The sequence below is a fragment of the Nostoc sp. NMS9 genome (assembly GCF_017114995.1).
GTDB lineage: Bacteria > Cyanobacteriota > Cyanobacteriia > Cyanobacteriales > Nostocaceae > Nostoc.
In genome coordinates this window covers 1-57,671 of the sequence record NZ_JABXKL010000071.1, presented here as the reverse complement: position 1 = coordinate 57,671, position 57,671 = coordinate 1, and the positions used below count along the sequence as shown (strand labels likewise).

General features: G+C 42.2%; 53 protein-coding genes and 2 pseudogenes (1 of these 55 running past the window's edge). 27 read left to right on the top strand and 28 right to left on the bottom strand.

The genetic code is table 11. The features are described 5' to 3' along the window. On the bottom strand, window positions 1–224 hold the start of the coding sequence (gene recF, locus HWQ40_RS21105; RefSeq protein ID WP_292781346.1) for a DNA replication/repair protein RecF. Its footprint begins 901 nt before the window's first position; only the first 224 of its 1,125 coding nucleotides appear in the window; its start codon is at window positions 222–224; its stop codon lies off the left edge, out of view. An 83-nt stretch (window positions 225–307) separates the two neighbouring features. Then, a complete protein-coding gene (locus HWQ40_RS21100) occupies window positions 308–3,166 on the bottom strand; it encodes a cation-translocating P-type ATPase (protein WP_292781343.1) in 2,859 nt (952 codons plus the stop codon). 438 nt (window positions 3,167–3,604) lie between these two features. Here HWQ40_RS21100 and HWQ40_RS21095 point away from each other — a divergent pair, with 438 nt between their 5' ends. Next, the gene (locus HWQ40_RS21095; RefSeq protein ID WP_292781340.1) at window positions 3,605–5,275 is read left to right on the top strand and encodes a transglutaminase family protein; all 1,671 of its coding nucleotides are present in this window, start codon (window positions 3,605–3,607) and stop codon (window positions 5,273–5,275) included. A gap of 11 nt (window positions 5,276–5,286) precedes the next feature. On the opposite strand, the gene HWQ40_RS21090 is transcribed toward HWQ40_RS21095, so the two are convergent. The 3 genes from HWQ40_RS21090 to HWQ40_RS21080 form a co-directional block, all read right to left on the bottom strand. Further along, the gene (locus tag HWQ40_RS21090) at window positions 5,287–5,463 is read right to left on the bottom strand and encodes a hypothetical protein (protein WP_292781337.1); all 177 of its coding nucleotides are present in this window, start codon (window positions 5,461–5,463) and stop codon (window positions 5,287–5,289) included. Window positions 5,464–5,554: 91 nt separating this feature from the next. Next, a complete protein-coding gene (locus HWQ40_RS21085; protein WP_292781334.1) occupies window positions 5,555–6,298 on the bottom strand; it encodes a hypothetical protein in 744 nt (247 codons plus the stop codon). A 97-nt stretch (window positions 6,299–6,395) separates the two neighbouring features. After that, window positions 6,396–7,250: a PD-(D/E)XK nuclease family protein gene (locus HWQ40_RS21080; protein ID WP_292781331.1), complete on the bottom strand. Its 855-nt coding sequence runs from the start codon at window positions 7,248–7,250 to the stop codon at window positions 6,396–6,398. A 146-nt stretch (window positions 7,251–7,396) separates the two neighbouring features. Here HWQ40_RS21080 and HWQ40_RS21075 point away from each other — a divergent pair, with 146 nt between their 5' ends. The 6 genes from HWQ40_RS21075 to HWQ40_RS21050 all read left to right on the top strand — a co-directional run bounded on the left by HWQ40_RS21075 (window position 7,397) and on the right by HWQ40_RS21050 (window position 11,381). Further along, a complete protein-coding gene (locus tag HWQ40_RS21075) occupies window positions 7,397–8,812 on the top strand; it encodes a phosphoglucomutase/phosphomannomutase family protein (protein WP_292781329.1) in 1,416 nt (471 codons plus the stop codon). 153 nt (window positions 8,813–8,965) lie between these two features. After that, window positions 8,966–9,241, top strand: a complete 276-nt coding sequence (locus HWQ40_RS21070; protein WP_292781326.1) for a LapA family protein — start codon at window positions 8,966–8,968, stop codon at window positions 9,239–9,241. Between the two features lie 12 nt (window positions 9,242–9,253). Then, window positions 9,254–9,448 (top strand): DUF433 domain-containing protein, encoded by a 195-nt coding sequence (locus HWQ40_RS21065; RefSeq protein WP_292781324.1) that lies wholly within the window; start codon window positions 9,254–9,256, stop codon window positions 9,446–9,448. 75 nt (window positions 9,449–9,523) lie between these two features. Then, window positions 9,524–9,661 (top strand): hypothetical protein, encoded by a 138-nt coding sequence (locus HWQ40_RS21060; RefSeq protein WP_292781321.1) that lies wholly within the window; start codon window positions 9,524–9,526, stop codon window positions 9,659–9,661. A gap of 11 nt (window positions 9,662–9,672) precedes the next feature. Next, complete coding sequence (locus HWQ40_RS21055; RefSeq protein WP_292781319.1) at window positions 9,673–9,891, top strand: BrnA antitoxin family protein; 219 nt, start codon at window positions 9,673–9,675, stop codon at window positions 9,889–9,891. A gap of 395 nt (window positions 9,892–10,286) precedes the next feature. Continuing rightward, entirely contained in the window at window positions 10,287–11,381 is a 1,095-nt protein-coding gene (locus HWQ40_RS21050; protein ID WP_292781316.1) for a Gfo/Idh/MocA family oxidoreductase, read from the top strand. Window positions 11,382–11,580: 199 nt separating this feature from the next. Here the strand turns inward: HWQ40_RS21050 and HWQ40_RS21045 are convergent, their stop codons facing one another. From HWQ40_RS21045 to HWQ40_RS21025, 5 genes are all read right to left on the bottom strand, one after another. Beyond that, window positions 11,581–11,985 (bottom strand): hypothetical protein, encoded by a 405-nt coding sequence (locus tag HWQ40_RS21045; protein ID WP_292781313.1) that lies wholly within the window; start codon window positions 11,983–11,985, stop codon window positions 11,581–11,583. 2 nt (window positions 11,986–11,987) lie between these two features. Further along, window positions 11,988–12,815, bottom strand: coding sequence for a hypothetical protein (locus tag HWQ40_RS21040; protein WP_292781310.1), 828 nt, complete (start codon window positions 12,813–12,815; stop codon window positions 11,988–11,990). Further along, complete coding sequence (locus HWQ40_RS21035) at window positions 12,812–12,973, bottom strand: hypothetical protein (RefSeq protein WP_292781306.1); 162 nt, start codon at window positions 12,971–12,973, stop codon at window positions 12,812–12,814. The genes HWQ40_RS21040 and HWQ40_RS21035 overlap by 4 nt, the downstream gene beginning before the upstream one ends. Window positions 12,974–13,150: 177 nt before the next feature. Continuing rightward, window positions 13,151–13,861 (bottom strand): hypothetical protein, encoded by a 711-nt coding sequence (locus HWQ40_RS21030; RefSeq protein WP_292781303.1) that lies wholly within the window; start codon window positions 13,859–13,861, stop codon window positions 13,151–13,153. Window positions 13,862–14,011: 150 nt separating this feature from the next. Beyond that, window positions 14,012–14,734 carry a Uma2 family endonuclease gene (locus HWQ40_RS21025; RefSeq protein WP_292781301.1) on the bottom strand — a complete coding sequence of 241 codons (723 nt, stop codon included), beginning with the start codon at window positions 14,732–14,734 and terminating at the stop codon, window positions 14,012–14,014. A 472-nt stretch (window positions 14,735–15,206) separates the two neighbouring features. On the opposite strand from HWQ40_RS21025, the gene HWQ40_RS21020 reads away from it, so the two are divergent. Continuing rightward, window positions 15,207–16,484, top strand: coding sequence for a GAF domain-containing protein (locus HWQ40_RS21020; RefSeq protein ID WP_292781655.1), 1,278 nt, complete (start codon window positions 15,207–15,209; stop codon window positions 16,482–16,484). Then, window positions 16,445–16,960, top strand: a pseudogene (locus HWQ40_RS21015) (DUF4351 domain-containing protein); the annotation flags it as partial. The gene HWQ40_RS21020 and the pseudogene HWQ40_RS21015, both read left to right, overlap by 40 nt. A gap of 185 nt (window positions 16,961–17,145) precedes the next feature. Here the strand turns inward: HWQ40_RS21015 and HWQ40_RS21010 are convergent. Then, window positions 17,146–18,723 (bottom strand): NAD(P)H-quinone oxidoreductase subunit 4, encoded by a 1,578-nt coding sequence (locus HWQ40_RS21010; protein ID WP_292781298.1) that lies wholly within the window; start codon window positions 18,721–18,723, stop codon window positions 17,146–17,148. Window positions 18,724–19,183: 460 nt separating this feature from the next. Here HWQ40_RS21010 and HWQ40_RS21005 point away from each other — a divergent pair, with 460 nt between their 5' ends. Then, window positions 19,184–19,414, top strand: coding sequence for a hypothetical protein (locus tag HWQ40_RS21005; RefSeq protein WP_292781296.1), 231 nt, complete (start codon window positions 19,184–19,186; stop codon window positions 19,412–19,414). 55 nt (window positions 19,415–19,469) lie between these two features. Here HWQ40_RS21005 and HWQ40_RS21000 read toward each other — a convergent pair whose 3' ends face one another. Together HWQ40_RS21000 and HWQ40_RS20995 are read right to left on the bottom strand one after the other, a co-directional pair. Beyond that, the gene (locus HWQ40_RS21000) at window positions 19,470–19,856 is read right to left on the bottom strand and encodes a HEPN domain-containing protein (protein WP_292781293.1); all 387 of its coding nucleotides are present in this window, start codon (window positions 19,854–19,856) and stop codon (window positions 19,470–19,472) included. After that, window positions 19,853–20,176, bottom strand: a complete 324-nt coding sequence (locus HWQ40_RS20995; protein ID WP_292781290.1) for a nucleotidyltransferase domain-containing protein — start codon at window positions 20,174–20,176, stop codon at window positions 19,853–19,855. Before HWQ40_RS20995 ends, HWQ40_RS21000 begins: the two co-directional genes overlap by 4 nt. A gap of 17 nt (window positions 20,177–20,193) precedes the next feature. Between HWQ40_RS20995 and HWQ40_RS20990 the strand changes: the two are divergent. Continuing rightward, window positions 20,194–20,631: pseudogene (locus HWQ40_RS20990) on the top strand (IS4 family transposase); the annotation flags it as partial. A 353-nt stretch (window positions 20,632–20,984) separates the two neighbouring features. Here HWQ40_RS20990 and HWQ40_RS20985 read toward each other — a convergent pair. The 3 genes from HWQ40_RS20985 to HWQ40_RS20975 all read right to left on the bottom strand — a co-directional run bounded on the left by HWQ40_RS20985 (window position 20,985) and on the right by HWQ40_RS20975 (window position 25,072). Further along, the gene (locus HWQ40_RS20985) at window positions 20,985–23,093 is read right to left on the bottom strand and encodes an NAD(P)H-quinone oxidoreductase subunit 5 (RefSeq protein WP_292781654.1); all 2,109 of its coding nucleotides are present in this window, start codon (window positions 23,091–23,093) and stop codon (window positions 20,985–20,987) included. 273 nt (window positions 23,094–23,366) lie between these two features. Beyond that, entirely contained in the window at window positions 23,367–23,753 is a 387-nt protein-coding gene (locus HWQ40_RS20980) for a thioredoxin domain-containing protein (RefSeq protein WP_292781287.1), read from the bottom strand. Between the two features lie 602 nt (window positions 23,754–24,355). Then, complete coding sequence (locus HWQ40_RS20975) at window positions 24,356–25,072, bottom strand: NnrU family protein (protein ID WP_292781284.1); 717 nt, start codon at window positions 25,070–25,072, stop codon at window positions 24,356–24,358. Window positions 25,073–25,284: 212 nt separating this feature from the next. Between HWQ40_RS20975 and HWQ40_RS20970 the strand changes: the two genes are divergently transcribed. The 5 genes from HWQ40_RS20970 (at window position 25,285) to HWQ40_RS20950 (ending at window position 32,052) form a co-directional block, all read left to right on the top strand. Further along, complete coding sequence (locus tag HWQ40_RS20970) at window positions 25,285–26,298, top strand: LysR family transcriptional regulator (RefSeq protein WP_292781281.1); 1,014 nt, start codon at window positions 25,285–25,287, stop codon at window positions 26,296–26,298. 305 nt (window positions 26,299–26,603) lie between these two features. Further along, entirely contained in the window at window positions 26,604–28,007 is a 1,404-nt protein-coding gene (locus HWQ40_RS20965; RefSeq protein ID WP_292781278.1) for a serine/threonine-protein kinase, read from the top strand. A gap of 28 nt (window positions 28,008–28,035) precedes the next feature. Next, complete coding sequence (locus HWQ40_RS20960) at window positions 28,036–29,082, top strand: PstS family phosphate ABC transporter substrate-binding protein (protein WP_292781275.1); 1,047 nt, start codon at window positions 28,036–28,038, stop codon at window positions 29,080–29,082. A 65-nt stretch (window positions 29,083–29,147) separates the two neighbouring features. Next, window positions 29,148–30,545, top strand: coding sequence for an ABC transporter substrate-binding protein (locus HWQ40_RS20955; protein WP_292781270.1), 1,398 nt, complete (start codon window positions 29,148–29,150; stop codon window positions 30,543–30,545). A 460-nt stretch (window positions 30,546–31,005) separates the two neighbouring features. After that, a complete protein-coding gene (locus HWQ40_RS20950) occupies window positions 31,006–32,052 on the top strand; it encodes a PstS family phosphate ABC transporter substrate-binding protein (RefSeq protein ID WP_292781267.1) in 1,047 nt (348 codons plus the stop codon). 79 nt (window positions 32,053–32,131) lie between these two features. On the opposite strand, the gene HWQ40_RS20945 is transcribed toward HWQ40_RS20950, so the two are convergent. After that, on the bottom strand, window positions 32,132–32,851 hold the full coding sequence (locus HWQ40_RS20945) for a Crp/Fnr family transcriptional regulator (protein ID WP_012412419.1): 720 nt from the start codon (window positions 32,849–32,851) through the stop codon (window positions 32,132–32,134). A 312-nt stretch (window positions 32,852–33,163) separates the two neighbouring features. Between HWQ40_RS20945 and HWQ40_RS20940 the strand changes: the two genes are divergently transcribed. Then, window positions 33,164–34,060 (top strand): DALR anticodon-binding domain-containing protein, encoded by an 897-nt coding sequence (locus HWQ40_RS20940; protein WP_292781265.1) that lies wholly within the window; start codon window positions 33,164–33,166, stop codon window positions 34,058–34,060. Window positions 34,061–34,240: 180 nt separating this feature from the next. On the opposite strand, the gene HWQ40_RS20935 is transcribed toward HWQ40_RS20940, so the two are convergent. Both HWQ40_RS20935 and HWQ40_RS20930 read right to left on the bottom strand, forming a co-directional pair. After that, window positions 34,241–35,092, bottom strand: coding sequence for a Cof-type HAD-IIB family hydrolase (locus HWQ40_RS20935; protein WP_292781262.1), 852 nt, complete (start codon window positions 35,090–35,092; stop codon window positions 34,241–34,243). A 320-nt stretch (window positions 35,093–35,412) separates the two neighbouring features. Beyond that, a complete protein-coding gene (locus tag HWQ40_RS20930) occupies window positions 35,413–36,117 on the bottom strand; it encodes a choice-of-anchor E domain-containing protein (RefSeq protein ID WP_292781259.1) in 705 nt (234 codons plus the stop codon). Window positions 36,118–36,658: 541 nt separating this feature from the next. Here HWQ40_RS20930 and polA point away from each other — a divergent pair. Then, window positions 36,659–39,604, top strand: a complete 2,946-nt coding sequence (gene polA, locus HWQ40_RS20925; RefSeq protein WP_292781256.1) for a DNA polymerase I — start codon at window positions 36,659–36,661, stop codon at window positions 39,602–39,604. A 131-nt stretch (window positions 39,605–39,735) separates the two neighbouring features. Here polA and HWQ40_RS20920 read toward each other — a convergent pair whose 3' ends face one another. Beyond that, window positions 39,736–40,482 (bottom strand): class I SAM-dependent methyltransferase, encoded by a 747-nt coding sequence (locus HWQ40_RS20920; protein WP_292781252.1) that lies wholly within the window; start codon window positions 40,480–40,482, stop codon window positions 39,736–39,738. 208 nt (window positions 40,483–40,690) lie between these two features. Between HWQ40_RS20920 and HWQ40_RS20915 the strand changes: the two genes are divergently transcribed. Beyond that, a complete protein-coding gene (locus HWQ40_RS20915) occupies window positions 40,691–41,614 on the top strand; it encodes an ABC transporter substrate-binding protein (RefSeq protein WP_292781250.1) in 924 nt (307 codons plus the stop codon). Window positions 41,615–41,806: 192 nt separating this feature from the next. After that, the gene (locus tag HWQ40_RS20910) at window positions 41,807–42,361 is read left to right on the top strand and encodes a hypothetical protein (RefSeq protein ID WP_292781247.1); all 555 of its coding nucleotides are present in this window, start codon (window positions 41,807–41,809) and stop codon (window positions 42,359–42,361) included. Between the two features lie 233 nt (window positions 42,362–42,594). On the opposite strand, the gene HWQ40_RS20905 is transcribed toward HWQ40_RS20910, so the two are convergent. From HWQ40_RS20905 to HWQ40_RS20880, 6 genes are all read right to left on the bottom strand, one after another. Beyond that, window positions 42,595–43,032 (bottom strand): hypothetical protein, encoded by a 438-nt coding sequence (locus HWQ40_RS20905; RefSeq protein ID WP_292781244.1) that lies wholly within the window; start codon window positions 43,030–43,032, stop codon window positions 42,595–42,597. Window positions 43,033–43,044: 12 nt separating this feature from the next. Next, complete coding sequence (locus tag HWQ40_RS20900) at window positions 43,045–44,457, bottom strand: amidase (protein ID WP_292781242.1); 1,413 nt, start codon at window positions 44,455–44,457, stop codon at window positions 43,045–43,047. A gap of 173 nt (window positions 44,458–44,630) precedes the next feature. Beyond that, on the bottom strand, window positions 44,631–45,599 hold the full coding sequence (locus tag HWQ40_RS20895) for an FTR1 family protein (protein ID WP_292781240.1): 969 nt from the start codon (window positions 45,597–45,599) through the stop codon (window positions 44,631–44,633). 117 nt (window positions 45,600–45,716) lie between these two features. Then, on the bottom strand, window positions 45,717–46,151 hold the full coding sequence (locus HWQ40_RS20890; protein WP_292781239.1) for a ferritin-like domain-containing protein: 435 nt from the start codon (window positions 46,149–46,151) through the stop codon (window positions 45,717–45,719). 242 nt (window positions 46,152–46,393) lie between these two features. Then, window positions 46,394–47,431 carry a helix-hairpin-helix domain-containing protein gene (locus HWQ40_RS20885; protein ID WP_292781237.1) on the bottom strand — a complete coding sequence of 346 codons (1,038 nt, stop codon included), beginning with the start codon at window positions 47,429–47,431 and terminating at the stop codon, window positions 46,394–46,396. A gap of 198 nt (window positions 47,432–47,629) precedes the next feature. Next, window positions 47,630–48,655, bottom strand: a complete 1,026-nt coding sequence (locus HWQ40_RS20880) for a multicopper oxidase domain-containing protein (RefSeq protein ID WP_292781235.1) — start codon at window positions 48,653–48,655, stop codon at window positions 47,630–47,632. A gap of 694 nt (window positions 48,656–49,349) precedes the next feature. Between HWQ40_RS20880 and HWQ40_RS20875 the strand changes: the two genes are divergently transcribed. The 3 genes from HWQ40_RS20875 to cofH all read left to right on the top strand — a co-directional run bounded on the left by HWQ40_RS20875 (window position 49,350) and on the right by cofH (window position 52,426). After that, window positions 49,350–49,541, top strand: coding sequence for a CbtB domain-containing protein (locus tag HWQ40_RS20875; RefSeq protein ID WP_292740972.1), 192 nt, complete (start codon window positions 49,350–49,352; stop codon window positions 49,539–49,541). Window positions 49,542–49,840: 299 nt separating this feature from the next. Continuing rightward, a complete protein-coding gene (locus HWQ40_RS20870; RefSeq protein WP_292781232.1) occupies window positions 49,841–51,010 on the top strand; it encodes a hypothetical protein in 1,170 nt (389 codons plus the stop codon). A gap of 273 nt (window positions 51,011–51,283) precedes the next feature. After that, window positions 51,284–52,426, top strand: coding sequence for a 7,8-didemethyl-8-hydroxy-5-deazariboflavin synthase subunit CofH (gene cofH, locus HWQ40_RS20865; protein ID WP_292781229.1), 1,143 nt, complete (start codon window positions 51,284–51,286; stop codon window positions 52,424–52,426). Window positions 52,427–52,564: 138 nt separating this feature from the next. Here cofH and HWQ40_RS20860 read toward each other — a convergent pair whose 3' ends face one another. Beyond that, a complete protein-coding gene (locus HWQ40_RS20860) occupies window positions 52,565–52,780 on the bottom strand; it encodes a hypothetical protein (RefSeq protein ID WP_292781226.1) in 216 nt (71 codons plus the stop codon). Between HWQ40_RS20860 and HWQ40_RS35695 the strand changes: the two genes are divergently transcribed. The 4 genes from HWQ40_RS35695 to HWQ40_RS20845 all read left to right on the top strand — a co-directional run bounded on the left by HWQ40_RS35695 (window position 52,780) and on the right by HWQ40_RS20845 (window position 56,492). Continuing rightward, complete coding sequence (locus HWQ40_RS35695; protein WP_366934017.1) at window positions 52,780–52,938, top strand: hypothetical protein; 159 nt, start codon at window positions 52,780–52,782, stop codon at window positions 52,936–52,938. The genes HWQ40_RS20860 and HWQ40_RS35695 overlap by 1 nt on opposite strands. A 9-nt stretch (window positions 52,939–52,947) precedes the next feature. Further along, on the top strand, window positions 52,948–53,646 hold the full coding sequence (locus HWQ40_RS20855) for a phosphatase PAP2 family protein (RefSeq protein WP_292781224.1): 699 nt from the start codon (window positions 52,948–52,950) through the stop codon (window positions 53,644–53,646). A gap of 242 nt (window positions 53,647–53,888) precedes the next feature. Continuing rightward, window positions 53,889–54,293: a photosystem II protein Psb27 gene (psb27, locus tag HWQ40_RS20850; RefSeq protein WP_292781221.1), complete on the top strand. Its 405-nt coding sequence runs from the start codon at window positions 53,889–53,891 to the stop codon at window positions 54,291–54,293. A 699-nt stretch (window positions 54,294–54,992) separates the two neighbouring features. Then, on the top strand, window positions 54,993–56,492 hold the full coding sequence (locus HWQ40_RS20845) for a family 10 glycosylhydrolase (RefSeq protein ID WP_292781217.1): 1,500 nt from the start codon (window positions 54,993–54,995) through the stop codon (window positions 56,490–56,492). A 106-nt stretch (window positions 56,493–56,598) separates the two neighbouring features. On the opposite strand, the gene HWQ40_RS20840 is transcribed toward HWQ40_RS20845, so the two are convergent. Then, on the bottom strand, window positions 56,599–57,225 hold the full coding sequence (locus tag HWQ40_RS20840) for a hypothetical protein (protein ID WP_292781215.1): 627 nt from the start codon (window positions 57,223–57,225) through the stop codon (window positions 56,599–56,601). Window positions 57,226–57,671 lie beyond the last annotated feature (446 nt).

Here is a 57,671-nt window from a genome sequence, read left to right as displayed (position 1 = left end):
TCAAGGGTGGCATTAATTTGGGCTATAGCTTCCCCTTCTTGAACTAAATCGCGATCGCGGGTCATGCGGTGCGATCGCAATGTCGCTAGTAACTCCACCGCCTCCAACAAATTCGACTTTCCTTGAGCATTATTACCTACCAAAATCGTTTTGGCAGCAGTAAACTCAACCTTTTGGTCTTGATAATTGCGAAATTGTCGGAGGTTTAGAGTTTTTAGGTACATAAGTTCAATTTTGGATTTTAAATTTTAGATTTTGGATTGAAGATAAATCTAAAATCTAAAATCTAAAATCTAAAATTTCCTTTTCAGACAGCCTTCTTGCCCATAATCCGCAAAAATATCTTCTCCGCTTCAATCCAGACAAACATTAAGGCACTGAAACCAATACAAACTCCCAACTCTTGCATATTCAAGTAGTGAGTACCAAAGAAATCTCGCAGAGGCGGGACGTAAACTAGCATCAGCTGCAAAATCGTGGTGACGACAACAGCCGCTAGTACAAAGATATTGGAGAAGGGATTCATCTCAATGGTCAGTCGGTTGTTGGAGCGAATAGCGATCGCATGACCCATTTGGGCTATACACAAGGTAGTAAATACCATTGTTTTCCAAGCTTCGGGATTTCCCTGATACCCAGCAGCATGGGTATGTTGATAAGCCCACCACATCAAGGCAATGGTGATAATAGCAAAGATGATGCCAATGCGAATCATATAAGAACCCAATCCCCTAGCGAAAATACTTTCGCGGGGACTAAAAGGCGGACGTTGCATGACATCTGGTTCTGGAGGTTCCACAGCTAATGCTAAGGCTGGTAAACCGTCTGTTACCAAGTTCATCCACAAAATTTGTAATGGAGTCAGGGGAACGCCTCCCAAGCCGATTAAGGGTGCGGCTGCAATTGTGAGAACTTCACCAATGTTACTGCCCAAGATGTATTTAATAAAGCGGCGGATGTTGGTATAAACAACTCTGCCTTCCTTGGTGGCGCTGACAATGGTGGCAAAGTTGTCATCAAGTAACACCATGTCACTGGCTTCTTTACTGACATCAGTGCCAGTAATACCCATTGCAATACCGATGTCGGCTTGTTTGAGGGCTGGAGCATCGTTGACACCATCACCTGTCATCGCCACAAATCGACCCCGGCGTTGCAGTGCTTGGACAATTCGCAGTTTGTGTTCTGGGGAAACTCTGGCATAGATGCTCACCAGGTCAACGTTTTGCTCTAATTCCTGGTCAGTCATCCGTTGCAATTCTTGACCTGTGAGAACGCGATCGCCTTCTTGAGCAATTCCCAAATCGGTAGCGATCGCTCGTGCTGTTAATTGGTGGTCGCCAGTAATCATCACTGGGCGAATACCTGCTTCTCGACACTCTTGGACTGCTGCTCTTACTTCTGGGCGTGGCGCATCTAGCATTCCCACCAATCCCAGCCATACTAAATCTTGCTCGGATGTCTCATCTGAACCTTCCGGTGGAATCTCCACCAAGGGTTTGTAAGCAAAACCTAGCACCCGTAAACCTTTACTCGCCATCAGGTCATTTTCTGCCAAAATTTTCTGGCGTTGTTCTTCGGTCAAGCGGCCTGTGTCATTACCCAAATGAATCTGAGTGCAACGTGCCAAGGTTAACTCTGGAGAACCTTTGGTAAACATTAAATAAGGTTCCGATTGGAGAAAACCGGCGATCGCAGTGTCAACGCCTCTCGAAGATGCTTCACCTGTGGCGACTCCCTCCACCTGAGAAATCACGCTCATCCGCTTCCGTTCTGAGGAAAAGGGGAACTCCGCAACACGAGGTAACTTACTATTCCACTGGTCTTTTTCAATTCCGGCTTTTCCCGCCAGGGTGAGTAATGCCCCCTCTGTTGGATCTCCCAAAATCGCCCATTCACCTTGTTCTTTTTGCAATACTGAATCATTACAAACAGCGCAGGCTACTGATAACGCGGAGATTTCTGGAGACTCCTCTAGGGAAATTTTTTGACCATTTAACTGAAAGTCCCCTGTCGGAGAATAACCTTCGCCAGTAACGCGAAAAGTTTTGTTATTGGTGGAAATCGATTGCACCACCATTTTATTTTGAGTCAGGGTGCCGGTTTTATCAGAACAGATGGTAGTTACAGAACCCAACGTTTCCACTGCTGGCAATTTGCGAATCAAGGCATTTTGGCGTACCATTCGCTGGGTTCCCAGTGCCAAGGTGACGGTAATTACAGCTGGTAAACCTTCTGGCACTACAGCAACCGCCATACTCAAGGAAACTTCCAAGAGTTCTTGGATGTTTTTAAAACCTCCATCCTTGATGACACCGCCAACGACAACGATCGCCACCAGAATTAAAGAACCCGTAACCAGGACATTACCCAGTTGAGTCATCCGCTGCTGTAAAGGCGTAGGTTCACTTTCCACCGCCTGCAACATCGCAGCAATTTTACCCAGTTCTGTAGTCATTCCGGTGTTAGTCACCAGAACCTTGGCGCGTCCTTGGACTACTTCAGTTCCTTGAAAGACGACATTGAGGCGATCGCCTAATGATGTTTCCTCCGGCAATTTTAGTGATGCCTGTTTATTAACCGCTTCGGCTTCACCAGTCAATGCCGACTCACGCACTTGTAAATTAGACTGTTCGATCAAGCGTCCATCTGCGGCTATCTGCATCCCAGCTTCCAGCAGCATTACATCTCCTGGAACTAGTTCTTTAGCTGCTATCTCCACCAGTCTGGCGTCGCGGAGCACCCGCACTAAGGGAGAAGTCATTTTTTTCAAAGCAGCCAGGGCTTTTTCGGCGCGGCTTTCTTGGACGTAGCCGAGTATGCCATTGAGAATAACAATTGCTAAAATCGCGATCGTATCTTTAAATGGCACTTCACCGGACTTTAATCTGCCCTCCCGCAAAGCCATCAGGTCTAAAAACCCAGAAATGAGAGCTACGCCAATCAGCATCAACAACATAATGTTCTTGAACTGATCCAGCAGAATTTCCCAAGCACTACGGCCAGCAGTTTCTTCAAGCTCGTTGGGGCCGTATTTTTGCAATCTCTGTTGAATTTCTTGGGGTGTTAAGCCACTGTCTGCATTACTATCGAGCAGGTCTAGCGCTTTATCAACTTCTAAACTATGCCAAACGGCGGCACCTTCAGGCAGAGAATTAGCAGACATCGTGTAGGTCACAGCAAATGGTTACAAAATTCGATCATAATTTAGTGATGGCAGGAATTCCATCTTCTAAAGTTACATTAAGCTGATCGCCCAGTTGTATGAGTGTATATGTAATTCTTAACATTTGTAAATTCCTCCTGTTTTGACATAGTATTATTTCTCACGAAAGAGTTTTTCGGAACACATTGTACCGATAATTATTAGTACCCCGCTGTAAACGTGGCGATCAAGAACCACTAATTGATGTACTTGGTAAGAGCAACGCCCATTGTGGGCAGTCTTTTAACTCAGCACTCTTCATCCACCCCAATCGGGGGAGCCATTGCTCGACTAGGATTTTCCATCTCAAGCAATTGGTGTGACGGCGGTAAAACCGCTTGAGTCATGTTTCCTCCCCTACCTAAAGGTGAGGGTTTTTTACACTTACCACAAGGTTTTATGAGTTTTGCACTCCCCACTTTGACCGTTAGCCAGATGTTTGGGCAAAGAACAATTCGACCGCTTACTGCTGCTGCCCTGTGTGGCATTACTTTCATTAAAGATAGACTGATTGCCATTGACAGTATTAAAGGACATTTACTGGAGATCGATCCCACCTCTGACAACAGCAAAATTCTCAATCCCCATCAAGTTGAAGAATTTACCGATGTCACAGGGCTAGCGGCGTGGGATGATACCCTGTGGGTAAGCCGAGAAAATAGTGTTTATTTGTGCAAACTCAATGCTTTGGATCTGGAACATTTTGTAACATTGCCTTATCCAGCTGATGGCGTTGCTGTTTGGGAAACAACAGTTTATGTTAGTTGTCAAAGGCTGGGCTACATTCTGGTTTTTGACCGCGAAACGCGAAAAGAGATTACTAAATTTTATGCCCCTGGAGTTGGAGTAGAGAATTTGGCAGTCAACCAAGAAATGCTATGGATTTGCGATCGCACCGAACAATCAGTTTACGCGATGGACAGAGCCACGGGAGAACTGCAATTTAGCGTCCTGACACCCTTTGAATGTCCTACAGGCATAGCAATCCACAAAAATGCCGAAACAGGCAAAGAAAGTATTTACGTCGCCTATGCCTCAGAGGAGCCTTATATCCGGGATAACCCCAATGCCGATCCTAGTCATGAACTAACATTCCGCGATCGCACTTTTATTCATCCTCTGTATTATCATTACCAGCCAGATAAGCGTTACGCCCTTTCCAATGGCTATCTGATTGAAATGTCCTATGCTGAGGAAATTGCACCTCTAGACGAGGTTTATTTACCTGATGTGGAATGGCGCATCGCCCTACCATCGGAAACTGAGCGTCAAAAGGTGAAACACGTTGAACCTATTGGTATACCTTTTACCGAAGAAGTGATAGAGGGGCAACGTGTAGCAGTCTTTAAATTTGATTCTCTTGCTCCAGGAGAACGGCATATATTTGGCTGGAAAGCACTTTTGGAAGTTCGAGGAATTAAGTACCGCATCACACCTAGAGATGTGGAAAATATACCGGAACTGTCCCCAGAATTACAAACACGCTACCTAGTGGATGACGACGATTTAGCAATGGATACTACCATTGTTCGCCGTTCCGCCAGAGAAGCGATTGGTTCTGAAACCAATGTGCTGCGGAAAATGCACAGCATCCGCAACTATGTTTATGATGAGTTATCCTACGGTATTAAACCTTACATTGACACACCAGATATAGTTTTAGAGCGGGGCGTTGGTTCCTGTGGCGAATATGTCGGTGTTTTACTTGCCCTATCCCGTTTAAATGGCATCCCCTGCCGCACCGTAGGCAGGTACAAATGTCCTCCCCATAGTGACTTCGTAGGAGTACCGCTACAACCCGACTTTAATCATGTTTGGCTAGAATTCTACGTGCCAAATTTTGGCTGGTTGCCGATGGAATCAAATCCTGATGATATAGGTGAAGGTGGACCTTATCCGACGCGTTTTTTTATGGGCTTATGCTGGTATCACATTGAAATTGGCAAAGGTATCACTTTTGAAACCGTGACAAGTCAAGGTGCGCGGCTAACCAAAGAAGATATCCCCATCGGTGATTTAGCGATTAATCATATTCGCTTCACAATTCTTAAAGAACTACCACCCTTTTGAATTTCTTCCATTTATTTACCCAAATTATGCTTTTTAATTAGCTCCTGGTTTTCAGGTTTATTGAGCCAGTCTTCTAGAGCCTCAGCGATCGTATCGCTGAGGTTTTTATCTTTGAGAGCTACCACAGCCCGAAACAATCGGTTTAACTCTGGAGAAACATAGCCCCGTAATTCCTTCTTTTCATTCATCAACCTTGCACAGCTTACAACCGCTTAATTTTTGCATAGCTTTTTAGGCTATGTTGATTTAGTGGTTTATCCTATTATCCGATTGTCCTATTTAGGCAGTATGATTGTGAGTGTTGGAATGCGATTTTCTATCATCAGGGGATGAATTATCTGGTAGTATATCTGCACGAACTACATCGCTAATCCATTCTCCCTCAACATTATTGTTAGAAGAATTTGCATAATCATCCCATGTCATGGTGTCGCCAGTAGAGTATTCATAAACGACTCCACGAGTTTGATTATTACCATCTCCATCATTTAAACGAATCCAGGTTACATAATCACTAGATGGAGGATAACCACCACCAAATTCAATACCTGGAGGTTGAGCTAAACTTCTAATTGCCCCTGGCGCAGGCCGCCAACTTAGATAATGATGAGTTACAAATTTGTCGGGAGAACCAGACCTCCTGTAATGTACTGTTTGGTGAAATTTGTAATTATAAAGAACTGAAGATTGACCTTGTGGCCCACAAACCAAATTAAGTGGATAAAAAGAACAATATCTCTCCTTAGCTTGATTTGGAGCCTGCTCATTTTGAGCTTTAGTTGTGCTAATTGCAGCCTTCGTAGTAGGAACTAATTCCAAGCCAGCAGCGGCACATTCAAGTTGAACAGCACAAGTGTCTAGAGACAACAGTAATGCATAAACAGTTTGAGGTAAAATCCCCTTAAATATTAGAAGTAAAAGAAACGTCGAAATTCCTACTAATCTAAATACAGATTTATTTGTGGTTAATCGCACTAATCTTAACTCCTTACAACCCAAGATAAAAATCGGTGTATCTGACATCTAGGTTGTCTGATAGGAGTAGAGAATAAGGTCAGTAAAAATACGAGTATTTAGTAGATTGTTTTTAAAAGTAAACCAAGCTAAACAGGTAAACCAATTAGCTATTAACTCTTAAACTGGGCAATGGATATGATTTATGCTGCTTAAAATCGGCAAACTCACAGATGGAGTTAAATGGGCAAAAGCGGCAGTGAGAGCCAGGATTAGGAGGGAATATTTTACTGAAATTAGTAGTTTCTTCCTGATATTTTTGCAAATCGTGCTGGTGCTTGTGGGCAATATTCGCTAACTCAAATTTTAAGGATTCTAATTCACTATTATTAATACTAATTAACTCTGACTTTTTACATATTTCTAAATTATAAAATGATGCAACAGCTTCTCGTCCAGGGTAAAGATAACGAGCAGCTAACAAGTAAACTAATGCCTGTCGTTTGTCAAAAGCGGACTTACCAGTTTTGAAATCCAAAATATGTAAAGTACTATCAGACTCAATAAAAACGCAGTCCATAGCCGCGTATAAGCGAAAGCAATAATCTTCTTGTTCAACTACTATCGGTTTGGGAAAGCCTTCATCACCCGGAGTTAATTGGATAATATCTTTATCCAAAAGCAACGGTGCATCGTGATATTTTTTCAAAATTTGCAGCACGCGTTGCTGGACTTGAACACTTGAGTTGCCTAATTTAAGTAGCTGGGCAACTCTTTCTACACCATCTGCTTGCTTCAACAGATACCTGTGATGATGAAACTCATAAATGCCTTTTTGGGCTAGTATGCCAATCCGCTGGGGCGCGGTGGCTTGCGTTAAAAGCGCTTTGACTTGTGGTTCGTGTTGCCGTGCTTTGATAAACCCCCGTCTCATCTGGCAATGCCAGCGTTCTTGCCCAGTCGCTGGGGCAACTAGAGACCAAAGGTGATAACTGGCAAAAGGTCGATCGGGGGTTGACATTGCTCAGAAACAGTGAGAGAAAATACGGTGGGGAGAAGTTTAAGCTAAGGCTTCCTTAGAAAAGAACTTCGGAGGATACTTGCTGCTACACACGCTTTGCGGGAAGCTTTTATAGTACTGATAATGTACCGGAGCAAGTGGCAAAAATGTCTAGCAAGATAAAATTTGGTACCGATGGATGGCGAGGGATTATTGCCGATGACTTTACTTTTCCTAATGTGCGGAAAGTAACAAGGGCAATCGCCACTTACTTAGAAACAGCCTACACAAAAGATAGACCAGTACTTATTGCCTACGATACTCGCTTTTTAGCTGACCAGTTTGCCCAAACAGCGGCTCAAGTACTAGCAGACTTGGGTTGGACTGTGAAAATTACCGATCGGGATTGCCCCACACCAGTAATTGCTTACAACGCCCGTCACCTAAATTCCGCTGGGGCGTTAATGTTTACTGCTAGCCATAATCCAGCACCCTACTGTGGAATTAAATATATACCCGATTATGCTGGGCCTGCCACTCCAGAGATTACTGATACTATTGTGGCAAATATAGAAGGTGCATCGGATGAGTTGCCTGGGAGCAACCCATCAGGTTCAATTTCAATTTTCGATCCGAAACCAGATTACCTGAAATTTATCTACACTCTACTTGATGTAGAAAAGATCAGAAGCGCTAATTTAAAGGTAAAGTACGATGCTTTGTATTCTACCTCTCGCGGCTATTTAGATGAAGTTTTGCAACATAGTGGCGTTCAATTAGAAAGTTTCCACGATTGGAGAGATGTTTTATTTGGGGGTGGAATGCCAGAACCCAAAGGAGAACAATTAGTTGAGTTAGTAGAAGCAGTAGTTCGCGATCAAGCTGATTTGGGCTTGGCAACGGATGGAGATAGCGATCGCTTTGGTATCGTTGATGAACAAGGAACCGTCCTCACTCCAAATACTGTACTGCTACTTCTAGCACGTCATTTAATCAAAAACAAAGGTAAAACTGGCGCGATAGTCCGCACTGTCGCTACAACCCACCTGCTGGATAATTTCGCTGCTAAAAATGGGCTGCAAATTTACGAAACAGCAGTTGGTTTTAAATACATCGGCGAAAAAATGCGGGAAACTGCTGTGTTAATTGGTGGAGAGGAATCAGGCGGATTGAGTATTATTGGGCATATTCCCGAAAAAGACGGGGTATTAGCCGATATGCTGGTGGCAGAAGCGATCGCTTATGAAGGCAAACCGCTAAGTCAACTTGTCAAAGAAGCGATCGCCGAAGCCGATGGGCCACTTTACAACAACCGCCTAGACTTGCACCTCACAGAGGCGCACAAAACCGCTGTCATCGACTCCTTTACTAAAAATCCACCTACAGAAGTAGCTGGCATTAAAGTCAAGGAAGTGGGGCGTAAAGACGGTATTAAGCTGTATTTAGAAGAAGGTAGCTGGATTTTACTGCGTCCTTCCGGTACAGAACCACTGGTGCGCGTCTACCTAGAAACCAACACTCCCGAAAAACTCACCCAAATCGCCCAAGAGTTAGAAAGGGCAATTGCTAAACTAGAGGCATAAGAATTAGGAGTTAGGAGTTAAGAGTTAAGAGTTATGAATTAGGAGTTAAGAGTTGTAAATTAGCAATTCTTAACTCCTGATTTCTAATTTCGATCAAAATGTGAATTAATAACTCCTAACTCCTAACTTCTAACTCCTCACTTCAATCAAACTATGAAAATCGCTCCTTTTTTGACATCTCTAGTTGTAGCAGTTTGGGTAATCGCGATCGCAATTATTTCAGTCCAAAATGCTACACCCGTATCGTTAAAATTCTTAACATTCCAATCGATTCAGATACCAATGGGTTTAGTGCTAGCTTTTAGTGCCTGTGTAGGGTTAATTGTTATGGCACTGCTGCAACCTCTGTGGGGGCTTGCTGGTATTGGGCAGGGTAATTCTCGATTGGAAGACGATGCCGAATTTTTTGTTGATGATGAAGATTTTTGAGGTTTGATAGCTGTGCAGTACCAAAACATTATTACAATCGAACCAGGAAAACGAGGTGGTAAGCCTTGTATTCGAGGAATGCGAATTACTGTATACGATGTTTTATCATATCTTGCCTCTGGCATGAGCTACGAGGAAGTGCTTGATGACTTTCCTTATTTGACACAAGAGGATATTTTGGCTTGCCTAAGCTATGCGGCTGGCTGATATGTACCTAAATTCTCAGCATCGTTTTCTCATAGGCTTAGTATAGCTTTGCGTAAAATCGTGGTGAATGGAGGGTTGAAATTTAAACGCATAGGCGCTTTGCCTTCCCGCAGGGTAGGGGCGCAGAGGTACGCAAAGAATTTGCGATCGCATCTAGAGGATATCCAAGCTTTTGACCAAAATCCAGATTTGGGAGTTTTGACACTCTATTAGATTTGGAAATTATGGAAGCTGAGTATGATTTTAGCCAGGGCAAGCGGGGAGCGATTGAATCAACACCAACAGGTAAAACTAGAATTACAATTCGCCTAGATGATGAAGTACTAGCATGGTTTCGTGACCAAGTTCACGCAGCAGGTGGGGGAAATTACCAAACTTTGATTAACGATATCTTGCGTGAGTACATTCAGCAGATCGAGAACGGCTATGAGCGCAGCTTATAAAGCAGATTTTAATTTGTAGATTGAACAGACAGCCCAACTATTGCGATCGCATCGCTGGCATGGTTTCGGCATCGAAAACCTGCATTTAGTAGAGCAGCCACAGCCCAGTCCAACTAGGGCAGAAGTACTTGTAAAATTACGTCTAATGTGAATTATTAATTAGGTTGATTAATACCGAACCTGCGACGAAGTAACAAGCGCAGAGTGTGGGATGCAAGTTTTATGACAAACCGACTGCGGACAGCACGGATTATTTAACTCGGCAAGGTTTGGGCATCTTAGGACAGTTTTTCAACGAACCGACCTGATGATCGCTCTAGGGATTTCTCAAGAGCGGAGGCTCACACGACAAAAGCTGAGGCTTGCTAGGCAATAAGCACCAAGAGGATAGCACTATGACAAAACCTTTACGTATCGGAATTATCGGTGCCAGCGTCGATCGCGGATGGGCGAAAGAGTCGCATATCCCCGCAGTCCAGAAGCTGGCAGGGTTAGAATTGGCGGCTGTGGCAACGAGCAGACAGTCAACGGCTGATGCTGCCGCCAAAGCCTTCGGCGCGAAGGCAGCCTATGGCAAAGCAGATGACCTGATCCGAGATCCGGACGTTGACCTCGTGGCGGTTTGCATCAGGGTTCCCAATCACCGTGAACTGGTCTTAAGCGCTATTGCGGCGGGCAAGCACGTTTACTGCGAGTGGCCACTGGGTCGCGACATTGCCGAAGCCGAGGAAATGGCAGCCGCCGCTCACGCTGCAAAAGTCCACGCGGCGATCGGGCTTCAGACGCGGATGAACCCCGCCGCGCATCGCGCCCGCGATTTGGTCGCGTCCGGTGCGATCGGGCGTTTGCTCAGTGCCCGGATCTACTCCGGCACTGGCGCTTTCAGTCCGAGAGTAGCGGCGGCGGATTCCTACCTGGAGAACGCCGAGAACGGTGCCACCCTCGTAACTATCCACGGTGGTCACGTCTTCGATCTCGCCATCGCGGTGCTTGGCCAGATCGAAGACGTGACCGCGCTGACCACGACCCAGTACCCCGAAATCCAGGTCGGCGACGACTCGACGCGGCAGGTGCGATCGATCCCCGACCACCTTCTCATGCAGGCGCATCTTGCTGGTAGTGGGGCGCTGTCGATTGAGGTGGCGGGGGGTCGTCCGCCTGAAAAGACACCGTTCCGCCTGGAGGTGAGCGGTGAGAACGGTGAAGTTGCGCTAGATGGCGGCGCACTCAGAGGCTTCCAGTCCGGTCGCCTGCGCCTTTCGCTCAATGACGAGTCACAGCATGTGGATGAGGGCGAAGCTGCTTCGATGCCGGACATGGCTGCCAACGTCGCAGGAGTTTATGCAGCCCTTCGTGATGACATTCTCCGGGGAACCTCGACTGTTCCCGATTTTCATCATGCAGTGCGCCTAACGCGGTTGATCGACGACGTGATGTCGTCAGCACGGACGGGAACTCGAAAGTTGGTCATGGATTGGCCAGAGCTATAGTGAGCATGGGAGTCGTCGCAACTGGGTTCAGAGACGACGATGCCTGAACTTGTCGCTTTGATAACTGTATTTGTGGCTGTGTGGGTAACGGCGATCGCTCTTATTTCAGAGCGCTTGTAAGCGTCACACTACATAAAAAAAGCTTGCAAACGCAGGCTTTTTTGAAATATTTTAACAGAGCGTTCGCGCTGTTATAAAATTAAAATGTCCATTCGTGATCTGGATGATCTAGGGCAGCGCGAACAGAAGCTAAATTTGCAAGGTCTTTGAAAGGGCTTGATTTAGCAATTTCTGTGATTGAGTTTAACGTAAGAGCTAATTGGTCATTATTGCCGGATGCGATCGCATTATCAACGACAGCAAACAAAGCGCGAAAGTTTTCTGCACGTTCATCAAAAGAGCGATCTAGATATGCGATCAACAACTCTCGTTGGGCGTTAATCTTGGTAATTGTTTCTTTTTCCCAAGCATCAATATCTCGTCTCTTTGTCTGTTCTTGTTCGGCAATTATTTTATATTCACTATAAGCTGAAACCATTTGCTGTAAGCATTCAGCAGGATTGATAAATTCCTTGACTACTGTGGTAACTTTTTTGGCCGACATTTCTAATTCCCTCCCAAAGTCCGATATTTGGCTTGTATAGTCGCAGTAACAGGATTCAACTGCCCTTCACTATCTAAAACAGGAGTTTTCATGATTTCTGCAAGTGCTTTAACAAAAAGTGCGACTTTTTGAAACTTACTAGCGTCCCTGTTTTTGTCGAATGATGGTAAAGATTCAAGTTCTTGAAGACCTAAAATAGCAGATTTATTCAGACATTCAAATACACTCTGTAACTCAGTAATCCGCCGTCTTACTTGTTGCATAAAGTCTTTTGCTGCTTCAATTTTAGCGATCGCAGTGTTGACTTCAGCCTCATACTCCCGTGCCTTTGTCAACGCTTTCTCGCCTTCACCAGCAAGCACAAAGCCTCCAATTAATACAGCCGGCCCAACAGTGATACCACCTAACACAAGAGAACCAAGAGCCATACCTCCACCACCGGCAGCTAATGAGCCACCACCTAGCCATGCTAGAGTTGCATTCCAGGCTGCTGCACCGCTAAGTCCTCCTATAAATGTCCCAGTACTGGCTACTCCTACAGAAGTAGCAAGACTCATTGCACCACCATATCCTGCTGCTGCTGCCCCAATTGCTTTAGTGCCACCTTTGAAAAACTGTTCAGCTTCTACTGTGGCAGCTTTATACTCTTTAATCTGCTGAACTGAAATTCCTTCCAGCCCTTCTAAAAACTCCTTCTCGCTTTGTTTTGCTTTACCGATATTTCGTTCTATGAAGTCAACAAAGCGCCCAATTGTACTCATCATCACATCAAGCTGAAGTTGACCATACTCTTCTGCAAGCTTGTTAGTTGTCTCCCACTCTTTTTTCAACTCACTTTTTTCAACTCACTGACTGCATCTAAATGACGGTTTTCGGCACGTTTACCAATTTCTTTTGCCTCATTCATATTGCCAACACCCTCAGCGCCTTTCACTGCTCCGAAAGCAGCAGTTCCTAAAGCAATAGCACCCAAAATCAGTGGAATCATGAAATCTCCTGATTGTGATTAGTATTTGGTTAATACTTGTCTACGGATTCGCCATCAAAACAAGGCATCACCTTATACTTAAATTTCCCAGAAATACTAATTAATGAACATTCAGAAGGTATAAATTTGATACTGTGATGAATGCAGTTGTCAATCTTTTTCTTGTTGAGTGCGCAGCTAAGTTGAGCAGTTTTGGGTTAGTTGTAGCTTTAGGTAATCAATAAAGTCCAGAATTTCTGTATCAGTGAGTTGTGAGCGCGATCGCTTGCCATATCTCTGCTGCAAATATTCCCTTCCCTGCTCTGGAGTCCAATTTAACTGGGCTAAATATGTGTCACTTTGAGCTATCAAAACTGCATGAATTTCTGAAGCCGTTGTTTTAGCAGATATTTGTATTGGCTCTTGATTTAAATCTTGAATTCTATTAATTTTTAAACTGACTTTTTGCCCTAGAGTTTGCCAATCAATTTCATTATGTCCATCCCAACTAACACCTACAGAGCAATAAGTGACTGGCTCGTAAATATTACAAAAAACTACATTACTATCTCCTGGGCTGACGCTAATAGTAAGTGGATTACGCAGTTGTTCAGAAGTAAGAGCATCCAAAGACAGCAACAAGCTTTTAGAAAAGTAAGAGTCTTTTCCTGAGCGGACGATATAAGGTTTGTCTGCCAAAATAGATAAATCTATTTTTCCAACTTTTCCAAAGGCAGTTTCAACTTGTCTATCAATTTTGATTTCGGTTATCACCCCAGTCAAGGCTTTGTCATAAATAGGGATTTTTTGCTCATTTTCTGAGAGCATATACCAGCAGTGATCATTGTCTTTTTTGACAAAAACATATTGAGGTCTTGGGACTGCTCCAAATCCTAATTTAACTTCCATATTTTTAATGTAGGTTTTGGTACATATATTTATTGAGCAACCAGCCTTTACGATTTGTACCGTCAAGCTATGAGTTGCTTTATAGATATAATTCCCTAGCCAGGAAGCTAATTAACATTAAGGCAGCAAAAATTGCAAAATCTGGTGAATCTATAACAAAGTTTCTGGATCGACACCTAGCGCATTCAACTTTTCAATTAACATTTTCACTTGTTGTTCTGCTTCCACACGTCGCTGTTCTTCAAAAGCTGTGCGTTCTTCCGCTTCCCTGATGCGTTCTTCTGGTGTCAGCAATCTTTGCCCTTCTTCGTCATACCAGTACAGCCACTCCCGCACTATACCTTGATAAATTCCTCGTTCTCGCCCAATTCCTAAACCAATTTCTGGTAGCCAAACGGGATTTCCTGACATTAAGATATATTCCCCATCAACTAGGTGATACACTTCCAAAGGCGTCTTTTTACGCCGCAGGGGACTATACACAACGTAGTACAAAATTCCTAATTCTTTGGCATAAAATTCTTTCTTGATGTTATATTCTTCCCGATATATTTGAGAAACAACTTCTAGCGCTAAAATTGGCAGTTTATTTTCTTCCCACAGCACATAACTTAGGCGTAAATCTTCATCAATGAAGCGTTTGACTCCTAAACTGAGAAACCCTTCAGGGACAATAGCTGGTTTGTCAGGGTGATAATAAATACCCATATTAACACCAAAGAACCAATCCCAGCGATCGCACCAAACCAAAGCCAGTGTCGTTGTCAGCAAGCCGGGAATTAAATTTTGGAGTTCATTATCCACAGCGGTATCATCTGAGTCGGGTAATTCTTCGGAAGATGGCAAACAATGGAGTGGATTGTAGTTTAACATGAGCGGTTTTGCCACATCTTATTCTAGATAAATTGTAAGTAATCTATTGATGTGCGATCGCATGGCAAGAATGAAAAGCCATTTTTAGCGTAGACATCGCGTTGTCTCTCGCTTCTCAGTAACAAAGTACTTAGAATTGTAAAATCTTTTGATTAAATTCGTGGATTTTCGGTACTGACTACCAGAGTATCTAACTGACAATAGCAAAAAAGGGCGGAACATTGTTCAACTAGAACATTCCAGAAGTCGCAGAGTATTCAATTTCATGGTGAATTTGGTAGCTGGGCTGATTACCTATACCTATCAGGAGAAAAAGTCTTCTCTCAACCTTGACTCAGAAAACGTGGCGCAGCTGGAAATTAGCTAATTTTCAGCCCGATTTTTGAGTCAATTGCTACTGCTATATGCTGGGTTAGTAGGATTAATTGGCATTGGTTCTTGGCTACTAGCAAGAGCTAGTGTCAATCGTAATATGGCCCAGCTAGAGTTAAGGCAATCTGAAGTCGAATTGCTAAAGCTAGTTGAGCGGGAGAAAATTCTTAAAACTCGTCTATCTAGTCAAATTCGCAACTCGCTGGATCTAAATACGATTTTGAGTACAGTAGTGGTTGAAGTTCGGGAATTGCTACAAATCGATCGATGCCAATTTTTTTGGTGTCATCAAGAAGATGAATCTACTAGCTTGGAATTGAGTCAGCAAGCTTGTGCTCCCGACTTAACAGAACCTTTAGGCTGTTCTCCTATCCAGAATGTGGAAGCCCTGAGTGAAGCTGTTATGCAGGGGAATTTACTTTGTTTTGATGACATTGCGACCGATTCGTGGCTTGATTTCAAGAGTCGGAATTTACTAGTGACATTGGGCTTTAAGTCACTACTAACAGTTTCGCTTCAAACTCAGTCGGGTTGCTTGGGTGTGATTGTCTGCGAACATAGTAGAGCGCTTCGCCCTTGGAGTGATGATGAGGTGGAAATTATTCGAGGTGTGGCTGACCAGTTAGCGATCGCCATTGACCAAGCCCAATTGTATAATCAAAGTCGCGCTGCTACTGCTGCTGCTACTACTCAGGCAGAACAACTCAACCAAGTTCTACACAATCTCAAAGAAACCCAAGCCCAACTGATTCAGACCGAAAAAATGTCAAGCTTAGGTCAATTAGTGGCTGGTGTAGCTGATGAAATCAATAACCCAGTTAACTTTATCTACGGCAACTTGACCTATGTAAGTGAATATACACTAGGCTTATTGGAACTGGTAGAACTTTATCAAAAATCTAATGTTCATTCAACACCTGAAGTAGAAGCTCATATCGAAGCGATCGACCTTGACTTTATGGCTGAGGATTTACCTAAAATATTAATTTCAATGAAAATGGGAGCTAATCGCATTCGTGAAATAGTTCTATCCTTGCGGAATTTTTCTCGACTTGACGAAGCGGATATGAAGCCTGTCAACATTCATGAAGGTATTGATAGCACACTACTGATTTTACAAAATCGCTTCAAACAAACGCCTGGAAATGCCGGAATTGAAATAGTCAAGGAATATGGTGATATCCCTTTAGTAGAGTGCTATGCCGGACAACTAAATCAGGTATTTATGAATCTCATCAGTAATGCGATTGACGCTCTGGATAGTTATAACAGTCAGCGAACTCTTGAGGACATAGAAGCTAACCCCAGCCAGATTGTAATTCGTACTGAGTTACGCAACTTGAACTTTTGGATTACGAAAATCGATTTTACGAGTTAGAAAATAGTGATAATCCATTTGCAACTGTCGTCATGGCGCATTTGAAAACGTAGCAGACACGCTCATCACCCGAACAACGCAAAATATGGAAATTTAGCTTAATTCGCAGACTATATGATTTGGGCTTAGATGAGCAAGATATTCGCAACCTGTATCGATTTATCGATTGGGTTATGATATTACCAAAGGCATTGGAAAATCAGTTTTGGGAAGAGTTTAAACAATTTGAGCAGGAGCGGACTATGAGATATGTAACTACAGTTGAGCGCATTGGCTATGAGCGCGGAAAACAAGAAGGTGAACAACGACTTATTTTAAGGTTACTACAAAGACGAGTGGGAGAATTATCACCAGAATTACAAAAACGCATCCAATCTCTTTCTTTAAATCAATTAGAAACCCTTGGCGAAGCTTTGTTAGATTTTACTGCTATGGAAGATTTACTTAACTGGTTGCAAACAAATCAATCAGCTTAAAATCTATTGTTATCAGAATTGTAAAAAATACATCTCATCATTTACCAATACAAAATTTTTTAACTCAGTTCGATGATTTATTTTTTACTTTAACGAATCAAACGTTACAAATGAGTAACAAAAAGGGCAGGTACAAAACCCGCCCTCAAAGTAATCAATATTTAAACTAAACTAGCGATCGCAACTTAATTAGCGATTTGAGGCGCACTCAAAGAAACCTTTAGTGCATCGTCTTTTTGCTGTGCTAATGTCGGCACGGAATCACGCAATCTTGCGGTCAATTGTACAGTTGTAGCGTCGTACATCTGAGTCAGCAATTTTGGATAGAAACCAATACCAATAATTGGAATTAACAAACAGGCAATGATAAATACTTCACGGGGTTCGGCATCTATCAAAGCTTGGTGAGAAACTAATTCCTCGTTCTCTTTACCGTAGAAAATTTCTCGCAACATCGACAGCAGATAAATTGGAGTTAAAATCACTCCCACTGCCATCAAGAACACCACGATCACTTTGAAGGTAGAGCTATAAGCATCACTAGTAGCAAAGCCCACAAATACCATCAATTCTGCCACGAAACCGCTCATCCCTGGCAATGCCAAAGAAGCCATTGAACAGGTGGTGAACATCGCGAAAATCTTCGGCATTCTCTTCGCAACACCGCCCATTTCATCCAACATCAGGGTGTGTGTCCGGTCATAAGTTGCCCCTACAAGGAAGAACAAACTCGCCCCAATTAATCCGTGGGAAACCATTTGCAATACTGCCCCACTCAATCCCAAATCGGTGAAGGAGGCGATACCAATCATTACAAAGCCCATGTGAGAAATTGAGGAGTAGGCAATTTTTCGCTTTAGGTTGCGCTGGGCAAAGGATGTCAAGGCAGCGTAGATGATATTAACTACCCCCAAAACTACCAATACTGGCGCAAAGAAAGCGTGGGCATCGGGGAGCATTTGGGCATTCATCCGAATTAAGGCGTAACCGCCCATTTTCAGCAAAATACCTGCTAATAACATGTGTACGGGGGCTGTAGCTTCACCGTGGGCATCAGGTAGCCAAGTGTGCAACGGAATAATCGGCAACTTGACGGCGTAGGCAATCAGGAAGCCAGCATAGAGGGCAAGTTGGAAATTCAGGGCGAAATCTTTTAAGGCGAGCGATCGCATGTCGAATGTCACCGTATCGCCGTAAAATCCCATTGTCAGCGCAGACAGCAAAATAAACAGCGAACCGCCAGCGGTGTATAAAATAAATTTGGTCGCTGCGTATTGTCGCCTTTTGCCTCCCCAAATCGACAGCAGAAAGTATATCGGCACCAGTTCCAGTTCCCACACCAGGAAAAACAACAGCATATCCTGGACAGCGAACACGGCAATTTGACCACCATACATTGCCAAAATCAAGAAGTAAAATAGCTTGGGCTTGAAGGTAACAGGCCAAGCTGCTAAAATCGCCAGCGTGGTAATGAATCCAGTCAAAATAATTAGGGGCATGGACAAGCCATCAGCCCCTACTGACCAATTCAAACCCAATTGTGGTACCCAGGGGTAACTTTCCACCAACTGCAAATCTGGATTGGAGAAATCATACCCAGTATAAAAAGCGTAAACAATTAGTGCAAAATCTATCAGCCCTACGACGAGGGAGTACCAGCGCACTGTTTTGCCTTCTTTGTCAGGGATGATGGGAAGAAGTAGCGACGCGGCTATTGGCAACAGAATAATCGTCGTCAGCCACGGAAAATTAGCTGTATTCATCACAATTCGTCTGCTATCAAAATCATGTTTGGCAAAAAGTCACTAGTTATTAAGTAACAGCTTTTTGGGGATTTCGTCTTCCTCGTTAGGTTGATTTAATTAAATTGGCAATCCCCCATTTCTGCTGTTGGGAGTCTCTTTTGACCTTTGGGTGTGCGGAATGTGGGTTGTGATACTCCCAGTGAAGTCAACAATTTACCCTAAAAAAGCCGGTAAAATTATAGTTTAGTGGTGCGATCGCGTAGACCAACCCATCGCTAAAAATACACAATGCTATATGCGTGGTTGTTGAAAAAAGCAATTTGCTGCAAAAAAAGGATGACAGGAGAACTAACCATAATGATAATCGCACAAATTGAAAGCCATTTTCCCGGCTTTAGAGCTTTGGGACTACAGTAGGCGGTTTGATTGAGTTTTTTTAGTAAAATAGACAGGTAAGGTTGATAATGAAAATTTGATTATGTCATCTTCAGCGATCGCTACTGTAATTAAGATGATGGAATCTTTATCTGAAGAAGTGCAAGAAAGAGTTGCAGAACATCTTCGAGAGTACCTGGAAGATTTGCAAGATGAATTGAAATGGAATAAATCATTTAAGAAAACTCAACAACAACTGATTGTATCTGCCCAATCTGCTAAAAGAGAGATTGCAGAAGGACTTGCAAAACCAATGAACTATGAAAATTTATGAAGTCTGCAACTCTTCTACAATGATAAAAAAATGATAAAGCTCTTTTTGTGCTTGTTCAAGAGGATAAAGAGTCAGTATTTGCTTTGGCAAAATTAAGAATTTCGATAGTTCTTTGAATAATCTGATCGGCATCAGCTTGCGTAATATTAGGATCAGTATTATAGTCACCGCGTAAACGAGTTCTTTCTGCATCAATTAAATAACGATGAAATTCACGAGGAACTCGTTGTGGACGTGCAAATCTTTCTCCTAAAGCAGCAATTACGGCTGAATGTTTAGAGTAAGCCAGTCCTTCCCCTTCTAAAAAAGCGGTAGCAATATAAAACATCGCGTAATAGCCACGAGATGCTGCAAATTCAGCAAAACCTTTTTGGTTGAGTTCTTCTGCGGCTTGCAAACTTCTCTCCGCTTTTTCTAGGAGTCTTTGTTGTTCAGGGGTCATATTAATAACCCATCTTGTCTGACATTACGAAAGAAACCACTATTATAATTTTCTAGTTGTTCACTAGTAGCAAAAGCACAACTAATTAAAACATTATATTCTAAACATAAATCAGCAATAATTTGACTTATTTTTTCACTTTCTTGAGAATAGTTAAAGACATCTTTCAAGACAATTAAAATATCAATATCTGAGTCTGGTTGTGCTGTTCCTCTGGCTTGTGAACCAAATAAAATTAGTTTGTCTAATTGTTCTCCATAAAGTTGTTTTAAATTTTTGCGTATTTGGGGTAAAACTGTTGAAATTGGTTGAGATAGCATAATTTAAAATAAACAATTACTTTGTTTTGCGGATTAAAAACAATTGGAAACTAGAATTTGAGGATGCAAGTGGATTAGTCAAAGTAGGTGCATCTGATGATGCTCAAGCCTATAGAGTCATTAATTTTTGTGATTTAGAAACTAAAACTGAATTTCGCTTAGTTACTAATTTACCAGAGTCGGGAGATGCAGCAGTTATTGATGATGAAATTAGGGATATTTATCGATTATGTTGGGGAGTTGAATTCTTGTGGAAGTTTTTAAAGATGCACTTAAAACTTGACAAATTAATTACCAAAAACGTCAATGGTATTACCATACAAATTTACGTGAGTTTGATAGCTTATCTGATTTTACAGCTTTTATCTATTCCCGAACAATCGGGACATACACTATTAGATAAATTCCGCTATCTTCAATCTTGTATGTGTCAGAAAATCAGCTATGTTCATTAGTTTGAGGAGATGATGTTTTGCTGACTAATTTAAGCTTTTGAGACTTAGTGTAACTAACAATGTAAAGTTTTATATCAGCATTCAACGTTTCTGCAAAACCACTTCACCCAACACATCTTGAATAATATATTTACCATCACTGATGGATTGATTGGGTGTCCACATACGTAGATGCAATAATAAATATTTTTATACGTTACATGGCAATTTTAGATCAAATAAACGTACATGGCTTGTATTAAAAAATCTTGTTATCTTTTCAGGCGCAACTCTCAATTCTTCTCTGGGACTCTGCGCCTCTGCGTGAGACAAAAAATAATGTAGGGGCGGACATTTGCCCACCCCTATTAAAATCAGGTAACACCAAAAACAATCACTAAGCCCAAAACAGCCCCAAACACAATCAAGGCATAGAATTGAGCGCGACCGTTTTCTAGGTACTTCAGACCTTCACCGCTAACAAGGGTGAAAAAGCCTGTGAGGTTAACAGCACCATCTACAACGCGGAAGTCAACTTCCATAACTTGTCTAGCTAGGCGACGCAAGCCGAGGACAAAAACCCGATGGTAAATGTCATCAAAGTACCACTTGTTGAGGGATAACTCGTAAAGTGGTTGGATTTTAGCAGCGATCGCAGCCGGGTCAATTTTACGGCGCAAGTACATCAGCGAAGCTAAGGTAATCGCAACCAAGGAAATTCCCACTGAGGCACCCGCCATAATGTAGAATTCCGTCGGATTGAACTCGGAAGCCTTTTCTAGAACTTCGGTGAGAGTTTCGCTAGGAGGAAAGATAAACTCTTCAAAATAATTGGCGTAGGGAGTTCCCACCAAACCAATGAAAATCGAAGGCACAGCCAAAAATACTAATGGCAGAGTCATTGTCCAAGGCGATTCGTGAGGCGAGTCGCTGTGATGCGCGTGGGAGTCATGAGAGTCATGGGAGTCATGGTGTTCACCAGTGGCAGCCAATTCTCCTTTCTTCATTGCCCCAGGCCCAAAATTCGGGGCTAGTTCTTCTGACTCTAACTCCAGAACAATTGTCGCCGCCTTCTTGAGTTTTTCCTTGATTTTCTCGTCAGTACCCCGGAATTTGCCTTCAAATGTCGAGAAATACATTCTAAACATATAGAAAGCAGTAATACCGGCAGTTAGCCAGCCGATGAACCAGAGAAGTGGATTAGCCTCAAAAGCCTTCCCTAGAATTTCATCTTTTGACCAGAAACCAGCAAAAGGCGGGATACCAGAAATTGCCAAGCAACCAATCAAAAAGGTAGTTGCTGTGACGGGCATATACTTTCGCAGTCCACCCATCAAGCGCATATCTTGGGCTAAGGCTGGGTCGTGTCCAACAACACCTTCCATACCATGAATTACTGAACCCGAACCCAAGAACAGCATCGCCTTGAAATAGGCGTGGGTCATCAAGTGGAATAGTCCAGCACTGTAGGAACCTATTCCCATTGCCATCACCATGTAACCAAGTTGGGAAATGGTGGAGTAAGCCAAGCCCTTTTTGATGTCGTTTTGGGTAATAGCAATGGTTGCCCCCAAAAACGCCGTAAACGCCCCAGTAAAGGCAATGACATTCATTGCGGCTGGAACGTCTTCAAATACTGGGTACATCCGGGCAATGAGGAAAACACCCGCCGCCACCATTGTTGCCGCGTGAATCAAGGCAGAAATGGGGGTGGGGCCTTCCATTGCATCTGGTAGCCAGACATGGAGGGGGAATTGGGCTGATTTCGCAACTGGTCCTAAGAAAACTAAAATCGCAAACAGGACAGCGAGAAAATTGCTGATAGAACCTGATTCTACGAGTTGGGCGAGGCGATCGCCCATGATATTAAAATCAAAGCTTCCTGTTGCCCAGAATAGCCCCAGAATGCCGAGTAACAAACCAAAGTCGCCTACGCGGTTAGTCACAAATGCTTTTTGCGCGGCATCGGCTGCTGACTTGCGATCGTACCAAAAGCCGACCAGCAAGTAGGAACACATCCCGACCAGTTCCCAGAATATATAAATCTGTACTAGGTTGGGGCTGACCACCAGACCTAACATTGAGGAGCCAAACAAACTGAGATAGGCGTAAAACCTCACGTAACCGGGATCGTGAGCCATGTAGCCATCGGTGTAAACCATGACTAAACAGGCTACCGTTGTTACAATCACCAGCATTAGGGCTGTCAGGTGGTCAATAGTGTAGCCCATGCTCAGGTGAAAATTACCTGCTGCCGCCCACTCAAAGGTGCGAAGATAAGGCGCATGTCCTTGAATTTGACTCCATAACAAGGCAAACGACAGCCCCATAGCTGCTGCCATCATGGAGATAATCACCACAGCGTTAAGCTGCCGTAGGCGGTTTGTCACCTGATTCAACGAGATTAACCCTAGACCGACCAGCATCGCCCCAAAAAGAGGGAACACCGGAATCAGCCAGGCATACTGATAGATTACTTCCATCACTGACGCCTACTTTTAGAATTCTTGATTAGCGTGTCGAAACTGTTAATAATTGTGACACACACCCTTTAGGATAAAATAACCCACCCAAGGCTGATTGGGTGGGGTATTAAGCATGGTTTTAGATTTGGTGATTAATCATTGGTCATTTGTCATTAGTCATTTGCCCCATGCCCAATGACGGCAGTTGCTTCAACGGATAGCGCAGCGTTAGCGAGTACTCGAGCGTCGGGAACCTCCGCAACGCACTGGCTCCCCAATGCCCAATATCCATCACGCTGACCGATACTCTAAGTCCACTGTTTTTGAACTTTTGTAGATTTTGGGGTAATTGCTGTAGCTGGCTTTAATCTCTTCTAAAGCTAGACGTAAATCTTCTTTGCCGCGAAAGCATTCCAAGCGATGGCGAATAGTGCCATTTTCAATCAATAGTAAAGTGGGTAGTGATTTTAGCCTATAGGTAGTAGACAATTTAAAATTTTGATCGGCGTTAACCCCGACTAATTTAATTTCATCCCCGCACTGGGCTTGAAATTGCAACAATAGTGGGTGGATAACTCGACACAAGCCACACCAAGGTGCTTCAAAGTTAACTAAAACAGGAATAGGAGATTCTAAAACTTCTTGAGTAAATGTCCGCTCACTAACCGACAACACCATGACGCCTCTTGGTTTATAAGGTTTTTATATCAAACTAGCTATCAGTACTGAATTGAGTAGTGCTGAGTTCCGAGTTCTGGTTGCTGAGTAGAAGTCCATAACTAAAGTTAGCGGATTGAGTGAGGAACTCGTTTCTTTTTCTTTTAGAGTAAAGCGGGGATTGGGACTAACTGCCAAGCAATGAATACTAAGTTGCTTACTTTTACTCAGGACTCAGGACTCAGCACTGCTTCAGTGGAGGATTGGCAAGTCAGTAACTGCCGATAGATGCTTTCAGGACAGAAATTTCAGGACACAGAATCATTAGCAAAAATTGAGCGCGTTAATATGTCTCTGACAAAAAAGCCACCTTAGAAGTCGCGTTGACTTTTTGGGATGTTAAACTCCTGATTGCCATGGCCGCCTGCGGATTTGACTGAATCTGCCACTTTCTTTCAAGGAAAGGCAACTGACCAACGACTACCAATATAAAATCTCAAGCTGACTGAATGCACCCCCCACTGATAGATGTTTGAATTTATCCTACATTGATTTGGAGCAATTGATAAGCTGAAATTTCCATCTATTTCGGATTTTCTGCTGACACTGGGGATCGTCTAAAGTCACCATCTTATCCTACTAGTTGCTTCCAGTAACAGAGGGTGTGACCACCAAAGCAAAGCTATAAAAATGGCAACTCCCAAATAGGCAGGACGGAGAAATTCCTGCCATTTGAGAGATTGACGCCCGTCAATAATTGCTTTAAAGGGAATAATTGAAGTCCGCTGTTTGGCAATTTCAAAAGCTTCCCCATAACGATCGCTCAAGCGGCGATCCCCGTGCCAAACCCCAAACCAGTGATGCAATATCAATCCAATGGAAGTCACAAGGGTAAAGGTTGTACCCAGCCAGAGAGTATGGGCAACACACCAAATTATTTGTCCTACCATCTGGGGATGACGGGTAATCCGAATAATTCCTGTTTCAAAGAGATGAACTTGGGGCTTTTGAATAGCAGCAATTTCTAGTAGATTGAAGGTAGCAGGATATAAAAACAAGAACGAGATTGCTGACAGCAGCCAAACAAATTCTCGGACTCCTGGCACCCCTTGTACCTGCCAAATTTGCAAACCATCATAGCGGTGCCCAAAAAAGTAAATAATTAATATCACAGCCAACGGTAGGCTGACTAATGCAAAGAGAATGCGATAAAACCTTGGGCTAATATATTTTTCTGCCCAAGGGCGTAAAGCAGCGCCTCCACTGTGAGCGATCGCAAAAACTATTTGTAACCCTAGTATGACAAAATGACTGGGTGTCAACCAAGAAATCAGCAGCATATACACAGGTGAAGTAATTTAAAGAAAACTGAATTCAGTACAACCAATACCACAAAGTATTCAAAAGGGGACTTTAGTCAAGATGTTGTGCTACTGTCTTTTTCGAGTCAATCCTTCAAGTTTAATATGCAACAAATCATGTCTGGCTGATTGCTGTCAAACCGGATTTATTACGTGCATCTGCTCCTTTAAAAGTTTGTGGGTTGAGCCTTATGTCTGACCTTCCTTTCACTTTAGATCAGTTACGTATCCTGAAAGCGATCGCCCAAGAAGGAAGCTTCAAGCGTGCCGCTGATAGTCTTTACGTCTCCCAGCCTGCCGTTAGTTTACAAGTCCAAAATCTCGAACGGCAACTCGATGTCCCCTTATTTGATCGTGGAGGACGACGCGCCCAATTAACCGAAGCCGGGCATCTACTCTTAAACTACGGTGAAAAAATCCTCAGTCTCTGTCAGGAAACTTGCCGCGCCATCGAGGATTTACAAAATCTCCAAGGTGGTACTTTAATTGTCGGTGCTTCTCAAACCACCGGCACTTATCTTTTGCCCAGAATGATCGGTATGTTCCGACAAAAATATCCAGATGTGGCAGTGCAATTACACGTCCACTCTACCCGGCGGACTGCTTGGAGTGTCGCTAACGGACAAGTTGATTTGGCAATTATCGGTGGTGAAATCCCTGGTGAACTGTCAGAATCTTTAGAAGTTATTCCTTACGCTGAGGACGAGCTAGCGCTGATCATACCTGTCTTTCATCCTTTTACCAAACTTGAAAAAATCCAGAAAGAAGACCTGTATAAATTACAATTCATTGCTCTAGATTCCCAATCGACTATCCGCAAAGTAATTGACCAAGTGCTAGCACGCTGTGAAATTGATACCAGACGTTTTAAAGTTGAAATGGAATTGAATTCCATTGAAGCGATTAAAAATGCTGTGCAATCTGGTTTAGGGGCTGCCTTTGTTTCAACTAGTGCGATCGCTAAAGAGTTACAAATGGGCGTTCTGCACCGTACTCCCATTGAAGGTGTTGTCGTCAAACGGACGCTGTGGCTGATTTGTAATCCCAATCGCTATAGATCCAAGGCCGCAGAAGCCTTTAGTCAAGAAATTTTGCCCCAGTTTGCTAACCCAGGATGGAATCAAGATGTGTTAAAATTAACACAAAAAAGTTTAGTGTTAACTACATTGGAGGTAGCAACACCCACCTCATCTGGCGAAGACTAAAATCAGGTTATTAGTCCCTTGTCATTTGTCCTTTGTTTTTTGTAAATGACCAAATAATTCGTAATGATGCTCCTCTGTCGCTAACTTAATTCGTAATTATTAACCCATTGTGTTCGTGCAGGGTGCTGTAGGCAAGCCAAGGGTTTGACATCAGGAAAAAAGTTTCCTGTTCCTCATTAACAAATTTAGTTACTCTGTAACCGGAACTAATTACGAATTACGTAGCTTGCTTCTTGCCATTCACGTAGCATCTCGTAGAGAAGGCGAGTATTATCAATTGCGAATTATTTTGACTAATCACGAAAATGGAAGTTTACTGCACTCGTCCGCGTTGTCCACGCCCACAAAACTATTTTGCCGATTTAGATGATGTTACGACACTGAAAACAACCCAGCAAAAGTATTGCACTACCTGTGGTATGCCATTGATGCTAGATGGTCGATACGTGCCGACGAAACTGCTGGGAAGGGGTGGGTTTGGAGCAGCATTTTTGGCACGCGATCGCCGAATACCGGGAATGCGACAATGCGTGGTTAAGCAGTTTCAACCATCGGGAAATTTAACCTTAACTCAACTGCAACAAGCGCAGTTAATGTTTGAAAGAGAAGCAGAAGTTTTAGCACAGCTTGGTAACGATCACGAGCAAATTCCTGACTTATTTGCCTTCTTCCCAGTGATAGTTAATAGCTTGCAACCAGGAGAGCAAGACCAATTTTTTTACTTGGTGCAAGAATACATTGATGGGCAAAACCTAGAAGAAGAATTAGTTCAACAAGGCAAATTTTCTGAACAGCAAGTGTTAGAGGTATTGCAAGCAATCCTGAGAGTACTAGAGTTTGTCCATGACAGAGGTATTATCCACAGAGACATCAAACCTTCAAACATCATGCGTCGTCGTGATGGTAAACTTTTCTTACTAGACTTTGGCGCAGTCAAGCAAGTAACAAATGCTGCACTTGGTTCTGCGGCTTCTTCCACAGGAATTTATTCTATGGGATTTGCACCACCTGAACAGATGGCTGGTGGGCAAGTATTTCCATCTACAGATTTATACGCTTTAGCTGTAACTCTGATTACCTTGTTAACAAATCAGGAAGCAATTCAACTATTTGATGCCTATAGCAACCAGTGGAAATGGCGAACCCAAGTGAGTGTCAACCCTCACCTTGCTGACATTTTAGACAAAATGCTCCTACCTGCGGCTAATCAACGCTTCCAGTCAGCCCAGGAGGTTCTACGCGCACTTAACTCACAGGCGGCTCAAGTCCCTACACAACTTAATTCGCCCTCTGTAACCCTCCCGCCACAACCATCCAAAGGTTCTAATCCTGTCGTTCCCCGTCGTCCACCAACTCAACCAGCGTTTTCTACATTGGAATTATTGGGTGGGGCGGCATTTAGTGGATTTGAGGGTGCATTGATCGCGATCGCCCTCTTCAGTCTAGTAAAATCACCAATAGTTACTTTGACTACTTCCGCCCTGATTTTAGGTATACTAATTTTTGCCCAAACCAGGCGGTGGATTGAAAAGTTCGATTTATTAATTATTCCCACAATTACTTTTGCAATTATTTTTTTTGTCCCCTTTTTACGGGGAGGTCTTGATCTTCCGTCAGTAGTGATTTTAGCAGTTGGAGCAGGCTTAGTAGCTATTTCACTAACAGCTGTATTTCGACTTATTTATAAATTATTATCTCTCTTACTTTAAAAAACTTCTGGTGCTAACAGCTACATAAATGTCTCAGAAAAACGAAACACTTAGTCTTTTTTTAGCCATTGTCATCACTATTGGTTTAATCTTTGGTGGTCTATGGTTTCTTATGGAACGGTGGGCGCAATTAACCGGAACTGTTCCTAAAACTTCCGGGAGTGGTAACACAGGTAATCCCATAAACCAGTTTGTCAACAACAGATGTAACGTGCCAAATCTCCCAGAAGGGACATTCAACTATGGTGGTAGTACAACCTGGGCACCCATCCGTAAAGACGTAGACTCCGTACTAGAAAGCCTGTGTCCTCAATTTACTTTACGCTATACTCAACCTGCTTCAGGTCAAGCAGGATCTGGAACTGGTATTCGGATGTTGATAGATAATCAACTAGCTTTTTCTCAGTCTTCTCGCTCAGTTAAAGCTGAAGAAAATACCGAAGCTAAACAAAAAGAATTTGGTTTGAAAGAAATTCCAGTGGCGATTGATGGTATTGCGATCGCAGTTAACCAAAATCTCAATATCCCTGGTTTAACTGTCGCCCAACTTAAAGACATCTACACTGCCAAGATTACTAATTGGCAACAAGTGGGTGGGCCAAATTTACCAATTAAAGTCTACTCTCGCAACAAAGAAGCGGGGGGTACAGTGGAATTCTTTATCGAAAATGTTTTAAATAAAGAAAAATTTGGTACTAACGTTAGTTATGTTGGCACAACCACAGAAGCAGTACGAAAAGTAGCCGCAAATCCTGGCGCAATTTATTATGCTTCTGCCCCAGAGGTTGTACCACAATGTACGATTAAGTCCCTACCATTAGGGCGAATCAGCAGTCAATTTGTGCCTCCTTACCAACAACCTGTTGTATCTCCATCTGAATGTCCCAGTAAACGTAACCAGTTGAATAGTCAAGCATTTCGTAGTGGAGACTATGCAATTACCCGCAATTTATTTGTAATCGTTAAACAGAATGGTCAAACAGATCAGCAAGCTGGCGAAGCTTATGCAAATTGGCTGCTGACACCTCAAGGTCAAGAACTGATTGAAAAAGCTGGATTTGTTAGAATTAAATGATTGAAATGCTTAGATTTAGCCAAATAATCAAATATTAAATATTTTTACTTTATTTAAACTTGTTCATGTCACAAAAGAATGAAACCACAATTTTAGCTTTGGCTCTACTGCTGACAGTTGGCATAGTTGGCGGTGGTTTCTGGTGGTTTACTAACAATGGAGTAAAAATTAGTAATACCACCATTCCAAATCAGGAACCAGGTAGCAATCCATCCTTGCAGGATCGCATTAGTTTTGGGGAAAAATCTTTTACCCCGGGTGAGATTTCTCCTGTGAAAAAAGAAGGAATACAGGCGATCGCAGCTAAAAGTTATGATAAAGCGATCGCCAATTTCACAGCTGCTCTAAAACTCAATCGTAATGATCCAGAAACATTAATTTTTCTTAATAATGCCCGAATCGGTTCTTCCAAAAGCTATACCATCGTGGCTTCTGTACCATTTGGCACTGACCCCAATACTTCTTTAGAAATTTTACGTGGTATCGCCCAAGCCCAAAATCAAGTTAATAGTTCTGGAGGAGTCAAGGGAGTAGCGTTGAGGGTAGGGATAGCTAGCGATGACGACAATCCAGAAATAGCCAAGCAAATCGCTTCTGGCCTAGTCAGCAATTCCGAAGTATTGGGTGTAGTTGGGCCGAATACTAGCGATTCCACTTTAGCCGCAGGTACTATCTATACTTCTGGACAACTTGTAGCCATATCTCCAACCAGCACATCTGTCAAAATTTCTAACTTTAGCCGCTATGTTTTTCGCACGGTTCCTAGTGATTTTATGGCTGCAAGAAGTTTAGCTAACTATATGGTGAGAACCTTGCAGAAAAAAAATGCAGTAGTTTTCTTTAATTCTCAGAGTAACTATAGCCAGTCTTTAAAGTCAGAGTTTGTTTCATCCGTTTCCCTAGAGGGTGGACAGGCATCCAGCGAATTTGACTTATCCAAGGCGGATTTTAGTGCGGCTAAAAGTGTAGAACAAGCAACTAAACAAGGTGCAGAAGTGTTGATGTTAGCTGCTAATACTGAAACTTTGGATAAAGCGCTGCAAGTAGTTCAAATTAACCAGAAACGGTTAACTCTACTGGGGGGAGATGATGTTTACACCGCTAAAACTTTAGAAATTGGCAGAGAACAAGCTGTGGGGATGGTAGTAGCAGTTCCCTGGCATATTGATAGCGATCCTAAGTCAGATTTTCCCCAGAAATCGCGGCAATTATGGGGCGCTGATGTGAGTTGGCGCAGCGCCCTCAGTTATGATGCCACTGTAGCTCTAATTGCAGCATTAGAACGCAATCCCACGCGAGATGGAGTCCAACAAGCACTCTTGTCCTCTGACTTTTCTGCCACTGGTGCTTCTGGTACAATTCGGTTTTTAGCATCAGGCGATCGCAATGCGCCAGTCCAACTTGTAAAAATCGTTCCTGGTTCTCGCTCTCGCACTGGTTATGACTTTGAACCAGTGCGTTAATCAACAATAAAAAATTAAAAATTAACCAATCGTTAACCTGGAAAAACCCTGAAGATGAGAAATTGAGCTTTACGGGGAAAATTCTTATACCAATTCTGTATAAAGATGCGCCAAATTATATAAGGAACGAACCGCAAAGGGCACAAAGGAGAGGCAGCGCGGTCTTGGGGGTTTCCCCCATGAGCGACTGCCGTCACAAAGGAAGAAAGAAAATTTGGCGCAGCCTCACAAAGAAATGGTATTAGTATCAACTAACAACTTATCCTCGCCAACACTCAAGTCTTGAGAAAAAAGACGAATAATCCAGGGAAAATTTATTATACCTTGGCATCTATTGTAGTCAGAAGTGAGGATTTGTCAGCATTTTTAATAAAACACCCGTCCTCCAAATACAATCTCAAGTAGCAAGCACTTATCAAGTCAAGCACTTATATTGAATGGATGCGCGGGTAATTATACTATGTCCCAAAAAAATGAAACAACTATTCTTGTATTATCCATCCTAATCACCGTCGGGCTAATAGCTGGCGGTTTTTGGTGGTTTACTAGAAAATCTGGTGTCGATCTAAATACAATTAATTCTGGTAGCACTAAAACGCCCCAAACCGGATCAGAACAACCTAGTGGCAATACTTTCACTTCAGTAAAGGATGTTCCTACAGGATTATTCAATTACGGTGGCAGTACATCTTGGGCACCGATTCGACTAGTAGTTGATCCAGCAATTCAAGCCGCGCGGCCAGAGTTACGGCTGCGCTATGTAGAACCCAGTAATGCATCTCCTGGTTCTGGTACTGGCATCCAGTCCTTGATAGACGGTCAACTAGCCTTTGCCCAGTCCTCCCGACCAGTTCTAGATCAAGAATTAAGCCGTGCCCAGCAGCGTGGGTTCAGTTTGAAACAAATTCCTGTGGCAATTGATGGTTTAGCGGTTGCAGTTAACCCCAGCCTGAATATCCCAGGACTGACGATAGAACAGTTAAAGTCAATTTACACAGGCAAAATCAATAATTGGAGCCAGGTGGGCGGCCCCAATATCCCGATCAAGCCCTATTCCCGCCGCATTGCTGATGGCGGTACTGTCGAACTTTTTGTCCAAGACATCTTGGGTGGTCAAGCTTTCAGCTCCAATGTAGAATTTATCTCCACAACCACCCAAGCCTTGCAAAAATTGGCTGATAGTCCTGGTAGCATCTACTACGCTTCTGCCCCAGAGGTGATTCCTCAATGCTCAATCAAAGCCTTGCCGTTGGGGCGCACGCAAGGGCAATACATTGCACCATACCAAGAACCTTCTGTCCTCCCGTCTGAATGTCCTGGTAAACGGAACAAGTTGAACATTGAGGCATTCCAATCAGGAAAATACCCGATTACCCGCAATCTGTTTGTGGTGGTCAAACAGAATGGTCAGACTGAGCAGCAAGCAGGTGTCGCTTACGCCAACTTACTGCTGACTGAGCAGGGACAGGAACTGATTACCCAAGCGGGATTTGTCAAAATTCGCTGACAAGAGCGATCACTTCCGGCGGGGTCTAGCCCATCGCACTCAAGACAGAGTGGCGGAAATCGCCGCTCTGAACTGTACCTTAACCAGCTCTATTAATCGACTCTGCTGGCAAGCATATTAGATTGTCCCCTTGAGTCAGGATTAAACCACGTTGACGCAGCTTACCCATCAAGCGGGTGACGGTGACACGAGTGGAACCAATCGCGCTACCAATTTGGGCATGGGTGAGGGGAAAGGGCAGACAATAACCGCGAATCACATCAGGATCAGTGTCGCTCATTGCTGGCTCTCCATATTCCTCAATTAACAATGTGAGAAATCCTAAGAGTCGGTCAATTGTGCGGCGTTGTCCCAAGGCACTCAGCCACAGCAGCTTACGCTGGTGCTGATACCTAAAGGCATCCATAACTTCGCGACGGAAGTGAGGCCAATTGTCTAGATCGTGCCAGTACATCCACAACACCGCAGTTTGATCGACATGGGCGTAAGCCTGGAGTGTGAATGGTGACTGAGCAACAATTTCAAATGGTTGTCCCGCTCCCACGAAACCCAAGAACGCTTCTTCTGGGGTTCTGTTGATTCGTCGAGACGTTAGCTGACTGGCAGTAGCGCTAACTTGGGCGGTTCCTACCATACGGATCGCACCCCTTTGCACCAAATACAGCAATCCAGGCCGGGCTGGAATGCGCTCATCTTTGCTAAAGGTGCGGCAGCGATAGTGTTCTTGAGCCCAGTCAAGAATGCGTTGCCAAGTCAAAAAAGGCCGTGATGCCTCAGAAAAGGAGGATGGAGATTGCATAGGTAACAAAGAGCGTTCGGCTGAAGACAAAGACATAAATAAAAGGGTGCAAGGAGTGTCTTTGTGTTGGCGAGGCAGGCTTAACGCCTAACAGCGCCAGCCAATCCAAAGAATAGAAAGCAAATTACTCTCTACTCTTTTGTTATACTTCCTACTGTACAATGATGGTAGTAAAGTTTACTTACTATTCATCGATTATTCATCAAATTTTATCCTCTTCTCATTTTTCTTTATCTAAATTAAATTTATACCGCAAGATAGATGACAGAAAAGTAACAAATATATCTTACATGACTAATTAAATAATATTACGTGCATTATAAATTACCAGTTAGCAAATATACGTCAATCAAACAGCTATTATATAGTTGTCTAACAAAATCAATAAGCATTGATACTTATAGGGAAAAAAATAGATCCATAAAAGACGAAAAAATTCCTCTATATAAAGGTAGAGATGATAATAGAGTTTTCTATACCTCAAGTGTGTCTTTGCGACTATCAAAATCTCAGAATCGAAAAGCGATGGAGCTTGCTAGTGCGATCGCTTCAGATTTATCAGGGATTTGTGAGGACGTTTTTAGCATCCAAATAGTTCCCCCTGGTTGGATAAATTTTGAATTAACTCACTCAACCTTAGCGACTTGGTTACAAAGTCTCGTAGTCGGGAGTTGGGAGGGAGAGGGGAGTGGGGAACATGAGGGGACAATTGATGCCCAATGCCCAATCCCCAATCCCCAATCCTCAGTGCCCAATTCATTGTTTGCTGTTGAATATGCTCATGCACGCTGCTGTTCGCTAGTGCTTCTGGCTCATCGGGAGGGATTGATTAAACTTAGAGAACCAGTTCCAAATACTAGTCCAGCTTTTTGGAATGTTATCTCTCCTAACCCTCTACCTTGGCTTAATTGCGACGGAATATTGCGGCTAAATCACCCAGATGAGCGTCGTCTAATTGGCGAATTAATACAAGTGGTAGACAACATAGAGTGCCCTGATGTTAACGGTTCTGTGAAATGGGAAAAAGTAGCGCTGAATTTGAGCCAAGCTTTTGAAAAGTTTTGGTCTAATTGCCGGATTTGGGGTGAGGTGAAAATTACGTCACCAGAGCTGGCCCAAGCTAGACTCGGATTGCTCGTGGCTACTCAGTCAGTATTAAAATTTGTCCTAGAGGAAAATCTGGGGGTTTTTGCGCCTTTGGAGTTATAAATCGGTAATGTCGCTTAGGCAAAAATAAAAACTTTTTATATAGCTATTGACTCAATGCACCACCTCGGATACATTAGCAGGTGTGTGAGGAGCGAACCAGCAGGGGCACCGAGACGAAACACGGCCAGTCGTCGGTGTCCTTTCTGATTTGTATGGGTTAGATTTGAAAAAATGCCTTCACTACAGCAAAAACTTTTCAATTGCTACTGCTGCCCCATCTTCCTCTACGCTAGGAGCTACCCACTTAGCGATCGCTTGTACTGCTGCTGGTGCGTTGCCCATAGCTACACCAAGTCCGGCATACTGCAGCATTTCCACATCATTGAAGTTATCGCCAATCGCCATAACGTTGGCTAACTGTAATCCCAACAATTCTTCGGCTAGGTAACGTACAGCAGTCCCCTTATTTACAGAGGCGTTAGTTGCTTCAAAAAAGGTAGCAACAGAGGTTGTCAGATAAAGTTCAGCGGGTGTGTATTGGCGGCGCAAATTTCCTAATAGCTTATCGATTACATCTGTGTCATCACACAAAGCAAGAATTTTTGTCGGTTCATTCGTTAAGGCTTGACGCAAATCACCTACAGGAATCGCAATAATACCAGAACGTTCTGCATAAATTTTGGTTTCTCTGGTTAACTCACGAACGTATAGTTGATCGTTGATGTAAAAGTGAACAGATAGAAGCGATCGCAATTCAGGCTGTTCAAAATAGTCGAGTAGCTGGTGGGCGATTTCTCTGGAAACAACCCAATGGCGATGAATTTTTTGGGTGATTGGGTCTTGAATCCAGGCTCCCTGATAGGCCATTAATGGTAAGGTAGAGCCGATGTCTTGGTGAAAGCGCAAGGCTGAACAATACATTCTACCTGTAGCGATCGCTACTTTAATTCCTCGTGCTTGGGCTGCAATAATAGCTTGCTTTACAGGTTTGCTGATGGTGTTAGAGTGTCCAGCGATCGTGCCATCTATATCCAAAACTAGTAGTTTAATGTCTTTTGCAGCAGCCTGATTGTCAGTAGATGCTTTCTGCATAATTTCCTAGATTTTAAGTTCCAGTAAGAGGTTAACAGGCTCTAGCGACCAGTGGGGAGTTGTAGAAAAAATTGGCATCTCTAGTCAATCCAATTTCCTAAGATAAGGATGCTGACTCACACAATTTTAGATTTTAGATTGTTCCCAGCGAGCAATCAACTTGCTCTGAGGATTTTGGATTTACTTCAAAAGTCTTAAAAATTATGGCTAATAGGCGCAATAAAAAACCCGATTCTCGAAAAAATCGGGCATTTTTATTTAAATTAGACAGCCTGATGGATAGATAAAATCAGAAAAATCTACCTATTCAAGAAAGTCAATTAATTAAACATCTTGATCCAGCTTTTTTTACGTTGTGACAATAGACAAAGCCCAGCAATTAAACCAATTCCAAGTGTGGCAGAAGATTCAGGTACTGATTTCACCTCATCGTAGTCATAAGTTACTTTGATACCTGCTTTGGCATAAGTATCAATATAGGATCTCATGTTGCCCGAACCCGTAACTACTGAGTTGGCTAAAGCTGAGAACAAAAAGTCTATGTCGCCATTACCAGTGACAGACTGCAAGAATTGGGTATTGGTGAAAGACTGAGTAGCAGATTGTGTAGCAGTTAAGTTAGAAATAGTCTTTCCAGAGGTGCCATTATAATCAGTTTTACCGTCATATTTAGCAGCTTGATAACTTGAGATATCTTGTGGATTGAGCGCAAACAGAGACTGATTATTTAGTTTTAAACTGATTTGACTAGCAAGATTTACTGTCACCGGAGTCGGGGTTGGACTCCTGTTTTCAAAACCTGCATTTCCAAGTAAGTCGCCAGTAAAACTTATCGTTACACCCTTAAGTGTACCCAAAGATGAGTTAAATTTTTGGACGCTCAGAGGTGCATCAATGATATTTGTGAAATCGTAATCAGTGGAACTACTGTATGAGAGAGAAGCTGCATTGGCTGCTCCAGATGTTGCAACAATTCCTGCCAAAGTTGTAGCAGCAGCTAGAGTGTTGAATAGTTTTGTTGTCATGGATAAAAGATGCCTTTCTGAAACGAACAATTACGGGATTACTAACCTATTTTTAACTCTGAAACTTTGCTTGTAGTCTTGATAAATACACGTAACTTTATGTAAAGTTATTGTGTTTAAATTCCTTCGAGAAATAGACTTTTTGAGTGGTATATATAAAGTTTTGTTAAGGTACAGAGGTTTGGATAATGGCAATCTTATGTCGAAATATTAAGCTAGTTTTTGTTGATTCCTGAGAAGTAAGCTAGGTCAACCTAATAAAACATAAAAGGCTCAGGAGATAGATCCTCGACTTCTGGTGATAAGTTAGGGATCTAGTTACTATCTGGTAACTATGCTTATATTCACGTACTTAATTGGGCTGGTATCCCTGGCAAAAGTTGGTTCTACTTGGCTTCTGTACTAAAGCGGCAAATGCGTAGATATTATTTTGTCTAAAATTAATTGATACGCAAAAACTGGGCTAGTGTCACCAAAGCGAAGCTAAACGAGCATCTGAAATTGCTAACTATGTGACAAAGCTTCTGGCTAAAATAGGGCTATGTCTGAAACTTTCACTTCTGCAACTGCAACACGCCCCACGTTCATCCTCGTAGATGGACACTCGCTGGCTTATCGTTCATACTTTGCTTTCGCCAAAGGGCGAGATGGAGGACTGCGTACTAAAGCAGGGATTCCTACGAGTATATGTTTTGGTTTTGTGAAGTGCCTGTTGGAGGTAATGGCAACACAACAGCCCCAAGCAATGGCGATCGCTTTTGATTTGGGTGAGGCAACTTTTCGCCACGAAGCTGACGATACTTATAAAGCCGATCGCCCGGAAACGCCAGAAGATTTCATTCCCGACTTAGAAAACCTGCATGAGTTGCTCAATGGCTTCAATCTACCCTTTTTTACTGCCCCTGGTTTTGAGGCAGATGATATTTTGGGAACCTTAGCACAGCGAGTAACTGCGGCTGGGTATAGGGTGAAGATTCTGACTGGCGATCGCGATTTATTTCAACTAATCGACTCTGATAAAGAAATCACTGTTCTGAATTTTAGTCCAGATGCCCTAAAGCGCTCTACAAATAGCATCACGGAATTTGAAGCAGAACAAGTCAAAGAGAAGATGGGGGTTTTACCTTCACAAATTGTTGATTTCAAAGCTCTTTGTGGTGATAAATCGGATAATATTCCTGGTGTTAAGGGGATTGGGGAAAAAACAGCAGTGCAGCTGCTGAATACCTATGGTTCACTTGAGAATGTTTATGCTGCGTTAGATGAAATTAAAGGTGCAACTCAGAAAAAACTGGCAGTCGGTAAAGAAGATGCCGATAAGTCTCGCTATTTGGCAACCATAGTTTTAGATGTTCCTATAGAATTCAATTTAGAAGATTGTAAATTAAAAGGGTTTGATACAAGCGTCTTATCACCAATTTTAGAAAAGTTAGAATTTAAGTCTTTTTTAGGCAAAATTAACGACCTTCAGCAACGTTTTGGTGGCAAAGTCGAAGAAAAGCAAGAAGCCAAAACAGAGGTAAGTAATCCCAACTTTACTAACTCAGAATTTAGCGCTGATGAAGATAATGATTTGTGGTTTTTCAGTGCTAGCGATACAGCAGCAGTCCCACAACAATCTACTTCCCCAATTACACCACGCATCATCAATACCGAAGCCCAATTAACTGAATTAGTGAAAATTTTGCAAAAATTTACTAACCCAGAAACTCCTGTTGCTTGGGATACTGAAACCACTGATTTAGAACCAAGAGATGCTGAGTTAGTAGGAATTGGCTGCTGCTGGGGAACGAAACCAGATGAGGTAGCCTATATTCCTCTGGGGCACAAAACTGGGGAAAATTTGCATAAAGATTTGGTGTTAGAAGCATTACGCCCAATTCTCGAAAGTGCTGATTATCCCAAAGCTTTACAGAATGCCAAATTTGACCGCCTAGTTCTCAGGTGTCAAGGAATTAATTTGGCGGGAGTGGTGTTTGATCCTATGCTGGCAAGTTATATTCTAAATCCCGATTCAAGTCATAATTTGATGGATTTGTCACAGCGATATTTGGGATTGATAGCTAAAAGTTACTTAGATTTAGTTCCTAAAGGCAAAACCATCGCTGATATAGATATTCCCGCCGTCGCAGATTACTGCGGTATGGATGCTTATTCTACCTTTGGTTTAGTGGCGAAATTACGTGAGGATCTAGAGAAAATTCCAGCTTTATCTAAGCTATTAGTGGAAGTGGAACAGCCGCTAGAAGCTGTTTTAGCCCAAATGGAATACACAGGTGTCCGCATTAATTCAGCTTATTTACAAGAACTTTCGCAGCATTTAGAAACTGAGTTAGCCAGGTTAAAAGAGGAAGCAACTGAAATAGCTGGGGAAAATTTTAACTTGGGTTCTCCTAAGCAGTTGAGTCAAATTTTGTTTGAAAAGTTGGGGTTAAGCACTAAACATTCTCGTAAAATTCAAACGGGCTACTCTACAGATGCAGCAACACTAGAAAGACTTCAAGAAGATGATAACACTGGATTTGTTGAAGCGATCGTTGAGTATCGCACTCTATCCAAATTAAAGTCTACTTATGTTGATGCATTACCTGCATTAGTGCGTCCAGATACCCAGCGAGTGCATACTGATTTTAATCAAGCAGCAACATCAACTGGTAGGTTATCTTCTTCTAATCCAAATTTGCAAAATATCCCCATTCGTACAGCTTTTAGTCGTCAAATTCGGAAGGCTTTTTTGCCAGAAGCTGGTTGGTTAATGGTGGCTGCTGATTACTCACAAATTGAATTGCGAATTTTGGCTCATTTGAGTCAAGAGCCGATATTAGTGCAAGCATATCAGCAAAATGAAGATGTTCACACTGTGACGGCGCGATTAGTGTTTGAAAAAGAAAATATCACATCAGAAGAACGAGGGATGGCTAAAACTATCAATTTTGGCGTGATTTATGGCATGGGTTCTCTAAGGTTTTCGCGCTCAACTGGGATAGATAAGACTATTGCTAATGAGTTCATTAAGCGGTTTAATGAACGATACCCCAAAGTTTTTGCATATTTGGAGCGAGTGAAAAAAGAAGCGATCGCTCTTGGTTATGTAGAAACTATTTTCGGTCGTCGTCGTTACTTTGACTTTACTAATAATAGTTTACGCAAATTAAAAGGCAGCAACCCAGAAGATATCGATCTGAGTAAATTGAAGAATTTGGGTGCTTTTGATGCAGGTTTATTACGCTCCGCTGCTAATGCACCAATTCAAGGTTCCAATGCTGATATTATCAAAATTGCAATGGTGAGATTGCATGAAATTTTGAAGAACTATCAGGCGCGTTTGTTGTTGCAAGTTCACGATGAATTAGTGTTTGAAATTCCCCCTAATGAGTGGGAAGAATTACAACTACAAATTAAATCGGTGATGGAAAATGCAGTGCAGTTGAGTGTTCCTTTGCTTGTGGAGGCGCGTGTTGGTGAAAATTGGATGGAGACGAAGTAAGTTGAACTGGAGATTGGAAAAATTACATTAATAATTGTCAAATTTTCTTCAAATTGGTAAGAAGCCAGCCTTTCTTCCTATTTTCCACTACCTCGCAGACCAAGCCGGTGGAAGTCCAATCGAGCGAAGGGTTAGGCGGCATTCTTCGGTTCTCGGCCGGCAGAGATCAGAAGAAAGGGTGGGCGGTGAAGTTCGCTAGCCCATTCTGGATGTTCTTCTATCTGGGCGGGACTCGGCCCCCACTCCTCGATAGCTAAGATGTGAAAGCCAGCAGCAAGCAAGAGATTGACATAGGTTGAAATCGTTCGATGCTGCTTAGTCACGCTTGGGGCAAGCCAATTCGTGACGCGAGGGCCTTCAATGAGGTACTGGTCGAGTGGCCAAACTCGCGCGCCGGAAGGGAGGGTTTCCCACGTTGCATTCGCGGGTGCCGTGAATAGAGGGTGTTCAACTGAGAAGATAAGTTTACCGTGCGATCGGGTTGCGTAAAAAAGCGTGTCCAGAAGTGCAGGCAGTCTTTTGACATAGTGCAGTACCAAGGAGCTGTACACCAAGTCGAAGGCAGCTGGTGGAAGAACCAACGTTTCTAAGTCTGCACGTTCAAAGATTACATTGGTCAGCTCGGTCTTGGCACGTGCGCGGGTGAGCATTCGCTCGGACAGATCAACGGCAAGGACTGACTCTGCACCAGACTCAGCAGCCCACCGGGAGAACCAACCAAAGCCGCAGCCGAGATCAAGAACACTGAGGGCTTGGAGCGGCGGAAGCAGCCTCCGAAGTGCGGGCCATTCAGGCGCACCGTCCAAGCCATGTATCGATCGGGGAAGTTGACCGTATGCTTCAAAGAAGAACTGGTCGTCGTAGATGTTCTGGGCCATGAAGGAACTGTTCGTGATGATCGGGCTTGGTGTGACACCTAACTATAATTATTATACGGAAAGTTCCCGTATAATCTTTTTCTATATATAGATGGCCGTTAAGCCTCAAAAACGACTCTATTTTCAGCGTGGTTTTCATGCTCTATCCCTTATTTAGCAGGCGATATAGCTATGTTGTCACCCGTTCAGTCATATAAGGAATTTTAATATGCATCGTCGTTGGCTCTTATCTGCTTTAGCAATTTTGTTGAGTATAGTTTTAGTTGCTTGCACCACTACAAATACTCAGCAACCACAAACCAAAGTGGAAAATACCACTGAAGCTACTAACACGAACTCTCAGCAATTAGCAAAAGGATCAGCAAAAAGAGTGGTTGCTCTTTCTTCTCTTTCTGCTGATATTGTCTCTCGACTCGATCAAACAAAAGTTGTCGGAATCACTGGTAGTAAATTATTTAAGAATGATTCAAGATTCAAGGATATTCCCCGCGTTAGTGAAGGTCAAAGTCCGCCAAATTTAGAGAAAGTGGTAGCACTCAAACCAGATTTAGTTATTGGTGCTGAAGGTTTTTCTAACATTCCAATTCAAAAACTTCAGCAGCTAGGAATTCAAACTTTGCTCACTAAGGTGAATAGCTGGGAATCTCTAGAAGAACTTACTAAAAAGCTGGCTGTGTTAATTAATGCCGATCCTCAGCCTTTGTTAAATCGTTATAAAACTTTCTTACCAGATAAGCCAACTCAGAGTCCTTCTACTCTAGCACTGGTTAGTCGTCAACCAATTTTAGCGCCGAATAAAAACAGTTGGGCAGGAGATTTGCTGGCGAAGTTTCAGGCGAAAAATATAGCCGCAGATTTACAAGGAAAAAGCCCAGTTGGCGGCTATGTGACGCTTTCGGCTGAGAAAGTTTTAGAAGCAAATCCAGAGGTGATAATTTTAGTTAATCCTCCACAAGGAAATTCGGAAGCAGTACTTTTAGATTCTTTGAAAAAGGAGGCTTTTTGGCAGCAATTGCAAGCAACTAAAAATAACCGAGTCTATGTGTTTGATTATTTTGGTTTGGTGAATCCAGGTAGTATAGATGCAATTGAAAAGGCTTGTCAGCAGCTTAAGCAAGCGTTGTTTGCATAACAGGTTAGCTTAATAATGAGAGAACATCGCATATAATTTAAACAGTACTTATAGGACTACTGTCTGATTTGTGAACAAAATTTTAGAGAAAACCTGGGAAAACAGGCTTTTCAATCTCAGTATGTTTTCAAAAATCAAATCAGAGTCCTATATTAAGGAGTATTATTTACTTATAAATACCAGTATTAAAAAATGCAGATTGCTAAACTTCTCAAAAACTTTTGGCGATGGGTTCGTTGGTTCTTGATAAGTAGACTTGATAGACCTTCAGACAACTTAGTTGTTATTATAATTAGTCTAATACCACTCATTTTTAACTGGGATGGAAATTGGTCAAGTAAAATTATTTTCGAGTTTGATCTATTCAACAAAATTACCACGCTATATTTTTATATCACACCTTTATTGCTATTTATTAATAGCTTTTTGTTCAAAGAAGACTTGCTAAAATTTTTCAGTATTCTAGTAGCAGGATTTTTTGGCTGTTTTATTCTTTTTGTGTTTCTCGTACAATTAGCTCTAGGTAATCATATTAACCTTGTTGAGCGAGTAGAATGTCCAAATGGGAAAATTCTTAGTGTTTATGAAAACTTTGAACCAAGTTTTCTCACTTCTGATGACGCTATTTGCCGATTTGAGTTACAACAAGATAGAATTTTTATAGAGTTATCAAAAACAGTAAGGAAGTTGGAGAAAAGAAGTGTCAAGTTAACACTAGAGAACCTAGTTTTCCAAACCGTCTTATAAATGCGTGTACCCGATAGTGAGACAACATGAATTTGACAATTACTATGATTACTTCAACATTCAAATTACTTTGAAACTGCTGCAAAGTATCTTTCTTGTTATTTTGTACTAAAAAATCATTAACAAATTCGGGTTTTAAAGCATTCTTTGCACTCAATATTATTACTCAACAACACTTTGTATTACAAAGCAGTTCAATAAAGGCGCTTCAGCTTTTACATCTGTCAAACTAGCTACTTACAGTGTTGTTGAAAAAGAGATATAGCTAATTCAAAACTATTAGGTTGAGTTTGCACTGCATAGGCTTCTCTTTCTAAATCTTGCCGTTTGACATCAGTATAACGTCTAAAAAATGGTCGCGCGTAATTGCTTGGTTGAATGTTTAAACCTAAAGTTTTTATTTTTCCTTTTCCGGCGCATACCTGTGCTGCATGAACAGTTTCATGGATTAGTGTTTGAGTCCCAATATGTAACTTAAATACTACAGGATTAATCCAGATTTTTTTGTCAGCTTCTCTTAGTAACCCATAAGCTCCTCGCTTTGGTGGCAGTGCAATGATTACCTGAAACCCTTTCTTTTCTAATTGATTTTTTAAATCTAGAAATTTTGACTCTAGATTGGGTATTTGAGAAAGCAGTAGTAAGGAATTTAATATAAAAATTTTGCTCACTGCCTTTTTTAATTACTTCAAAACATTTCTATTCAATTCTAATGGCATGATGAAAGGAGAAATGCTTTCGTAAGCTTTAGCTGCTTGCAATACCAGTAAATCTCTATATTTCGCAGCAACGATTTGCATTCCTACAGGCAAACCATTTGTAGTGAAGCCACAAGGTACAGACGCAGCAGGTTGTTGTGTGAGATTAAAAGGATAGGTAAAAGGTGCCCAATCACGTTGCGGATTCTCGATAGATGATTGGGGTCTGTTTTGTCCAACTGGAAAAGCAACTGTAGGTAAGGTGGGAGTAATCAGTAAATCATAGTTTTCATGAAAGCGTTGCATTTGTCGTCCTAATGCTTCACGAGCATCTTGGGCGCTGAGATATTCTGCTAGTGTGATGCGATCGCCTTCTTTGGCAATTGAGAGCAAGCCTTCTTCAATGACAGCTTGTTGTTCTGGACTAAAGCCTCGCAGTAACTTGGCTGCACCAGTTTGCCAGAAGGTTTGGAAAATACTGCGGGGATTTGCAAAACCAGGATCGACTTCTTCAACAACAGCATCAAGTTTGGCAAAAATATCAACTGCGGCTTTAACTAAGGCAGCTACTTCTGGCTCGACATCAGCGTAGCCAAAGTTAGGACTGTAAGCAATCCGCAGTCCCGCAACACCTTTATCTAAATCAAAAGTGTAGTCCTGTTTGTCACCTGATAAAGCATACCAATCCCGCACATCAGGATGGGCAATAACATTCATCATGACTGCGGCATCAGTGACGGTGCGAACCAGAACGCCAATATGAAATAAAGTTCCTGTATGGGCTGATGGATAGCCAGCAACACGCCCAAAAGTGGGTTTCAAACCAAACACTCCTGTTAAGGCTGCCGGTGATCTTGACGAGCCGCCGCCATCTGTACCGAGATGGAGTGTTCCCATTCCCAATGCAGCAGCAACAGCTGCCCCACCACTACTACCTCCAGGAGTCAAATCTGTATTCCAAGGATTGCGGGTGATTCCAGTCAGGGGGCTTTCGGTTACACCCTTCCAGCCAAACTCTGAGGTTGTGGTTTTTCCTAGTAGTACTGCTCCTTGTTCGCGCAAACGAGCCACCGCAGGGGCATCTTCTTGCCAAGGTTGATTGGAAGAAATCGCTTTACTGCCTCGTCGAGTTGGCAAACCCTTGGTTAAGAGTAAATCTTTAACGGTAAAGGGTATACCATCCACCAAGCCAAGAGGATTTCCATTCACCCAACGCACTTCTGAAGCACGGGCTTCAGCAAGAGCGGTTTCTTCATCAACGATCGCAAATGCATTAACTTGGCTATTGTAAGTATTAATCCGCTCTAGGGCAGCTTTGGTTACTTCTGTTGGTGACAACTGGCGATCGCGATATAACGACAAAAGCTTAAAAGCCGAGAAATCAGCAATCTCTGACATATTTAGGATTGAAAAAATGGTTTGTGATCGGTTCTTGGTTAAATAAATTCGGTATATTTATCAACTTACCGTAGTTTGTCTCACAACTCAATCTTCAAACCAATGCTGGATGGTAAGCGATCGCTAAGGCGATTCCCAGTCATAGACTGGGAACGAGGCTACTGACTGTGCTTTTAATCTTTTGCAGAATTAATCGGTTTTTGAGCAAAGGGGATATTCTTTTTACCTTCAGGAGAAGCACCTCCAAGGCTACGGAAATACAGTCCTCCAATGGTGAGTAAAAATGCCACATATCCTACTGCTTGCACAAGATAGAGATTATCTCTATAACCAAATAAAGATTTGAGAATAATCCCAGGAAACTGTTCGTCGGGCAAGATTGTGGAAGTATTGGAAACCATTGGCCCCAAAATACAGGAGTGGACTTTTGTAAAACGTTCGTAATAGAAACAAAGGCTTTCTGTAGCACGACTGCTAAGGGCAAGGTTAGCCACAGCGTCGTCAAAATGTTTCAAGGCTGAAACTACCAACCCAGCGACAATCAACACTAATAAAACGCCCATTACCTGGAAAAACTGGCGGATGTTAATTTTTACACCCCATTTAAATAGCAGCACCCCAATAGCAGATGCCGCTATCAAACCAGCAATAGCACCCAATGCTGGCATTAATCCCTGTTGAAAATTAGCAGCAACGAACAGAACAGTTTCAAAGCCTTCGCGCAGAACGGCAACTAAAATTAAAGTAAAAACACCCCAACCAGCATTTGAGTTTTGTGTCAGTGCTTCTGTTACTGCTCCCTCAACTGTAGCTTTCATAAATCTGGCTTGTTTGGTCATCCAGATTAGCATCCAACTGAGCATTGCGATCGCTAACACACTAAACACACCTTCTAGCCCTGGCTCAACTACAGTGGTGTATTGAGGATTCGCAGCTCCCAGTACTTGAATTATCCAACTGAATAGCACACCGATTAAGGCACTGACGACAATGCCAACGCCGACACCAGCATATACCCATGAATTGAGTCGGGATTGTTTAGCTTTTTTCAGCAAAGCTAACACAATGCCAACAACAAGGGCAGCTTCCACTCCTTCTCGAAGTGTTATTACAAAAGTAGGTAGAGCAGTACTAAAATTCATCTTTTGTCCTTTGTCTTTTGTCCTTTGTCATTAGTCCTTTGTCAGTTGTCAGTTGTCCTTTGAATTTTTTGACTAATAAACAATGACTAATGACCAATGACTAAGGACTAATGACTATTAACTAAAATCGCGTAGCATCTTTTTCAGTTCGAGATTATGCATCTCTTCCTGTCCAATCATACCGCGAGCGAATTCTTCAAGGTAAATGCTGGCATTGGTGACAGTTTCGAGCAATTTTTTATACAGTTCCAATGCCTTTTTTTCATGAGATAAGCTTTCTTCCAAGATATCCTTGACTTTATGCTGGTAGGTTTCTTCCATTGGAGCGATTTTCAGGGAGGGATGCCCATCTAAACCGGTAAGAATTTCTCCCACTTGTTCGGCATGAAGTAAAGATTCACTTGCCTGTGCTTTGAAAAAAGCCACAATTGGAATACGGTTAGGGCCAGTTACCATCAAAGAATAATGTGTGTAGCGCACTACCCCTGCTAGTTCAAATTCCATGATGGCGTTCAGCAGGTCAATAGTCTTTTTCTGGTCAAGTTCTTGCATCAGTTGTTAGTTAAAGTAACGAAGGGAGTGTAATTAGTTAGGAGTTAGAAGTGAGGAGTTGGAAGTTAGGAGTTAGAAATGAGGAGTTGGAAGTTAGGAGTTAGTAGATCGGGATTCATAACTCCTAACTCTTAATTCTTAATTTATAACTCCTAACTCTTAACTCATAATTCATAACTCCTAACTCTTAACTCATAACTATTTTAAACTCCTTACAATATACTTCCCATTAAATTAAAGTGTTATCTCTGTGCTTGGGTATTGGATTTGTCAACCACTTTTTGAGAGTTTTCCTCAATGGTTTTCACCAGTTTGGTAACATCATTAGTTGTTTTGACTGCTTTTGCTGGTGGGATGGCGGCGGGCCAAACTTTTATTAGTTCAGTAAAACTTGTGTTGATCGCTTTGTGTGCTTCGGGATCTGCTTGAGCTACTTGACTAGAAATTCCTTTGTATAATTCATTGGCGTAAAAGACAAAACCACGGGAGTCTTGATACTCAATTGGCGCGGTTACTTTACCATTTGCGATCGCAGCGCCATATTCGGAGTTAGCTGAATCTAGTAGTTCGTTAATTACCTGTAGCGCAAATCCTGGTTTTGAGCGTTGAGCTTCTGGCAAAGCTGCGATCGCTCCGTCTACTGCTTGCATTGAAGAAGTAAAATTAGTTTTAACTTTGCTATCCTTCGGACTAGATTTCACTAAATCTTGCAAACTTACCAAAGTTGTCTTAAATTCTTTGACTTTTCGTTCATTCAATTGATCTTCGACATCAACATAAATCTCTTCTACTGGATGCCCAATATGAGGTTCTGCCTGTTTCGGCTGATTCTGATCTAGCAGTTCTTTGGCTACCAAAAGATGCCCTTTCATTAAGCCTAATTTAGACATATAATCAACATCTTTTGCCTCACCTGTGAGTACCACTTCTTGAACACCAACCTGGTCTTTAATTTGGTCGAACTGTTCTTGAGTAATTACTTTTTTAGTAACTAAATCTTCTGGGCTACCGTAGGGACGATTTGCCTGGATTTTGTTGGATAATGCCGGAATTCCTAGTTTGGCTTCAAATTTATCCAATTCTGACAATATCGCGCTATTAATGTTAATTTTTTCTTTGCTACCGTGACCACTATGACTGTTTTCACTTACTGCCTCTGTAGCTTGAGGGCTAGTAACTGGTGCTGAGGGATTTTCTGCGGTTGGTGTACTGCTACAGGAACTTAAAGTAATTATTGCCGCAGCTGCCACTGTTAAACAGATATAGCGAAATTTTATCATTTCTGTTCCTCGCACAATTTAAAAGGTATTGGTTCAAATGCTTCAAACTATTACTCAAAAGTAGTTTGTTTGACAAATTGTCATAGATTTTACTTTCGCATATAATGATATTTTTTATCAACTATTTGATTTAAAATTTTATTAATTACCAATTAAGTACCTTGTACTTAGCCTGAATAGAAATTACTATTTATTTTGTTATGAATTGTTAACAGTCTTTTGAGAGCTACTCTGGGCAAGTACTTCAAATTGACCCATGCAACCGTTTTCTGCGATCGCATCCTGATGGGGATGGAACATATACTTACCTGGGTAGCGAAAAGCAAATTCTAAGATGTGCCTTTCTGCGACACCCATCGTAATCACATCTGCTTTCTCGCTAGGAGTCATAGTCATGCCATAGCGATAGACATCAAAAAAGTTGGCGTGGAGATGAAACGTTACTGCCGGATCGTATTCAATGATGTTAAGAACATACAGCCGAATCAACTGATCTTTGTAAATGCCAATGGGGTGATGCATGTAATAGTGGGGCAGACCGTTGAAGGCGTAATAATCGTTATGGCTATCATCATTCACATCATATCCACCCATCACTAATACAATCTCATCAGCCGGGGGACGGGGAGTAGGTGGATCGATGATAAACATTCCGTACAGTCCCTTAGCGATGTGACGAGTAACTGGTTCAATATGACAGTGATATAAGTGAACGCCATAAGGTTCAGCATCAAATTCGTAAATTGTGGCACTACCATTGCTGATTGGGCGAACACCATCCATTTCCGCCGGATGAACGCCATGAAAATGCAAAGAGTGAGAATGTCCCGCGTTATTGAGAAATAGTACCCGGATGCGATCGCCCTGGTTAGCCCGTAGTGTTGGCCCTGGGATGCGACCGTTTAAATCCCAGATGTTGTAAGATACGGCACTATTGAGTTTTATGATGGAAGTACCCGCAGTTAACTTAAATTCCCGGATAGTCCGCCCATTTTCTTGCTTCACCGTCCCATAATCAAAATCCCTTAACATCTTCATTGGGTTAGTAACGTCGTCTGGTACTGAACTATCGAATGGTGGCACTTTAACGATTGACTTACTTTGTAGATTTAGCATCTGCCAAAGTCCAGCTGCACCAGTTATTCCAGCACCTGCTAGGCCCAGCTTCAATAATTGACGGCGGCTCCAAGGTTTTTCGTTACCTAGAGTGAAGTTGTTGGGCATGACATTTAGTTACAGTTAGCGCCAAAAAAGAATTGCAAAAGATTTGCAATTGCTTTTAGATATTAGAGGAATTAATAATTATTGTCAATAATTTTTTAGCGCTTCCAAATTGCCAGTTAAGTCGTTAAATCTAGCTCAAGCTCTAAAAACTATCGCAACATTTCCGTGATTTTAACTGTATTTATACGCTTAGTTATGTATAAATAATATTCAGATAAAACTAACTGTTTCATGCCTATTCCTGATATGCTGATTGCTTCAGCAGTATTTACAGTACAAACAATGGGTATAATAGCACTTTGAATATGGACGCAAGCAAGAAACTGTTGCTAATCTGTAACGTATTTAATTGGTTGAGAGATAATATAAATCGCGTTTATTCAAGAAATTTTGGATGCTTGGCAACATGAGTATTTTTAATTTTTATCTGTTACCTTCGTGTTAGCAGCCCTGAAAATGCCGTCACTCAAAACCATGTGTCATTCTTTTGTTATTTGTATGGACTTTATGTGTAGATTTCTGCATCGTGATGAGCCGATGTCAAAGGATAGTATAGTATTCACTAAAGTCGAATTACACAATACATTTGATACACACTTGTCAAATACAAAGTTGATGGTATATCTTTTTGCAATCAAGCGGCGTTATGCCTTTTGATTGATGAATTATCCAAATTTATTATAGGAGGTCAAAAATGACTACTTTTTCTCATATTTCACTATTGCAGAAGACCGCAGGTATTACCTTATCCAAGCCTGTGCAGGTAACGCTTTATATGCTCCTATCTTCTTTAGTTATCTGGACTGTTTTGTTCTCCACCTATCCTGCGGTTCATAACACAGCACACTCAGCGCGTCACCACACATTAGGCGTTGCATGTCACTAAATTATCAGAATCCGAAGATTTTTAGGTGCATGAAGCGTTGCTAGGTAACATAACAAAGTTAGGACGCTAAAATAGCACAAACTTCGCACCAGTGTTTTTGCTGGTAAATAACTTTTAGGTTTTGTAGAGATGCATTTTTTATCATCTCTACATCACCTTAACTTAATTTAAGAGGATGTTTGACTAATTCTTTGACTATAATTCTTCTATTTAATAATAATCTGGAGTAACTTTCATCCACTGCTATGAAAGTTTCAGTTGCAGAAATTACATAAGTTTCACATTTATCGGAAGTTTTTATGAAAAAATATCGGCTTTTTGGAGTTATCAGTGCTGTTTGTATTACTTTGTCAGTTCTTTATTCCTTTGTGGGAAGTTCCCAAATTCCTACGTCCAAAGTCCTACTTTCTACTAACCCACCTTTAGAACGTATTCTTCCTTTTGAAGCAGAGGCAGAAAAACCACAATCTCCTGTTACTTTGACTTTACAAGCTGTTGATGCTGCGGGTAAATCTTTAACAAATGCCAAAATTAGTTTACAAATTCTGACCCCGCCGCGTAATCCTTGGTTAACAACAGATTTTCCCATTGTCGAGGGAACAAACTTGTTGCAAATAAATGCCAATGCACCTGATGGTAAGCTAGAAATACAGCAGATATTACCCATCCGTGGGAATTATCAACTATTAGTTAAAGTGTCACCTTTAGTAGCAAATACTTTTGCTGCTTATGAACAAACCTTAAATCTGAATGTCCGCGAAAATCCAATCAAATATAAATATTTTGTTGTAATCGCAGCTATTTTACTATCACTTGGATTATTGGGTGGTTGGGTTATTGGCGGACAAGAAGAACTACAACAAGGAGAAATTGCACCACAGTCAGTCCGCCTTTTATTAAGTGCATTAACAGTAGTGGCTATAATAACCCTATTAGTTATCAACATTAGTGCAGAAGTTGCAGAAGCTCATGGCAGTGAACACCACTCAAGTAGTACTGAAACGATTGCACCATCATCTCAAAAATCTCAGGGATTAGAAATTAACCTTGAGGGAGATAAAAACGCAACTGTCGGAAAACTTGCGAATTTAGCGTTACAGGTGAAAGATGCCGCAACCGGACAGCCTATTACAGATGTAGCGTTGCAGGTGAAAGCGATCGCTACAGAACATAATTTAACAGTCTTTGACTACAAAGGTATTCCCGACGAACAAGGTAAGTTAACATGGCTTGAACAATTTTTTGATGGTTCACCCCACAAAATCGAGGTGGAAGCAACTCCTCTACCAGGATCTAGCCGTCAATTTGCACCAGTAAAAGTAGCGCAAGAAGTTGAAGTTGAAGCGATCGCACCACCAATTTACATCCGATTGATTGGTTTATTCTACTTTACAGCCTTTGTCGGTATTGGTATGGCGATTGGATTGCTAATACAACATCGACGAAAACCACAAGCAAGGGCAAATTAGTAAGATTGGAGTTTTACTAAAGATTCCCGCTAATACAAAGATGTGCATTAATAAATCAAAATAGTTGTGGTAAAACCACACTATTTTTTTGTTAATGGGTTGTATAAACTATAAAAAGGTAGTGTGATAGTACAAGGTAAGCTCTTTTAATAGCTTTCAAGATAAAACTTATGTTCGAGCTTGGGATTTTCGAGAAATTGGTATATTTATTAAGTAGAATTTTATTATTTACAACCTCATAAAATTAAGATTTACCGAGAAATTAAGAAAGTAATGCTGACAAAAATTGCGTTTGAAACAATTCTGGAACGTGCTTTGATGGGATACGACTTATCTCCCGAAGAGGGAGTGGTATTGTTACAACAAACAGAACCAGAGGCGATCGCAGCAATACGTACTACATCCGACACACTCCGCCACACTCAAACAGGCGATACTGTCACCTACATAATTAACCGTAATATTAACTTTACTAATATTTGTGAGCAGCACTGTAGTTTTTGTGCATTCCGTCGAGATGATGGTGATGTCGGTGCATACTGGTTAGATTCGGCGCAAGTTTTGGAAAAAGCGACAGATGCAGTACAACGGGGTGCGACAGAAATCTGTATGCAGGGGGGGTTAAATCCACAAGCACAGATAAATGGTAAATCTTTGCCCTATTATCTCAAAGTCGTAGAAACCATTAAACAGGAATTTCCCCAGATACATTTACACGCTTTCTCTCCCCAAGAAGTACAATTTATCGCCAGACTTGATGGACTTGAATATGCTGATGTAATTACTGCTTTACGTGATGCTGGTGTTGGCTCAATGCCGGGAACAGCAGCTGAAGTATTAGACGATGAAGTAAGGCGGATATTGTGTCCAGAGAAGATTGACACAGCCACTTGGCTAGAAATTGTCAGCACCGCTCACAAATTAGGCTTGCATACCACTAGCACCATGTTATCTGGGCATATTGAAACCCACGAACAGCAAATCGGACATTTAGAAAAATTGCGATCGCTCCAAAAAACCGCCATCAATCAGGGATATCCAGCCAGGATCACAGAGTTTATTTTATTACCCTTCGTAGGTCAAGAAGCGCCCAAATCCTTACGTCGTCGTGTTGGACGCGATCAACCAGTTTTGAGTGATGCACTGCTGCTAGGGGCTGTAGCGCGGATTTACTTAGGTAATTGGATTCCCAACCATCAGCAGAGTTGGGTAAAATTAGGGCTTACAGGTGCGACAGAAGCCTTAGCTTGGGGTTGCAACGATATCGGCGGCACTTTGATGGAGGAGCATATTACCACAATGGCAGGTGCTTTGGGTGGTACATGTATGGAAGTGGAAACCTTGCAAACTGCGATCACTTCTTTAGAAAGACCCTACCAACAACGAGATACTCTTTATCAGAAAATTAGGAGTTAGGAAAAAAATTCCCCTTCAATCTCCTTACTCTGTGCCTCTGTGGTTAAATCAATTACTTTTAAACCGCAGAGGCACAGAGAGATCGCAAAGAAAAAAACAGATTTTACGAGTCAGCTTAAAAGAGTTAATCTTCAACGCTTAACTGATTTGTTTGCGTTGTTTCCATAGAGAGACAGTTAACATCAAGCCCATAAAAGATAACAAGCCAAGACTTGTATTTTGCTCTAGAACTGCACGGGTATCATAAATTCCTAACCCTGGTAATTTTTTAGTATCTTTCTTCACCGCACCCTGTAATAAATCAGGATTTAACCCCAACGCATTTTGTCCTAACCAGACCGTTTGGTGCAACATTGGGAGATATTCTGACAAAACCACACGCGAAAGGTGGCCTCGATTTTGGTACTATCGGCTCATCTATAGTCTTTGTGTCAATACTTGGAGTTTGTATTATATTTACAACTCTAAATCAGAAAAAACTAACAGTGGCTAGGACTTCTAATGATGAATGAGATTTAAGTATGCTCCGAAAAATTTCTAGTTTCTGGTTGCGTCATATACATCCTCGTTTTGCTCCCTTAATTGCCACAATTGGTATTGTTGGACTTGCTAGTTGTCTGCTCATACTTTTTGTTTTAGCAAAATTAGCTGAAGAGGTTTTGGAGCAAGAAGCTTTTGCATTTGATACTACTTTTTTGTTATGGCTACATCAGTTTGCCAATCCGCATTTAGATAATTTAATGCTGTTTATTACAAATCTTGGTAATCCTAATACAGTGGTTATAGTTGCAGGCGGTACTCTGTTGTTACTTTGGTGGCAACGTTACCAAGAAGAAGCAAAAATTTTTGTACTTGCTTGCTTGGGAGGATTAATTTTAAATACAGGGCTAAAGTTGCTTTTTTCTAAACCTCGCCCTGAACTGTGGCATCGCTTGATTTCTGAAAAATCTTTTAGTTTTCCTAGTGGTCATGCACTAGGTTCTATGGTGCTTTATGGTTTTATTGCTTACGAATTAGCAATTCACTATCCTAATTTTGCCAAAGTTATTTACAGTTTGACAGTTATTTTTATTGCTGCTATTGGTATCAGCCGTTTATATTTAGGAGTCCATTGGCCCACAGACATAATTGCAGGATATGGAGTTGGTTTTTTGTGGCTGATAATATGTATTACGATGCTGAAATTGCAAAGATTGAGGCAGGGAAATTTAGTTGATTAAATCCTATTAACCTCTAATTCCATAACTTCGCAGAGAAAACATAGTAATGATAATTGTCCAATCAGATTTTTTAATCACCTGATTTTTCCCCAAGATGCTTGTAGATGAGCGCTTTTGATGGAATGAAACAGCCCTGCTCACTGCCCTACTCCCTACTCCCCAATCCTCACTCCTCACTCAATTGATCCCCAAGTTACCAATCCAAGATAGGATGGACGTTGATTTACGTATTCTTTTACTTAATGCATATGAAGCGCTATTGGTCGCGTTTGCTTGCGCTGGTTTTGGTTGTAGCCATCGGCTTAATGGGTTGTTCTGGCAGTCCAGATAGTTTGACTGGGGATTATCGTCAAGACACCTTAGCTGTGGTCAATATTATGAGACAAGCTCTGGATCTTTCACAAGATTCACCAGACAAAGCAGCAATTCAAGCAGAAGCGCGTCAAAAAATTAATGACTTTTCAGCTCGCTACCAGCGAGTTAACTCTGTTTCTGGTCTTGGCTCGTTTACAACCATACGAACAGCCCTCAATTCCCTAGCTGGACACTACAGTTCTTACCCAAATCGTCCCGTACCCGAAAAACTCAAAAATCGTCTAGAGAAAGAGTTGCAGCAGGTAGAGACGGCGTTGAAACGTGGCGCTTAGCTATTAACTATTGCTTACTACATCATCAATAGTCAGGTGTCACAAGTTTTGACTTCTGACTATTTTGTTTGTCAAGGCAGGAGGCAGGTGGCAGGAAGTAGAAACTTTTTATGTCTGATACCATTTCTTTGTGAGGCTGCGCCAAACCCTTTTAACTTCTTCTTTCTTTGTGTCCAACTCTTACGAGACGCTGCGCGAATGCGGTTCGTTTTTCTTTCTCATCATTAAACATGGTTTAGCGCATCTTCATACAGAATTGGTATGATGCGTAAGTTCTGCATTTTGTAGCTCATCTACTTGAAAACTGCTGTAATAATGCGGCTAATGCATTAACAATGCGGCCGACGCATTAACAATGTGAGCCGATGCATTCCCATTGGGAGTGAAGTTTTAATATCTACTTCATGCACTGGGAACCGCTATACAAGAATACGGCAACAGAAGTAGACCTTTGAGAGTCTTGAAAAAATAGGTTTTAAAACCCTTAGTATTTAACTATATAATTCGATACATGTTGCCCACAATTATTTGAGTTGGGATCGATTATTATCGCAGATTAAAGGCTTTAAGACCTAACGTCAACACGTGGCTCAGAGTCAGCGCCACTCCGCCTTTGCTTAGTTACCTGGGGGACTTGCTACAGTCGGAGTTTAAATCCCTGTCTAAAACTCTTTTGAATTTGTTCATCTACTGGTAGGTATGTCTAACTGTCCCTTGAACGTTGCAAGATCAACATTATTTTGGCGGCGCTTATGCGCTGTTGTTTTTACTAGTAGTTTGTTGCTCCCCAACTTGGAAAGCAAACCAGCAAGGGCGCAAGTAACTGAATATTGTCAGTTATCATCAGCAGCAGCGGAACAAAAAGAAAACTTGCGTTTGTCAGCCCTCAAAGGCAAACAAGATGCTCAAACGCGTTACCAAAGCATAATACAAGAACAGGCGCAGAAATTAAAGGAATGTCGCTCTCGGACTTGGCCGCAAACCCAAGCCATTTGGTTACGCTTGTATCCCTGCGATATTCAGCCAGGAATAATCGATCAGATTATGGATCGGATTGTTAATCGTGGCTATAACCAAGTTTATTTAGAAGTATTTTACGATGGGCAGGTACTTTTACCAGCAAGAGCTAACCCGACGGTTTGGCCTGCTGTGATTCGTACTCCAGGGGCAGAAAACATTGATATACTCGCCACAGCAATAAAAAAAGGTCGGCAACGTGGTTTGAAGGTCTATGCCTGGATGTTTACCACAAATTTCGGCTATACTTACGCCCAGCGCCCAGATAGAGAAGGTGCGATCGCTCGTAATGGCAAAGGTCAAACGAGTTTATATGTAGTAGATAATGGCTCTCAACTATTTATCGACCCCTACAACCTGCAAGCAAAACGCGACTACTACCAATTGGTACAAGAAGTTTTACGCCGTCGTCCAGATGGCTTGCTATTGGATTACGTGCGTTATCCTCGCCAAGCTGGAAGTGATTCTATCGCCACCAAAGTTTCAGATTTATGGCTATTTAGTCCCGCAACCCAAGAAGCTTTATTTAAACGGGCACAGAATTACAAAGGGCTGGACTTGATTCGCCGCTTTTTGAGCAAGGGATTCGTCACTAGTGGAGATGTAGCGGAAGTCGATAAACTTTATCCCCAGGAAGGAGAACCCCTTTGGCAAGGACGCACTCTCCCACTAGCGCAAAAGTCAATCCTGCCTGCAACCGATAGACAACCAGTTTTACAATGGGAGTTGTGGCAGCTTGCCGTTGCCCACGCAATGCAAGGAATTCTAGATTTTGTCACCATCGCTAGTTACCCAGCAAAGCAGCAAGGTATTTCCACAGGAGTGGTGTTTTTTCCTGATGGCAACCAAACTGTAGGACAAGGGTATGATTCCCGTTTGCAACCTTGGGATCGATTTCCCAATACATTAGAGTGGCATCCTATGTCTTATGGAAATTGCGGGAATGTTAGTTGTATCGTGTCGCAAGTGCAACGGGTTTTGAGTATGGCAAAACCGGGTACGCAGATAATCCCTGCTTTAGCTGGTCAGTGGGGAAAATCTGTTAGTAATCGTCCATCCCTAGAAGTGCAAATGCAGGCACTCCGCAAATTTGCCCCCCAACTGAAGGGAGTTAGCCACTTTGCCTATTCTTGGCAATATCCTCAGAGTGATAGCGATCGCAAATTCTGTCGAGTTAAGTAGAGTTTTTGCAGAATTAGTAAAAAGGGATGAATTTCCCTTTCAAATTATAGAATCAGACACTTTACAAATTCATACCAAATATAGCGATCGCAGTCATAACTACAGCTTAAGTATATTGTGCAGCGAGTCGTTGGAATGCCGACGGTGCTTGACTATCTGCGAGGTGCTGGCGTATCACCTCGGCACACGCACCTGGGCTTAACAAAGAAGTATCAACTTCAAGGTCATAGATGCCAGGGATGTGAACTTCACGTTGCCATAACTGAACCGGATGTGGTATTGGGGAGTCGGCTGTACTTCCCACGTTCCACCCCGTGTTTTGTCGTCGTTCCATAACGATCTCGATGGGGCAGTGAACGCCTACGAACAAGACCGGCAATCCCTTCAAACGTCGGGCACTATCAGCTAGAATGCCCCGCTTCATTGCGTAGGCGTCATGGTGTCCGACATCAACCACGACATTTAGACCCAAGCGGCTGTGGGCAGCGATAGACTCATACATGGCGCTGTAAAGAATGGGAACAAGGGGTTCGATGTCTTGGCGTTCTCCTCCTGGCCGCAGACCGATCCCAGGCAGGTATCGTGCGGGAGTCATTTGCATAAACCTATCAACACCCAAGTTCATCCACAGACCATCAAATGTCTCCTGAATCACTGCGACAATGCTCGACTTCCCCGATCGCGGAACACCATTCAGGATGATAATCTGTCCTAGCTCCTGTGTCTGCCCCATGATTGCTCCTCACATCCTTATATCTGTACTACTTTAGACTAAGAAGCACAAAATGACTCAGGGAAGCTGAGTTGAGAAGAACCAATGCAAAAAATGTAAAAGATGAGAAATAATATCATGTCCGCTAGATTACTTATTAAACCTGAAGAACCCCACCCCGCCAAAGCTACGCTTTGTCTCCCCTCCCGAAGAGCGGGGAGGGGCTGGGGGTGGGGTGCAATGACTGTGGAAATCATAACTAATTATACGGACATGATATAAAGCAGATTTCTGCGCTATTTAGGTAAAGTGTAAGTATGCTTTTTAACAATAGGACAGCGAATTATACACATTTAAACAAAAAGCGCTCTCCTTTTACGGAGAGCGCTTCTTGATTTAGCTAAACTTCAGAATTAACCGTTGATAGCAGGAGCGGTAAGAGCTACAGGAGCAGAATCACCAGCAGC

Excerpts from the sequence above, each read along its gene's own strand:
- HWQ40_RS21100 (WP_292781343.1), bottom strand. The coding sequence starts at position 3,166 with ATGTCTGCTAATTCTCTGCCTGAAGGTGCCGCCGTTTGGCATAGTTTA.
- HWQ40_RS21095 (WP_292781340.1), top strand. The coding sequence starts at position 3,605 with ATGAGTTTTGCACTCCCCACTTTGACCGTTAGCCAGATGTTTGGGCAA.
- HWQ40_RS21090 (WP_292781337.1), bottom strand. The coding sequence starts at position 5,463 with ATGAATGAAAAGAAGGAATTACGGGGCTATGTTTCTCCAGAGTTAAAC.
- HWQ40_RS21085 (WP_292781334.1), bottom strand. The coding sequence starts at position 6,298 with ATGTCAGATACACCGATTTTTATCTTGGGTTGTAAGGAGTTAAGATTA.
- HWQ40_RS21080 (WP_292781331.1), bottom strand. The coding sequence starts at position 7,250 with ATGTCAACCCCCGATCGACCTTTTGCCAGTTATCACCTTTGGTCTCTA.
- HWQ40_RS21075 (WP_292781329.1), top strand. The coding sequence starts at position 7,397 with ATGTCTAGCAAGATAAAATTTGGTACCGATGGATGGCGAGGGATTATT.
- HWQ40_RS21070 (WP_292781326.1), top strand. The coding sequence starts at position 8,966 with ATGAAAATCGCTCCTTTTTTGACATCTCTAGTTGTAGCAGTTTGGGTA.
- HWQ40_RS21055 (WP_292781319.1), top strand. The coding sequence starts at position 9,673 with ATGGAAGCTGAGTATGATTTTAGCCAGGGCAAGCGGGGAGCGATTGAA.
- HWQ40_RS21050 (WP_292781316.1), top strand. The coding sequence starts at position 10,287 with ATGACAAAACCTTTACGTATCGGAATTATCGGTGCCAGCGTCGATCGC.
- HWQ40_RS21045 (WP_292781313.1), bottom strand. The coding sequence starts at position 11,985 with ATGTCGGCCAAAAAAGTTACCACAGTAGTCAAGGAATTTATCAATCCT.
- HWQ40_RS21035 (WP_292781306.1), bottom strand. The coding sequence starts at position 12,973 with ATGATTCCACTGATTTTGGGTGCTATTGCTTTAGGAACTGCTGCTTTC.
- HWQ40_RS21030 (WP_292781303.1), bottom strand. The coding sequence starts at position 13,861 with ATGGAAGTTAAATTAGGATTTGGAGCAGTCCCAAGACCTCAATATGTT.
- HWQ40_RS21025 (WP_292781301.1), bottom strand. The coding sequence starts at position 14,734 with ATGTTAAACTACAATCCACTCCATTGTTTGCCATCTTCCGAAGAATTA.
- HWQ40_RS21020 (WP_292781655.1), top strand. The coding sequence starts at position 15,207 with ATGGCCCAGCTAGAGTTAAGGCAATCTGAAGTCGAATTGCTAAAGCTA.
- HWQ40_RS21010 (WP_292781298.1), bottom strand. The coding sequence starts at position 18,723 with ATGAATACAGCTAATTTTCCGTGGCTGACGACGATTATTCTGTTGCCA.
- HWQ40_RS21005 (WP_292781296.1), top strand. The coding sequence starts at position 19,184 with ATGTCATCTTCAGCGATCGCTACTGTAATTAAGATGATGGAATCTTTA.
- HWQ40_RS21000 (WP_292781293.1), bottom strand. The coding sequence starts at position 19,856 with ATGACCCCTGAACAACAAAGACTCCTAGAAAAAGCGGAGAGAAGTTTG.
- HWQ40_RS20995 (WP_292781290.1), bottom strand. The coding sequence starts at position 20,176 with ATGCTATCTCAACCAATTTCAACAGTTTTACCCCAAATACGCAAAAAT.
- HWQ40_RS20985 (WP_292781654.1), bottom strand. The coding sequence starts at position 23,093 with ATGGAAGTAATCTATCAGTATGCCTGGCTGATTCCGGTGTTCCCTCTT.
- HWQ40_RS20980 (WP_292781287.1), bottom strand. The coding sequence starts at position 23,753 with ATGGTGTTGTCGGTTAGTGAGCGGACATTTACTCAAGAAGTTTTAGAA.
- HWQ40_RS20975 (WP_292781284.1), bottom strand. The coding sequence starts at position 25,072 with ATGCTGCTGATTTCTTGGTTGACACCCAGTCATTTTGTCATACTAGGG.
- HWQ40_RS20970 (WP_292781281.1), top strand. The coding sequence starts at position 25,285 with ATGTCTGACCTTCCTTTCACTTTAGATCAGTTACGTATCCTGAAAGCG.
- HWQ40_RS20965 (WP_292781278.1), top strand. The coding sequence starts at position 26,604 with ATGGAAGTTTACTGCACTCGTCCGCGTTGTCCACGCCCACAAAACTAT.
- HWQ40_RS20960 (WP_292781275.1), top strand. The coding sequence starts at position 28,036 with ATGTCTCAGAAAAACGAAACACTTAGTCTTTTTTTAGCCATTGTCATC.
- HWQ40_RS20955 (WP_292781270.1), top strand. The coding sequence starts at position 29,148 with ATGTCACAAAAGAATGAAACCACAATTTTAGCTTTGGCTCTACTGCTG.
- HWQ40_RS20950 (WP_292781267.1), top strand. The coding sequence starts at position 31,006 with ATGTCCCAAAAAAATGAAACAACTATTCTTGTATTATCCATCCTAATC.
- HWQ40_RS20945 (WP_012412419.1), bottom strand. The coding sequence starts at position 32,851 with ATGCAATCTCCATCCTCCTTTTCTGAGGCATCACGGCCTTTTTTGACT.
- HWQ40_RS20935 (WP_292781262.1), bottom strand. The coding sequence starts at position 35,092 with ATGCAGAAAGCATCTACTGACAATCAGGCTGCTGCAAAAGACATTAAA.
- HWQ40_RS20930 (WP_292781259.1), bottom strand. The coding sequence starts at position 36,117 with ATGACAACAAAACTATTCAACACTCTAGCTGCTGCTACAACTTTGGCA.
- polA (WP_292781256.1), top strand. The coding sequence starts at position 36,659 with ATGTCTGAAACTTTCACTTCTGCAACTGCAACACGCCCCACGTTCATC.
- HWQ40_RS20920 (WP_292781252.1), bottom strand. The coding sequence starts at position 40,482 with ATGGCCCAGAACATCTACGACGACCAGTTCTTCTTTGAAGCATACGGT.
- HWQ40_RS20915 (WP_292781250.1), top strand. The coding sequence starts at position 40,691 with ATGCATCGTCGTTGGCTCTTATCTGCTTTAGCAATTTTGTTGAGTATA.
- HWQ40_RS20910 (WP_292781247.1), top strand. The coding sequence starts at position 41,807 with ATGCAGATTGCTAAACTTCTCAAAAACTTTTGGCGATGGGTTCGTTGG.
- HWQ40_RS20900 (WP_292781242.1), bottom strand. The coding sequence starts at position 44,457 with ATGTCAGAGATTGCTGATTTCTCGGCTTTTAAGCTTTTGTCGTTATAT.
- HWQ40_RS20895 (WP_292781240.1), bottom strand. The coding sequence starts at position 45,599 with ATGAATTTTAGTACTGCTCTACCTACTTTTGTAATAACACTTCGAGAA.
- HWQ40_RS20890 (WP_292781239.1), bottom strand. The coding sequence starts at position 46,151 with ATGCAAGAACTTGACCAGAAAAAGACTATTGACCTGCTGAACGCCATC.
- HWQ40_RS20885 (WP_292781237.1), bottom strand. The coding sequence starts at position 47,431 with ATGATAAAATTTCGCTATATCTGTTTAACAGTGGCAGCTGCGGCAATA.
- HWQ40_RS20880 (WP_292781235.1), bottom strand. The coding sequence starts at position 48,655 with ATGCCCAACAACTTCACTCTAGGTAACGAAAAACCTTGGAGCCGCCGT.
- HWQ40_RS20875 (WP_292740972.1), top strand. The coding sequence starts at position 49,350 with ATGACTACTTTTTCTCATATTTCACTATTGCAGAAGACCGCAGGTATT.
- HWQ40_RS20870 (WP_292781232.1), top strand. The coding sequence starts at position 49,841 with ATGAAAAAATATCGGCTTTTTGGAGTTATCAGTGCTGTTTGTATTACT.
- cofH (WP_292781229.1), top strand. The coding sequence starts at position 51,284 with ATGCTGACAAAAATTGCGTTTGAAACAATTCTGGAACGTGCTTTGATG.
- HWQ40_RS20860 (WP_292781226.1), bottom strand. The coding sequence starts at position 52,780 with ATGTTGCACCAAACGGTCTGGTTAGGACAAAATGCGTTGGGGTTAAAT.
- HWQ40_RS20855 (WP_292781224.1), top strand. The coding sequence starts at position 52,948 with ATGCTCCGAAAAATTTCTAGTTTCTGGTTGCGTCATATACATCCTCGT.
- psb27 (WP_292781221.1), top strand. The coding sequence starts at position 53,889 with ATGCATATGAAGCGCTATTGGTCGCGTTTGCTTGCGCTGGTTTTGGTT.
- HWQ40_RS20845 (WP_292781217.1), top strand. The coding sequence starts at position 54,993 with ATGTCTAACTGTCCCTTGAACGTTGCAAGATCAACATTATTTTGGCGG.
- HWQ40_RS20840 (WP_292781215.1), bottom strand. The coding sequence starts at position 57,225 with ATGGGGCAGACACAGGAGCTAGGACAGATTATCATCCTGAATGGTGTT.